This window comes from Micromonospora sp. NPDC051924 (assembly GCF_055586005.1).
On sequence record NZ_JBVJJA010000029.1, the window covers coordinates 51,087 to 100,742 of the forward strand.

The 49,656-nt window shown below is 73.8% G+C and carries 48 protein-coding genes and 1 other RNA gene; 33 read left to right on the plus strand and 16 right to left on the minus strand.

The window, feature by feature from the left end:
* Positions 1–171: 171 nt before the first annotated feature.
* Positions 172–969, plus strand: a complete 798-nt coding sequence (locus ACZ6S5_RS22465) for an alpha/beta fold hydrolase (protein ID WP_466003340.1) — start codon at positions 172–174, stop codon at positions 967–969.
* On the opposite strand, the gene ACZ6S5_RS22470 is transcribed toward ACZ6S5_RS22465, so the two are convergent.
* The 4 genes from ACZ6S5_RS22470 to ACZ6S5_RS22485 all read right to left on the minus strand — a co-directional run bounded on the left by ACZ6S5_RS22470 (position 941) and on the right by ACZ6S5_RS22485 (position 4,810).
* Positions 941–2,308, minus strand: coding sequence for a WD40 repeat domain-containing protein (locus ACZ6S5_RS22470; RefSeq protein WP_466003342.1), 1,368 nt, complete (start codon positions 2,306–2,308; stop codon positions 941–943). The two genes, ACZ6S5_RS22465 and ACZ6S5_RS22470, sit on opposite strands and share 29 nt — an antisense overlap.
* Positions 2,305–2,808, minus strand: coding sequence for a SigE family RNA polymerase sigma factor (locus ACZ6S5_RS22475; protein WP_466003344.1), 504 nt, complete (start codon positions 2,806–2,808; stop codon positions 2,305–2,307). Before ACZ6S5_RS22475 ends, ACZ6S5_RS22470 begins: the two co-directional genes overlap by 4 nt.
* A gap of 100 nt (positions 2,809–2,908) precedes the next feature.
* The gene (locus ACZ6S5_RS22480; RefSeq protein ID WP_466003345.1) at positions 2,909–3,649 is read right to left on the minus strand and encodes an SDR family oxidoreductase; all 741 of its coding nucleotides are present in this window, start codon (positions 3,647–3,649) and stop codon (positions 2,909–2,911) included.
* A 225-nt stretch (positions 3,650–3,874) separates the two neighbouring features.
* Positions 3,875–4,810, minus strand: coding sequence for an aminoglycoside phosphotransferase family protein (locus tag ACZ6S5_RS22485; protein WP_466003346.1), 936 nt, complete (start codon positions 4,808–4,810; stop codon positions 3,875–3,877).
* 243 nt (positions 4,811–5,053) lie between these two features.
* On the opposite strand from ACZ6S5_RS22485, the gene ACZ6S5_RS22490 reads away from it, so the two are divergent.
* Positions 5,054–6,205, plus strand: a complete 1,152-nt coding sequence (locus ACZ6S5_RS22490) for a polysaccharide pyruvyl transferase family protein (RefSeq protein WP_466003348.1) — start codon at positions 5,054–5,056, stop codon at positions 6,203–6,205.
* Between the two features lie 15 nt (positions 6,206–6,220).
* Here the strand turns inward: ACZ6S5_RS22490 and ACZ6S5_RS22495 are convergent, their stop codons facing one another.
* The gene (locus ACZ6S5_RS22495; protein ID WP_466003350.1) at positions 6,221–6,427 is read right to left on the minus strand and encodes a hypothetical protein; all 207 of its coding nucleotides are present in this window, start codon (positions 6,425–6,427) and stop codon (positions 6,221–6,223) included.
* 84 nt (positions 6,428–6,511) lie between these two features.
* Between ACZ6S5_RS22495 and ACZ6S5_RS22500 the strand changes: the two genes are divergently transcribed.
* Positions 6,512–7,033 (plus strand): DinB family protein, encoded by a 522-nt coding sequence (locus ACZ6S5_RS22500; RefSeq protein ID WP_466003351.1) that lies wholly within the window; start codon positions 6,512–6,514, stop codon positions 7,031–7,033.
* 7 nt (positions 7,034–7,040) lie between these two features.
* On the opposite strand, the gene ACZ6S5_RS22505 is transcribed toward ACZ6S5_RS22500, so the two are convergent.
* On the minus strand, positions 7,041–7,913 hold the full coding sequence (locus ACZ6S5_RS22505) for a carbohydrate kinase family protein (protein WP_466003353.1): 873 nt from the start codon (positions 7,911–7,913) through the stop codon (positions 7,041–7,043).
* Between the two features lie 103 nt (positions 7,914–8,016).
* Between ACZ6S5_RS22505 and ACZ6S5_RS22510 the strand changes: the two genes are divergently transcribed.
* Both ACZ6S5_RS22510 and ACZ6S5_RS22515 read left to right on the plus strand, forming a co-directional pair.
* Entirely contained in the window at positions 8,017–11,232 is a 3,216-nt protein-coding gene (locus ACZ6S5_RS22510) for an SNF2-related protein (RefSeq protein WP_466003355.1), read from the plus strand.
* Positions 11,229–12,185, plus strand: coding sequence for an SWIM zinc finger family protein (locus ACZ6S5_RS22515; RefSeq protein ID WP_466003357.1), 957 nt, complete (start codon positions 11,229–11,231; stop codon positions 12,183–12,185). Before ACZ6S5_RS22510 ends, ACZ6S5_RS22515 begins: the two co-directional genes overlap by 4 nt.
* Here ACZ6S5_RS22515 and ACZ6S5_RS22520 read toward each other — a convergent pair.
* Positions 12,180–12,437, minus strand: a complete 258-nt coding sequence (locus tag ACZ6S5_RS22520) for a DUF3040 domain-containing protein (RefSeq protein WP_466003359.1) — start codon at positions 12,435–12,437, stop codon at positions 12,180–12,182. The two genes, ACZ6S5_RS22515 and ACZ6S5_RS22520, sit on opposite strands and share 6 nt — an antisense overlap.
* 353 nt (positions 12,438–12,790) lie before the next feature.
* On the opposite strand from ACZ6S5_RS22520, the gene ACZ6S5_RS22525 reads away from it, so the two are divergent.
* Genes ACZ6S5_RS22525 through ACZ6S5_RS22545 form a run of 5 tightly spaced genes read left to right on the plus strand, consistent with a single transcriptional unit; the run spans position 12,791 to position 19,129 of the window.
* Positions 12,791–14,908, plus strand: coding sequence for a DUF1800 domain-containing protein (locus ACZ6S5_RS22525; RefSeq protein WP_466003361.1), 2,118 nt, complete (start codon positions 12,791–12,793; stop codon positions 14,906–14,908).
* A gap of 14 nt (positions 14,909–14,922) precedes the next feature.
* Positions 14,923–16,296 carry a DUF1501 domain-containing protein gene (locus tag ACZ6S5_RS22530; protein ID WP_466003426.1) on the plus strand — a complete coding sequence of 458 codons (1,374 nt, stop codon included), beginning with the start codon at positions 14,923–14,925 and terminating at the stop codon, positions 16,294–16,296.
* A complete protein-coding gene (locus tag ACZ6S5_RS22535; RefSeq protein ID WP_466003363.1) occupies positions 16,293–17,762 on the plus strand; it encodes a ferredoxin reductase family protein in 1,470 nt (489 codons plus the stop codon). The genes ACZ6S5_RS22530 and ACZ6S5_RS22535 overlap by 4 nt, the downstream gene beginning before the upstream one ends.
* A 13-nt stretch (positions 17,763–17,775) precedes the next feature.
* On the plus strand, positions 17,776–18,360 hold the full coding sequence (locus ACZ6S5_RS22540; RefSeq protein ID WP_466003365.1) for an FMN-binding protein: 585 nt from the start codon (positions 17,776–17,778) through the stop codon (positions 18,358–18,360).
* 46 nt (positions 18,361–18,406) lie between these two features.
* Positions 18,407–19,129 (plus strand): FAD:protein FMN transferase, encoded by a 723-nt coding sequence (locus ACZ6S5_RS22545; RefSeq protein WP_466003367.1) that lies wholly within the window; start codon positions 18,407–18,409, stop codon positions 19,127–19,129.
* 319 nt (positions 19,130–19,448) lie between these two features.
* On the opposite strand, the gene ACZ6S5_RS22550 is transcribed toward ACZ6S5_RS22545, so the two are convergent.
* Complete coding sequence (locus tag ACZ6S5_RS22550; protein ID WP_466003369.1) at positions 19,449–20,120, minus strand: bifunctional DNA primase/polymerase; 672 nt, start codon at positions 20,118–20,120, stop codon at positions 19,449–19,451.
* Between the two features lie 245 nt (positions 20,121–20,365).
* Here ACZ6S5_RS22550 and ACZ6S5_RS22555 point away from each other — a divergent pair, with 245 nt between their 5' ends.
* From ACZ6S5_RS22555 to mctP, 7 genes are all read left to right on the plus strand, one after another.
* Entirely contained in the window at positions 20,366–21,592 is a 1,227-nt protein-coding gene (locus ACZ6S5_RS22555) for a helix-turn-helix domain-containing protein (protein WP_466003371.1), read from the plus strand.
* A gap of 16 nt (positions 21,593–21,608) precedes the next feature.
* On the plus strand, positions 21,609–22,190 hold the full coding sequence (locus tag ACZ6S5_RS22560; protein ID WP_466003372.1) for a flavoprotein: 582 nt from the start codon (positions 21,609–21,611) through the stop codon (positions 22,188–22,190).
* A 137-nt stretch (positions 22,191–22,327) separates the two neighbouring features.
* Positions 22,328–23,158, plus strand: a complete 831-nt coding sequence (locus ACZ6S5_RS22565; RefSeq protein WP_466003428.1) for a Nif3-like dinuclear metal center hexameric protein — start codon at positions 22,328–22,330, stop codon at positions 23,156–23,158.
* Positions 23,155–23,892, plus strand: coding sequence for a zinc ribbon domain-containing protein (locus ACZ6S5_RS22570; RefSeq protein ID WP_466003374.1), 738 nt, complete (start codon positions 23,155–23,157; stop codon positions 23,890–23,892). The genes ACZ6S5_RS22565 and ACZ6S5_RS22570 overlap by 4 nt, the downstream gene beginning before the upstream one ends.
* Before the next feature lie 5 nt (positions 23,893–23,897).
* A complete protein-coding gene (locus ACZ6S5_RS22575) occupies positions 23,898–25,121 on the plus strand; it encodes a bifunctional RNase H/acid phosphatase (protein WP_466003376.1) in 1,224 nt (407 codons plus the stop codon).
* A gap of 276 nt (positions 25,122–25,397) precedes the next feature.
* Positions 25,398–25,640, plus strand: coding sequence for a DUF3311 domain-containing protein (locus ACZ6S5_RS22580; RefSeq protein ID WP_262282281.1), 243 nt, complete (start codon positions 25,398–25,400; stop codon positions 25,638–25,640).
* Positions 25,637–27,292: a monocarboxylate uptake permease MctP gene (gene mctP / locus ACZ6S5_RS22585; RefSeq protein WP_466003379.1), complete on the plus strand. Its 1,656-nt coding sequence runs from the start codon at positions 25,637–25,639 to the stop codon at positions 27,290–27,292. The genes ACZ6S5_RS22580 and mctP overlap by 4 nt, the downstream gene beginning before the upstream one ends.
* A gap of 54 nt (positions 27,293–27,346) precedes the next feature.
* On the opposite strand, the gene ACZ6S5_RS22590 is transcribed toward mctP, so the two are convergent.
* Positions 27,347–27,814, minus strand: a complete 468-nt coding sequence (locus tag ACZ6S5_RS22590) for a MarR family winged helix-turn-helix transcriptional regulator (RefSeq protein ID WP_466003381.1) — start codon at positions 27,812–27,814, stop codon at positions 27,347–27,349.
* Between the two features lie 56 nt (positions 27,815–27,870).
* Between ACZ6S5_RS22590 and ACZ6S5_RS22595 the strand changes: the two genes are divergently transcribed.
* The gene (locus ACZ6S5_RS22595) at positions 27,871–29,103 is read left to right on the plus strand and encodes an MFS transporter (RefSeq protein WP_466003383.1); all 1,233 of its coding nucleotides are present in this window, start codon (positions 27,871–27,873) and stop codon (positions 29,101–29,103) included.
* A gap of 69 nt (positions 29,104–29,172) precedes the next feature.
* On the opposite strand, the gene ACZ6S5_RS22600 is transcribed toward ACZ6S5_RS22595, so the two are convergent.
* Positions 29,173–29,934 carry a sulfite exporter TauE/SafE family protein gene (locus ACZ6S5_RS22600; RefSeq protein WP_466003385.1) on the minus strand — a complete coding sequence of 254 codons (762 nt, stop codon included), beginning with the start codon at positions 29,932–29,934 and terminating at the stop codon, positions 29,173–29,175.
* A 122-nt stretch (positions 29,935–30,056) separates the two neighbouring features.
* Here ACZ6S5_RS22600 and ACZ6S5_RS22605 point away from each other — a divergent pair, with 122 nt between their 5' ends.
* The 3 genes from ACZ6S5_RS22605 (at position 30,057) to ACZ6S5_RS22615 (ending at position 31,479) form a co-directional block, all read left to right on the plus strand.
* The gene (locus tag ACZ6S5_RS22605) at positions 30,057–30,179 is read left to right on the plus strand and encodes a hypothetical protein (RefSeq protein ID WP_466003387.1); all 123 of its coding nucleotides are present in this window, start codon (positions 30,057–30,059) and stop codon (positions 30,177–30,179) included.
* A 38-nt stretch (positions 30,180–30,217) separates the two neighbouring features.
* An RNA gene (rnpB, locus tag ACZ6S5_RS22610) (RNase P RNA component class A) lies at positions 30,218–30,627 on the plus strand.
* 300 nt (positions 30,628–30,927) lie between these two features.
* Positions 30,928–31,479, plus strand: coding sequence for a phosphotransferase family protein (locus ACZ6S5_RS22615; RefSeq protein WP_466003389.1), 552 nt, complete (start codon positions 30,928–30,930; stop codon positions 31,477–31,479).
* Between the two features lie 413 nt (positions 31,480–31,892).
* Here the strand turns inward: ACZ6S5_RS22615 and ACZ6S5_RS22620 are convergent, their stop codons facing one another.
* Together ACZ6S5_RS22620 and ACZ6S5_RS22625 are read right to left on the minus strand one after the other, a co-directional pair.
* Positions 31,893–32,231, minus strand: a complete 339-nt coding sequence (locus ACZ6S5_RS22620; RefSeq protein ID WP_466003391.1) for a glyoxalase superfamily protein — start codon at positions 32,229–32,231, stop codon at positions 31,893–31,895.
* A gap of 28 nt (positions 32,232–32,259) precedes the next feature.
* On the minus strand, positions 32,260–33,324 hold the full coding sequence (locus tag ACZ6S5_RS22625; protein ID WP_466003393.1) for a DNA glycosylase AlkZ-like family protein: 1,065 nt from the start codon (positions 33,322–33,324) through the stop codon (positions 32,260–32,262).
* A gap of 85 nt (positions 33,325–33,409) precedes the next feature.
* Between ACZ6S5_RS22625 and ACZ6S5_RS22630 the strand changes: the two genes are divergently transcribed.
* Positions 33,410–33,742, plus strand: a complete 333-nt coding sequence (locus ACZ6S5_RS22630) for a PadR family transcriptional regulator (protein WP_466003395.1) — start codon at positions 33,410–33,412, stop codon at positions 33,740–33,742.
* Positions 33,736–34,710: a hypothetical protein gene (locus ACZ6S5_RS22635; RefSeq protein ID WP_466003397.1), complete on the plus strand. Its 975-nt coding sequence runs from the start codon at positions 33,736–33,738 to the stop codon at positions 34,708–34,710. Before ACZ6S5_RS22630 ends, ACZ6S5_RS22635 begins: the two co-directional genes overlap by 7 nt.
* A gap of 67 nt (positions 34,711–34,777) precedes the next feature.
* Here ACZ6S5_RS22635 and ACZ6S5_RS22640 read toward each other — a convergent pair whose 3' ends face one another.
* Entirely contained in the window at positions 34,778–35,227 is a 450-nt protein-coding gene (locus tag ACZ6S5_RS22640) for a hypothetical protein (RefSeq protein WP_466003399.1), read from the minus strand.
* A 136-nt stretch (positions 35,228–35,363) separates the two neighbouring features.
* Between ACZ6S5_RS22640 and ACZ6S5_RS22645 the strand changes: the two genes are divergently transcribed.
* The 4 genes from ACZ6S5_RS22645 (at position 35,364) to npdG (ending at position 39,047) form a co-directional block, all read left to right on the plus strand.
* The gene (locus ACZ6S5_RS22645; protein ID WP_123241265.1) at positions 35,364–35,567 is read left to right on the plus strand and encodes a hypothetical protein; all 204 of its coding nucleotides are present in this window, start codon (positions 35,364–35,366) and stop codon (positions 35,565–35,567) included.
* Between the two features lie 76 nt (positions 35,568–35,643).
* Entirely contained in the window at positions 35,644–36,630 is a 987-nt protein-coding gene (locus ACZ6S5_RS22650) for a hypothetical protein (RefSeq protein ID WP_466003401.1), read from the plus strand.
* Positions 36,631–36,702: 72 nt separating this feature from the next.
* Entirely contained in the window at positions 36,703–38,250 is a 1,548-nt protein-coding gene (locus ACZ6S5_RS22655) for an RNB domain-containing ribonuclease (RefSeq protein ID WP_466003403.1), read from the plus strand.
* A gap of 98 nt (positions 38,251–38,348) precedes the next feature.
* Positions 38,349–39,047: an NADPH-dependent F420 reductase gene (npdG, locus tag ACZ6S5_RS22660; RefSeq protein WP_466003405.1), complete on the plus strand. Its 699-nt coding sequence runs from the start codon at positions 38,349–38,351 to the stop codon at positions 39,045–39,047.
* 2 nt (positions 39,048–39,049) lie between these two features.
* On the opposite strand, the gene ACZ6S5_RS22665 is transcribed toward npdG, so the two are convergent.
* Positions 39,050–39,688, minus strand: coding sequence for a ribonuclease FAU-1 family protein (locus tag ACZ6S5_RS22665; protein ID WP_466003407.1), 639 nt, complete (start codon positions 39,686–39,688; stop codon positions 39,050–39,052).
* Positions 39,689–39,792: 104 nt separating this feature from the next.
* Between ACZ6S5_RS22665 and ACZ6S5_RS22670 the strand changes: the two genes are divergently transcribed.
* Positions 39,793–40,236: a VOC family protein gene (locus ACZ6S5_RS22670; RefSeq protein WP_466003409.1), complete on the plus strand. Its 444-nt coding sequence runs from the start codon at positions 39,793–39,795 to the stop codon at positions 40,234–40,236.
* A 47-nt stretch (positions 40,237–40,283) separates the two neighbouring features.
* Here ACZ6S5_RS22670 and panB read toward each other — a convergent pair whose 3' ends face one another.
* Positions 40,284–41,129 (minus strand): 3-methyl-2-oxobutanoate hydroxymethyltransferase, encoded by an 846-nt coding sequence (gene panB / locus ACZ6S5_RS22675; RefSeq protein ID WP_466003411.1) that lies wholly within the window; start codon positions 41,127–41,129, stop codon positions 40,284–40,286.
* Between the two features lie 127 nt (positions 41,130–41,256).
* Positions 41,257–43,020, minus strand: a complete 1,764-nt coding sequence (locus ACZ6S5_RS22680) for an NAD+ synthase (RefSeq protein ID WP_466003413.1) — start codon at positions 43,018–43,020, stop codon at positions 41,257–41,259.
* A gap of 231 nt (positions 43,021–43,251) precedes the next feature.
* Here ACZ6S5_RS22680 and glnA point away from each other — a divergent pair, with 231 nt between their 5' ends.
* The 5 genes from glnA (at position 43,252) to ACZ6S5_RS22705 (ending at position 49,558) form a co-directional block, all read left to right on the plus strand.
* The gene (gene glnA, locus ACZ6S5_RS22685; RefSeq protein WP_466003415.1) at positions 43,252–44,601 is read left to right on the plus strand and encodes a type I glutamate--ammonia ligase; all 1,350 of its coding nucleotides are present in this window, start codon (positions 43,252–43,254) and stop codon (positions 44,599–44,601) included.
* A gap of 81 nt (positions 44,602–44,682) precedes the next feature.
* On the plus strand, positions 44,683–45,108 hold the full coding sequence (locus tag ACZ6S5_RS22690) for a DUF350 domain-containing protein (RefSeq protein ID WP_466003417.1): 426 nt from the start codon (positions 44,683–44,685) through the stop codon (positions 45,106–45,108).
* A gap of 33 nt (positions 45,109–45,141) precedes the next feature.
* On the plus strand, positions 45,142–45,834 hold the full coding sequence (locus tag ACZ6S5_RS22695) for a helix-turn-helix transcriptional regulator (protein WP_466003419.1): 693 nt from the start codon (positions 45,142–45,144) through the stop codon (positions 45,832–45,834).
* A 102-nt stretch (positions 45,835–45,936) separates the two neighbouring features.
* On the plus strand, positions 45,937–46,308 hold the full coding sequence (locus ACZ6S5_RS22700) for a VOC family protein (protein WP_466003421.1): 372 nt from the start codon (positions 45,937–45,939) through the stop codon (positions 46,306–46,308).
* 256 nt (positions 46,309–46,564) lie between these two features.
* A complete protein-coding gene (locus ACZ6S5_RS22705) occupies positions 46,565–49,558 on the plus strand; it encodes a carbohydrate binding domain-containing protein (protein ID WP_466003423.1) in 2,994 nt (997 codons plus the stop codon).
* Positions 49,559–49,656 lie beyond the last annotated feature (98 nt).

Genomic DNA, 49,656 nt, shown 5'->3' on the forward strand with positions numbered 1-49,656 from the left:
GCCTCTTCACTTTTACTTCTCCGGTTACCCCCGCGTCCGGGTTTGTTTGTTTTCGCCCGGGCGACAACAAACGCACCCGAAGAGGCCTTCCGTCGGCCCGACGGGACCACGCCGCCGGGCCGGTCGCCGGTCGCCCTCGTTGTTACCGGTACGCGGAATAGCGGGAGGGACATGAGCTACGAAGACGTCAACGGGCTGCGCCTCTGGTACGAGGTGCACGGCACCGGGAAGCCCCTGGTGCTGCTGCACGGCGGGTACGGGTCGGTGGAGATGTTCGCCCCGATCCTGCCCGCACTCGCCGCGCGCCGCCGGGTGATCGCCGTCGACCTCCAGGGCCACGGCCGGACCGCCGACGTGGACCGGCCGCTGCGCTTCGAGTCGATGGCCGACGACGTCGCGGCGCTGCTGCGCCACCTCGACCTGCCGGAGGCCGACCTGCTCGGCTACTCGCTCGGCGGTGGGGTGGCGCTGCGTACCGCGATCCAGCATCCGGCGCTGGTCCGCCGGCTGGTGCTGGTCTCCACCCCCTGCCGGCGGCAGGGCTGGTACCCGGCGGTGCTCGCCGCGATGGCCGCCCACGGTGCGCAGGTCGCCGAGCAGATGCGCGGCACCCCGCCGCACGAGCTCTACGAGCGGGTGGCGCCGCGCCCGCGGGACTGGCCGACGCTCTGGGTCAAGACCGGTGAGCTGCTGCGCCGCGACTACGACTGGTCGGCCGAGGTGGCCGCGCTGGCCCTGCCGGTGCTGCTGGTCTACGCCGACGCCGACTCGATCCCGGTCCGCCACATGGCCGAGTTCTTCGGGCTGCTCGGCGGCGGGCACCGGGACGCCGGCTGGGACGGCAGCGACCGCCCGCTGTCCCGGCTGGCGGTGCTGCCCGGCCTCACCCACTACGACATCGTCGGCTCCCCGGCGGTGCCCGCCGTCGTGCTGCCCTTCCTCACCCACGAGGTCCGCGCGCCCGAGTGACCACCCGTCGGGCCAGGATCCCGCCGAGCAGCAGCAGGGCCGCCAGCGCGGTCCACCACCAGAACCGGCCGCCCACCCCCCACGGCGGGTCGGCGTCGCGGACCTGTCCGGACTGGACGACGTCGTCCGCCACGTCGATCGCGAGCACCTGCTCCGGCGCGGTGAGCACGGTCGTCGGTGCGGCGGCCCCCGGGACCAGCGCGAGCACCTCGACCGACCGCACCAGGCCGTACGCGGTCCGCTGGTCCATCTCCATCGGCTGGTCGAACCGGTCCGGCGCCGCCGGCTCGGGCCGGTAGGCGACCACCAGCGCCGAGCCGTCCGGTCGCCAGCCGAGCAGCCGGATCGTGGTGACCCCGGCGACGGCGGGCAGCTCCAGCGCGCCCAGGTCACGGCCGGTGGCGGGGTCGGCGTGACGCAGCCGCCAGCGGGTGCTGTCCGGTTCCCGGCTGACCAGGGCCAGGCTGCCGTCCGGCAGCCAGGCGCCTTTGCCGGCCAGCCCGGTGTCGGCCGGCAGCGGGAACGACGAGATGCTCTGCCCGTCGGTGCCGGCGACCAGCACCTTGTCGCCGATCCGCCAGGCCAGCCGGGTGCCGTCGGGCGAGAACGCCACCGGGTCGCCGAAGATCGGCAGCTGCTCGGCCTCGATCAGCCGGACGGACCGGCCGGTGTCGACCCGGACCAGGCTCAGCACGTTCGCGTAGGCGCTGCGCTCCGGGTTGGTCGGCACGGTGTCCCTCACCACCAGCGACTTCCCGTCCGGGGCCCAGCCGGCCGGCTCGGTCGTCACGCTGCCCGGCACCACGCTGGGCAGGTGTCGCTCCACCCCGTCGACCAGGTCCACCAGGTCGATCCGGGGGTGCTCACTCGACCCGCCGGGCACGGCGATCCGTCGGCCGTCGGGGGAGAGCAGCACCTCCTCGCCGGCCGGCGCCTCGTAGCCCACCTCGTAGGTGCGGTAGCGGTCCGCGTCGACCCCGACGATGCCGATGGTGCCGTTCTCGTCCAGCAGCCCGGTGAGCCCCCGCGCCTGGCCGCTGAAGATCACCGACGCCGGCCCGAGCCGGGGCCGGTCGGTGGCGTGCAGCGCGCCGAACACCGGCAGGCCGATCTGGTCCGGCAGCGCCGGCCCGTCCGCTCCGGCCGGCGCCGGTCCCCGCCCCACGCCGCCACCGCGCCCGACCAGCGGCACGAGCGTGACCAGCACCAGGACCGCCGCGACGCCCGCCGCCATCCGCCGCCACGTCCGGCGCGCGGTCCGCACCGCCTGGTCGTGCACCGGGTACGCGGGCACGTCGGCCGCCGCCTCCCGCAACGCCTCCCGCAGCCGTACGCTCATCGCCCGCTCCTCTCCGCCGTCCGCTCCACCAGGTCGGGGACGAGGTCGCGGAGCCGGCGTACGGCGTCGTGCCCGTGCCGCTTGACCGTGCCCAGCGAGCAGCCCAGCGCCTCGGCCACCTGCGCCTCGGTCAGGTCCTCGTAGAACCGGAGCACCACCACCGCCCGCTGCCGCGGGGTGAGTTGGCGCAGCGCCGCCACCACGCTCAGCCGCAGCGCGGTGGCGTCGGTGTGGTCGCCACCGCCCCGCTCGACCGGCTGGGCGTCCAGCCGTTCCGCCACCCGCCGCCGGCGCCACCAGGAGACCTGCTGGTGGTACATGACCCGGCGCACGTACGCCTCCGGGTCGCCGTCCCGCACCCGCCGCCAGTGTCGGTACGTCCGGGCCAGGGCGCTCTGCAACAGGTCCTCGGCGAGCTGATGGTCCCCGGTGAGCAGGTACGCGGTCCGGGACAGCGCGCGCGAGCGCTGCACCACGAACTCGTGGAACGTCTCCGACATGCTCACCCCCTCGTCCACTACAGACGCCACGGGCCCGGCGAATGGTTGAGGGGCCGGGCGGGCGGGTGCGGAGTCCAGGTCCACACCCGCCCCGTCCCGGTCAGATGGCGAAGCCGCCGTCGGCGTCGATCACCGCTCCGGTGACGTATCCGGCGTCGGGGCCGGCGAGGTGGGCCACCACGGCGGCGATCTCGGCCGGCGCGGCGTACCGGCCGAGGGCGGTGAGACCGGCGACGGCCTCCGCGTTCGGCCCGTCCGCCGGGTTGGCGTCGGTGTCCGTGGGGCCGGGGTTGACCAGGTTGACGGTGATTCCCCGGGGACCCAGTTCGCGACCGAGCCCCTTGGTCAGGCCGACCAGCGCGGTCTTGCTCATCGAGTAGAGCGCGAGGCCGGGGAAGGGCGCCCGGCGGGCGACGTTGCTGCCGATGCTGATGATCCGGCCGCCCTCGCCCAGGTGTCGGGCCGCCGCCTGCGCCGCCAGGTACGGCGCCCGCACGTTGACCGCGAGCGTCCGGTCCAGCTCGTCGCCGCCCACCCCGTCGACCGGGCCGACCAGGAACACCGCCGCGTTGTTCACCAAAATGTCCAGCCGGCCCAGCTCGGCGACCGTGCGGTCCACCGCCGCGCGTACCGCTTCGGGGTCGGCACTGTCGGCGGCCAGCACCAGCGCGCGCTGCCCCGCCGCCTCGATCTGCTTGCCCACCATCGCGGCCCGCTCGGCGTTCGTCTCGTAGGTCAGGGCCACGTCGGCCCCGTCGGCCGCCAGGCGCAGGGCGATGGCCGCACCGATGCCCCGTCCGCCGCCCGTGACCAGGGCGACCTTTCCGTCCAGTGTCGTCATGGGACCAGCCTCGCCGCCGCGGCCGGTCGGGTCTGGCGGCGATCGGACGACGCGTTCGCCGCCGTATCGGGACGGCAAACCGCCCGCATGCCGGGTGAACGAGTCCGGCCTGGCTTGATCGACTCCACCTGCGGCAACGGGCGGTGTCCGGGCCTCGGGAGGGCCCGACATGCCGCAACCGGAGTCGATCAGCGCCGGCCATCGACCGCGTGCCGGGCCGGGCGATCAGGGCAGTCGTCGGGCGAGCCAGGGCAGCAGGGCGTCGCCTTGGAGGCGTTGGAACGCGCGGACCGTGGGGATGCCGGGCGGGGGCGGCTGGCGCGCGCCGTCCAGAAAGAAGCCGGCGAACCCGGCCAGCACCCCGGTCACGTCGGCCGGGTCCGCGTCGGCGGTCAGCGGCCGGGCGCGGAGCAACGCCTCCGGATCGTGCCCGCCGTGCACCTGCACGTTGACCAGCACCAGCAGGCTGTCCAGCCAGGCCGGCCCCCGGCAGGCCCACGGCCAGTCGACCACGCTGACCGTGCCGTCCGGGCCGAGCAGCAGGTTGTCGGCGCGGATGTCGAGGTGGCACAGGGTGTCCCCGGCCAGCGCGGCCAGCCCGCGCTCGGCGGCGGCGCACAGCCGCGGCAGGCGGTCGCGGGCCCAGGCGTCCAGGTCGGCCCGCGGGTCCGCGGCGATCCGCCGCCAGCCCGCGAAGTCGTACCCGAGCTGCTCGCCGGCGGTGGGGGCCGCCGCCACCGACGCCGGGGTGAGCACGGCGGCCATGGCCTCCAGGGTGGACAGCACGACGTCCAGCTCGTCGGCGTCCCACGGGGTCGCCGGGTGCCGGCCCTCGACGTCGGTGAAGACCAGCGCCACCCAGTCGCCGTCGTCGTAGCTGCCGAGCAGCCGGGGCGCGGGAGTGCCGGGTGGCAGGGCGGCGGCGACCAGTGCCTCCGCCCGGTGCAGGTGCGGGCTGCGGTCGTTCTGGGCCGGGCTGACCGCCTTGACGAAGGCCCGCCGGCCGCCCGCGGTGCGGACCCGGTCGGCGGTGCCGGGGGAGAAGCCACCGTGCTGCGAGACCGCCGTGACCACCCGGTCGCCGAGGATCTCCTCGACCGCCGCCCGGACGTGGCGGGGCAGGTCGGTCCAGTGGATCCGGGTCTTCGTCGCGCTCGTCACCGCCCCACCGTGCGCGAACCCGCCCGGCCCGGGCAACCCATTACCGCTGGCCCGAGCTGCGCCAGGCGCTCGGCGACCGGCTCACCATCTCCGTCGACGCCGGGTTCGACGTCGATCAGGTGGTTTCCGCCCTGGTCTCCCGTCTGGCCCGGCGCGGCGGCCGGTTGACTGGATTTCGCCCCAGGTATGTCCCCCCGCGCAGCGGGAAACCGGCGCGGGACGCCACCTGGGGAGGAGCAACGGATGACGGATGGCGCCGGACTGACCATCGGTGTGCTCGGCTCGTACGGCGGCCGCAACCTGGGCGACGAGGCGATCCTCTCGGGTCTCCTGGCCGACCTGCGGCGGCAGGAGCCGAAGGCCCGGCTCATCGTCTTCTCCCGGAACCCCGCGCACACCGCGCTGGCCCACCCGGACGTGGAGGCGGTGCCCTGGGAGGGGGTCAGCCGCGTCGACTCGTCGATGATCCTGGAGCAGCTCGACCTGCTCATCCTCGGCGGCGGCGGCATCCTGTACGACAAGGAGGCCCGCCGCTACCTGCGGGTGGTCCGGGTCGCCCAGGAGCGCGGCCTGCCGCTGCTCACGTACGCGGTGGGCGTCGGCCCGCTCACCGAAGGCGTGGACACCGGCATGGTGCGGGAGACCCTGGCCGGGGCGACCGAGGTGACCGTGCGGGACCAGGAGTCCCGGATGGTGTTGGAGGAGGCCGGGCTGCTGAACCCGATCACCGTCACCGCCGACCCGGCGTTCCTGCTGGAGCCGGAGGACTTCCCGGCGAGCTGGCTGCGCGAGGAGGGCGTGCCCTCCGGCAAGCGGCTGGTCGGGCTGAGCGTCCGCGAGCCGGGCCGGGCGGCGGAACGCCTCGACGTGGACGGTTACCACCGCCTGCTGGCCCAGATCAGCGACTTCCTGGTGCACCGGATCGACGCGTACGTGCTCTTCGTGCCGATGGAACGGGACGACATCCGGCACTCGCACGGGGTGATGTCGCACATGGTCGCCGCCGAGCGGGGCCGGATCCTGCACAACGACTACTCACCCCGGCAGGTGCTCGGCCTGATGAAGCACTTCGACCTCGCGGTCGGCATGCGGCTGCACTTCCTGATCTTCGCGGCCATGATGGGCACGCCCTTCCTGCCCCTGCCGTACGCCGGGAAGGTCTTCGACCTGGCCCAGCGGCTCGGAGTGCCGGCGCTGCGCGGCGTGGAACGCGAGGTCGAGGGCCCGCTGCTGGCCGAGGTGGACCGGCTGTGGGACGAGCGGGAGGAACGGGCCGACGAGACGGCCCGGCGGGTGGCCGAGGTGTGCGAGCAGGCCCACGGCACCTCGCAGGTCACCCGAGGCGTGCTGGAGAGCATCCGGTCCCGGACCCTGGCCCGGGCCGGCGCCGGCTGACCGGCCGGTACGGCGTCAGACCGCCGGACCGCGCCAGGTGTAGACCCACGGCCGGCCGTGCGGCTCGTCCGACTCCAGCTCGTAGATCTGCGCCTCGGCCAACCCCTCCGGACCGAGATGGTGGTGGGTCAGCGGCGGGCGGCCGTTGCTGTCCAGTTCGACGGTGACCGTGTCACCGTCGGCCGCGCCGCCCACCAGCGGGATCTGCACCGTGGATGCCATGCGCCCATCCTGCCCCGGAGATCGCCGGTCCGCAGCGGGATGGCGGGGCAGCGGGCGGGCGCACCCCGGGACTAGGGTCCGAGGATGGCGGACACGACGATCGACCCCACGCTCGGTCCGGTCCTCGCCCGTACCGGTGACGAGCGGGCCGTGCTCGAATCGTTCCTCGACTTCCACCGGGCCATCGTGCTGCGCAAGGCCCGCGGCCTCGCCGACGCCGACGCGAGCCGGCGCCTGGTGCCCTCCCTCACCACCCTCGCCGGCCTGCTCAAACACCTCGCCCTGGTGGAGCGGAACTGGTTCGCCTGCCTGTTCGCCCCCGAGCCGGGCGACGTCTACCTCACCTCCGAGGAGGAGGCCGAGGCGAGCTTCACCCTCGGCCCGGATGACACCGCCGAGGCGCTCGCCGCCGCGTACGAGGCGGCCTGCGCCCGGTCCCGGGCGGTCGCCGCGCGGTTCGACCTGGACCACGTGGTGCCGCACCCGCAGCTCGGCGAGGTGTCGCTGCGCTGGGTGCTGGTCCACCTGATCGAGGAGACCGCCCGGCACGCCGGGCACGCGGACATCCTCCGCGAGCTGACCGACGGGACGACCGGGGCGCTCTGAGCCGGGCTCAGTCCCGGGGCAGCAGGCCGGCCGGATACTCCATCCCGTCCAGGGTGCAGGCGGCAGCGGCCACCCGGGCGGCGTACCGGGCCGCGTCGAGCGGGGCCGCGCCGCGCAGCCGGGCGGCGATCAGGCCGGCGGCGAACGCGTCGCCCGCGCCGTTGGTGTCCACCACCGGGGCGGGCGGCGGGGTCGCCGGCACCCGGACGGGCGGCGTGTCCGGGGCGTGCAGGGTCGAGCCGGCCGCGCCGGAGGTCACCAGCACGGTCCGGGGCGCCAGCCCGACGGCCACCTTGCCGGCCCGGTCGCCGAGCCGGACGTCGCTGACGAAGACCAGGTCGGCCGCGTCCGCGAAGGGCCGGTGGTAGTCGTTCTCGCCGTCCCAGTCGTGCAGGTCGGTGGAGAGCGACACGCCGTCGGCGAGGCCCGTGCGCAGGGCCGGCAGCGCGTCCCGCGCCCAGTCCATGATCGATACGTGCACGTGCGCCGCCTCGCGGACCAGGGCGGTCAGCTCCGCCTCGGCGAACGGCGCCGGCCCCGACCAGGGCCGCGGGTCGTAGAGCGACATCCGGCGGCCGGCCGGGTCCACCATGTTCACCGACCGGCGGGTGCCGGCCGGGGCGTCGACCAGCACCGTGCGTACCGAGGTGCGGGCCATCGCCGCCCGTACCACGTCGCCGGCCGGGTCTCCGCCCAGCACGTCGACCAGCCCCACCCGTAGGCCGAGGGCGTGCGCGGCGAGCGCCACGCCCGCGCCGGTGTTGCCGATCCGCAGCTCGATCGGCGGTACGGGCAGCGAGTCGGCGGCCGGCAGGGGCAGGGCGGGCACCTGGGCACGGATGTCGACGCCGAGGCCGCCGATCACGAGAAGATCGAGCACGACGCCGACGCTAGCTCGCCCCGCCGCCGCCCGCCGCCCCGGGCCTGCCCCGTCCCACCTCTGGACGCGGCTATCCTCGACAGTCGTCACGAGGAGGGCACAGGTGCTCGTCATCCACGGGTCGTGGCTGGTCGGCACCGGTCTCGCCGTCTGGGCGGAGGACAGCGCCCGCCCGGCCACCCCGCCGCGCCGTCCCGGCCGGCCGCCGCGCGAGCGCCCCCACCCGTTCGCCGCCGACCACGCCGGGCTGGCCGCCGCGCTCGGCGACCACCCGGGCGAGCCCATCACCGTCCTGCTCACCCTCCCGACCCGGGCCGGCGCGCCGCTGGACTCGCCCGAGCTGGTCCGGCCCGCCGTCGCTGACCGGGTCCGCGGCCGGGTCACCCTGGCCGGCTGGCGGGCACCCGCCCTGGTGTACGCCCCGGACGCCGCGCTGTCCCTGCTGCGCGCCGTCGACCGGCTCGCCGAGGTGCCCGGCGCCGGCCTGCGCCACCTGGCCGAGCTGGCCGACTTCGCCGCCGACCTGGTCACCCGCGGCCGGCTGCTGCCCGGCGTCACCGACGACCTCCCGGCGCCGACGCCCGACGCCGCCCCGGTCGGATCCTCCGCCGCCGGATCCGGCGTCGTCGCCGTTCCGCCCCGTCCCGGCCGTGACCAGGGGGGCGAGGCCGCCCGGCTCCGGCGGGGTCCCCGGCCGGTCGACGCCACCGACGCGGTGACCGCCCGGGCCGTGTGGCGGCCGCTGCTCACCGGGTCGGACGCCGCCTGGGCCCGCTCCCTCGCCCTGTCACTGCCGCCGTCCACCCGGACCGCGACGCCGGCCGCCTCCGGTGCCGGAACGGACGACCCGGCCGCCGGGGAAGAATCCGGCCGGCCGGAGCCGGGGGCGCTGGTCGCCGACGCGCTGGACGCGCTGACCGACGCCGCCGCCCGGGCGGCGCTCGCCGATACGGCGCTGCACCGGGGGATGCGCCCGGGGCCGCTGCCCCGCTGGCTTGCCGCGCTGACCGGGTCGGACCCGGCGTTCACCGTGCCGCCGGCCGCCCTGGACACCCTCCGCGCCGAGTTGGCGGCCTGGCAGCGGGACGCCGCCGGTGGCGCGGTACGGGCCGCCTTCCGCCTGGTCGAGCCGGCCGTCGACCCGGTGGCCGAGCTGGTCGAGGGCGGATCCTGGCGGGTCGAGTTCGGCCTGCACCCGGCCGACGAGCCGGGCCTGGTGGTCGACGCGGCGGACGTCTGGCGGGGACCGGCGCGGGCGCTCGCCGACCGGGGGGTCGACCCGCAGGAAACCCTCCTCGCCGAGCTGGGCCGGGCCAGCCGGCTCTGGCCGGAGCTGGACGACGCGCTGCGTACCGCCACGCCCGACGGGATGGAGCTGGACGCGGAGGGGGCACACCGGTTCCTCCGGGAGGGCGCGCCGGTGCTGCACGCGGCCGGCTTCGGGGTGCTGCTGCCGTCCTGGTGGCGGCGCTCGTCGGCGCGGCTCGGCGCCCGGCTGCGGGCGCGCGGCCGGACCGCCCCCGGCACCGTGGCGGCCGCCGCTGGCGGGCTCGGGCTGGACGCCCTCGTGGACTACCGCTGGGAGGTCGCGCTCGGCGACCAGCCGCTGACCGCCGACGAGCTGGCCTCGCTGGCCGAGCTGAAGTCCCCGCTGGTCCGGCTGCGCGGCCGCTGGGTGGAGCTGGACCCGAACCGCCTCGAAGCCGGCCTGCGGCTGCTCCGCTCGGCCGGCGAGCTGACCGTGGCCGACCTGCTGCGGATGGGGCTGGCCGAGGGCGACCGCCCGGACGAGCTGCCGGTGCTGGAGGTGACCGCCGACGGGGCGCTCGGCGAGCTGCTGGCCGGGGAGGCGGAGCGCCGGCTCACCCCGGCCGACCCGCCGCCCGGGTTCGCCGGCACGCTGCGGCCGTACCAGCGGCGCGGGTTGGCCTGGCTGGCCTTCCTCCAGTCGCTCGGGCTCGGCGGGATCCTCGCCGACGACATGGGGCTGGGCAAGACGGTGCAGCTGCTCGCGCTGCTCGCCGGGGACCCGCCGGAGGCCGGGCCGACGCTGCTGGTCTGTCCGATGTCGCTGGTCGGCAACTGGCAGCGGGAGGCGGCCCGGTTCACGCCGGGGCTGCGCGTGCACGTCCACCACGGGGCCGAGCGCGCCCGGGGGGAGGAGTTCAGCGCCGCCGTGCACGCCGCCGACCTGGTCCTCACCACCTACTCGGTGGCCGCCCGGGACGCGTACGACCTGGCCGGGATCGACTGGCACCGGGTGGTGGTGGACGAGGCGCAGGCGATCAAGAACGCGGCCACCCGGCAGGCCGAGGCGGTGCGGTCGCTGCCCGCGCGGCACCGGATCGCGGTCACCGGCACGCCGGTGGAGAACCGGCTCGCCGACCTCTGGTCGATCATGCAGTTCGCCAATCCCGGCCTGCTCGGTCCGGCGGCGACGTTCCGCAAGCGGTTCGCCGAGCCGATCGAGCGGCACGGCGACGCCGAGGTGGCCGGGCGGCTGCGCCGGATCACCGGCCCGTTCGTGCTGCGCCGGCTCAAGACCGACGCGTCGATCATCTCCGACCTGCCGGAGAAGCTGGAGATGGAGGTGCTCTGCAACCTCACCGCCGAGCAGGCGGCGCTCTATCGCGCGGTGGTCGACGACATGATGGCGAAGATCGAGTCCAGCGACGGGATGGAACGTCGCGGCCTGGTGCTGGCCACCATGACCCGCCTCAAGCAGGTCTGCAACCACCCGGCGCAGCTGCTGCACGACGGCTCGACCCTGCCGGGCCGCTCCGGCAAGCTGGAACGGCTCGAGGAGATCGTCGACGAGGTGCTCGCGGCGGGGGAGAAGGCCCTGCTCTTCACCCAGTACGCCGAGTTCGGCGGCATGCTGCGCGGACACCTGTCGGCGCGCACCGGCCGGGAGGTGCTGCTGCTGCACGGCGGCGTCGGCAAGGCCGAGCGGGACGCCATGGTGACCCGGTTCCAGTCCCCGGACGGTCCGCCGCTGTTCGTCCTCTCCCTCAAGGCCGGCGGCACCGGGCTCACCCTGACCGCGGCGAACCACGTGGTGCACGTGGACCGGTGGTGGAACCCGGCCGTCGAGGACCAGGCCACCGACCGGGCGTTCCGGATCGGCCAGCGCCGCCGGGTGCAGGTCCGCAAGTTCGTCTGCGCCGGCACCGTCGAGGAGAAGGTGGCCGCGATGATCGCGGACAAGCGCAGCCTGGCGCAGCGGGTGGTGGGCAGCGGCGAGCAGTGGGTCACCGAGCTGTCCACCGACACGCTGCGCGAGCTGTTCGCCCTGGAGTCGGGGGCGGTGGTCGAGTGAGTCCGGCGCCGGAGCGGCCCCGGTTCGCGGAGTTCGGCCCGCCCCGGCGGGTCGACGGCGGGCTGAAGGCACGCAGCACCCGGGGCGCGATCGGGCGCTCCTGGTGGTCGCGGCGGTTCCTGGAGGTGCTGGAGTCGTTCGCGCTCGGCACCCGGCTCACCCGGGGTCGGGCGTACGCGCGCAAGGGCCAGGTGCTCCGGCTCGACGTCGCCCCCGGGCTGGTCACCGCCGAGGTGCAGGGCTCACGGCCGGACCCGTACCCGGTGCGGATCCGCCTGGCCGCGTATCCGGCGCAGGTGTGGGACCGGATCGAGGCGGACCTGGCGGGGCAGGCGTTCTTCAGCGCCCGGCTGCTCGCCGGCGACCTGCCCTCCGAACTGGAGGAGCTGTTCGCCTCGGCGGGCGCGCCGCTGTTCCCGGCGGACGTCGACGAGCTGGACCAGCACTGCGGCTGCCCCGACTTCGCGGTGCCGTGCAAGCATCTGGCGGCCACCTTCTACCTGCTGGCCGAGGCGTTCGACGCCGACCCGTTCCAGCTCCTGCACTGGCGCGGCCGGGGCCGGTCCGAGCTGCTCGACCGGCTGCGTGCCCGGCGGGGCGGCGACGCCACCCCGGGCGGCGCGGCGGCCGACCGGGCGGTGGTGCCGGTCGGCTCGGCGGACGGCCCGTCGCGGCCCGAGCCCGTCGCCGGCGCGGGGCGGGTGCTCGCCGGCCTGCCGGCGGTCCCACCGGCCGACGAGGTGGAGCGGTTCTGGCTGTCCCCGGTGCCGCTGCCCGACCGGCCACCCACCCTGGCGACCGGGCCGGAGCTGCTGCTGCGCCAGCTCGCCCCGCCCGGGCCCGAACTCGGCGGTCCCGGCCTGGTCGAGCGGCTGCGCCGGGCGTACCGGGAGTTCGGCCGTCCCCGGCCGGCGGCGGAGCCGGACGGTCCGGCGGCCTCGACCGGCTCATAGCCAGCGTCGCCGGAAGCGCCACATGAGCCCGGCGTTCGCTATCAGCACCAGGGCGCAGATCGCGCCGGCCAGTCGTCCGGCGAGTACCGTCATCGCCGGCAGCGAGGCCCACAGCACGATCGTCAACAGCATCAGGTACCGGCCACGGCGGCCCTTGGCCCGGTTGTCGAGCCGGGCGAAGAACTGCGGGTCACTCTCCCGCAGCTGGCGGGTGATCTGCTCGAACCTGCGCTGATCCTCTTTGCTGAGCATGGCGGTGCCTTCCCCTCACGGCTTCAGCGGTCCGGCGGCATACCCGCAACGGCGGCGGGTCACGCGCCGCTCCCGCGGCCACTTTGACCAGGCCGGCCGGGGGGTGCGGACCTTCCTGCCGGAGCACCTCAGGGCGGGCTTATCCGCGACTTAAGTTTCGCTGAGCGGATGAACGGCACAAACAGCGCCGCGGCGGGCGGAAACGTTACGTCGGGGTGCTCGCCGCCCGGGTCGGCCCAGCTCCGGACGCCGCGGCGGTTACCGGGGCGTACGGCCGGCGCGAGAGTCGGACTGAGCAGTGTCTTAAGTGCCCTCCCGGGAGTCTCCGGGCCGCCTTGAGTGGCCCGGAACGCGTGGCTACCTTCCGTGACAACTCCTCCGCAACCGTCGCCGCCGCCCGCCTCACCCTGGTCGTGGGGCGGGCCGGCGCTCGAAGAAAACGGGACAGGTACATGGCCGACCGCAACGTGCCACCGCGTCGATCCCGGGACGACCGCGGCTGGGACGGACACCAGAACCCCCTCCCGGACCGGTACCACGTGGACACCGCCTCGCCGTACGCCGCCCCCTACGCCGGACCCGGCGGCTACGCCCCACCCGCGCCACCCGCCCCAGGGCCGCGGTGGGTCGGGCCGGACGGCCTCGGCGCTGCCGGGTACGGGCCGCCGCCCGGCGGCGGACTGCCCGATCTGGACGATGACGACGAGCCGCGCACCGGCCGGCGCCGCGCCCTCGCCGCCCTCGGCGCCGCCGCGGTGGTCGCCGGCGGCGCCGCCCTGGCCATGTCCCCGCAGGTACGGGGGCTGTTCGGCGATGATCCGCCGGGCGACGCCACCGGCACGGTGGCCACCGACGGCACCGCCGCCCGGCCGAGCGGGCAGCAGCCGAGCACCGTGCGCACCTACACCGAGCAGAACGAGAGCTACATGGGCTCCCGGGCCGGCGCGGCGCTGAAGCGCAACTCGCCGTCCGGCGGCCGGGTCTTCGCCAGCCCGGCCGCCGCGGCGGCCACCCCGGTGACGGTGAAGACGGTGCTGGCCAAGGATCCGGTCCGGCACCTGGCCAGCCGGGCCACCTTCGGCGCCACGCCGAAGGTGCTCGCCGACATCCGGCGGCTCGGCATCGACGACTGGCTGCGCGAGCAGCTCGATCCGGAGAAGATCGCCCCGACCAGGGCCGAACTGAAGCTGGCCGAGCTGCCCTCGCTGAAGTTCACCCCGCAGCAGCTGCGCGACCAGCGGGACCAGCTCAACGAGCGGGGCGTCGACCCGGCGCGGGAGACGATCGACGCGACCATCGCCCGCCAGATCTGGTCCGACCGCCAGCTCTTCGAGGTGATGGTCGACTTCTGGAACGACTTCCTGCACGTCGCCGCCGACTTCGACGGCGGCGAGATCCACCGCAACGCGTTCGACCGCGACGTCATCCGCAAGCACGCCCTGGGCAGCTACCCGGACATGCTGGTGGCCGCCAACAAGCACCCCGCGCTGCTGCTCTACCTGAACCAGAACGACTCCCGCAAGGACGCGGTCAACGAGAACCTGGCCCGGGAGAACCTGGAGCTGTACTCGGTCGGCGTGGACGGTGGCTATACCGAGAAGGACGTCCGTCAGGCCGCCCTGCTGCAGACCGGCCGGGGCGTCGAGAGCACCAGGTACGTCTTCCGCGCCGACCAGCACTACCTCGGCAAGGTGAAGATCCTCGGCTTCAGCCACGCCAACAACTCGGCCGACCCGAAGGCCGCCGACAAGGTCATCGACCAGTACATCCGCCACCTCGCGCTGCACCCGTCCACTGCCGCGTACGTGGCCCGCAACCTGGCCACCCGATTCGTCTCGGACACGCCGCCGAAGTCCCTGGTGGACCGGCTGGCCAAGGCGTACACCACCAACCGCGGCCGGATCCGGCCGGTGCTGGCGGCGATGTTCAGCTCGTCGGAGTTCTGGGCCGCGGTCGGCCAGAAGGTACGCCGCCCGATGGAGTACCTGGTCGCCACGTACCGGGCGCTCGGGGTGGGACCGAGCGCCTCTCCGCGGTTCACAGGCGACGGCCGGCGGACGCCGTTCGCCCAGGGGCTGCGGCAGGTCCAGGACAGGCTGCGCGAGCTGGGCCAGTACCCGATGGGCAAGCCCACCCCGGACGGGTACGCGGACGTCTACGTGGCCTGGACCTCGGCCGGGACCATGGTGGACGGCTGGAACGAGGCCGGCGACGTGCTCGCCGGCTGGCGCACCGAGTTCACGTACGCCAAGCCGGAGCGACTGGTCGCGAAACCGCCGGCGACCGCCGGGGCGTACCTGGACGCGCTGGCCCTGCGGCTGGTGCACCAGAAGCTGAGCGGCCGGGAGAGGGCACTCGTGCTCGGCGTCGCCGGTGTAACGGCGAGCACCAAGGTCGACGCCACCTTCAACGGGGCCATCGCCGCGGTTGCGCGGACGATCCTCGCTTCCCCCCAGCACCACCTCCGGTGAGGCATTCGATGGAGATGACCGTGAACCCCTACCCGCTCCACCCCGAATGCCCCGACCTGCGCCGGCTGGCCGACCACCCCGCCGAGGCGCTGCTGCGCGCGGAGGCCGAGATCGTCGCGGCCGAGAACACCGCCGAGGCCGACCGGTACCGCCGGCTGGAGGAGCGGGAAGAGGCCCAGCAGGACGGCCGGGGCGTCACCCGGCGCACCTTCGTTGCGGGCGCCGCGGCCACCGCCACCGCCTTGGCCACCGCCCAGTTCGTCACCACGTCGGCGTCGTTCGCCGCGACGAAGACCGGCACCCTGATCCACGTCTTCCTCTACGGCGGGCTGGACGGGCTGAGCCTGGTCGCCCCGGCCGACGACCCGGTGCTGGACAGGGCCCGCCCTGACCTGCTGCTCGGTAACGACTCGCTGGCGGTCGGCCGCGGCTTCAAGCTGACCAGCGCCTTCGCCCCGCTGGAGAAGTGGCTCCGCGCCGGGCAGCTCGGTTTCGTCCCGGCGGTTTCCGACCCCCGGCTGTCGCGCAGCCACTTCCAGGCCGCCGACGCCTGCAACCTGGGCGGGCTGCCCAGCGAGACCGGCGGCCGCGGTTGGCTGGACAGCCTGGTCGACGCCCTCGGCAAGGGCACCGCCTTCCGCAGCGTCGGCATCGGCAGCACGCTGCCCCGGTCCCTGGTCGGCGTGAACGGCGCGCTCTCCCTCGACAGCGTCGGCGAGCTGCGGCTCAACGGCGACGACCGGTACCGCGCGGCGACCGAGAAGGCGATCCGGGGCCTGTTCACCGGGATCAACCACCCGGTCGAGGACGCGGTGCTGGAGGGGATGGGCGCGCTGGCCACCGCGCAGAAGCTCGCGGCGAAGCCGTACCAGCCGGCCGCGGGTGTGCGTTATCAGGGCGTGGGCAACGCCTTCCAGCAGCTCGCCCAGTTGATCAAGGGTGGCGCGAACGTGCGGGTGGCCACCGTCGGGATGGGCGGCTACGACACCCACGAGAACCAGGGCACCCGCGACGGCGGGCAGCTCTGGCGCCGGCTCAACGAGTTGGCCACCGCCATGGCGGCCTTCTTCACCGACCTCGGGGACCGGGCCGCCGACGTGACGATCATGGTATCCAGCGAGTTCGGCCGGCGGGTCGCCTCGAACCAGGGCGGCACCGACCACGGGCACGGGGGTGTCATCACGCTGCTGAGCGGGCGTAAGCTCGCCGGGTCCCTGCTCGGGTCATGGCACGGGTTGAACGATCTGGACAGCGGGGACGTACCCGAATACAACAACATGTTCAACGTCTACGGATCCGTCGCCCAGGGGCGATTTGGCCTGACGACGGCGCAGGTGGACAAGATCTTCCCCCGGCAGAAATTCTCCCCCATGAAGTTGTACGCGTGACTTACCAGGACATTTACGACACGTACGCCACCGGCCGCCATACGAGGATTGATCCCTCGTACGGCGGCCGGACCGCGCCCCGGCCGCAGCGCGCCCCGGCCCCGCCGCCGCCCGAGCCCGCCGTCCCCGCGCACCTGGGCCTGCCCCGGCGCGGGCCCGGCGCCCGGCGCGCCCTGGCCGCGCTCTTCTGGGCCGGCCTGGTGCTCAGCGTGCTGCCCTGGTGGCTCGACACGCCGACGGGCGGGCTGGCCACCACCGGGGACGTGCTGCTGGCCGTCGGCCGGATCACCGGCCTGATCGGCGGCTACCTGCTGCTGGTCCAGGTGCTGATGATGAGCCGGCTGGCCGTGCTGGAGCGCTGCCTCGGCGGCGAGCGGATCTCCCGCCTGCACCGGGACCTCGGCGCCACCCTGCTGGTCGCCGTGCTCGCCCACCTGGCCACCCTGGTGGTCGCCTACGCCGAGGCCGAGCAGCACTCGGTCCTCGGCGAGGTCGGGGTGATGCTCAGCGACTACGAGGACATGCTCTCCGCGTTCGTCGCCGCCGGCATCATGGTCGTGGTCGCCTTCAGCGCGATCCGGGTGATCCGCGCCAAGCTGCCGTACGAGCTCTGGTACGTGCTGCACCTGTCCAGCTACGCGGTGCTGGTGCTCGGCTACGCCCACCAGTTCAGCAACGGCGCCGAGCTCTACCCGAAGGGCCCGGTGCGCACCGGCTGGTACGCCGCGTACCTGCTGGTGATCGCCGCGTTGGTGTGGGGCCGGCTGCTCGCGCCACTGCACTTCAACCTGAAGCACCGGCTGCGGGTGGCCGAGGTGGTGGCGGAGAGCCCGGACACCATCTCCATCTACCTGACCGGCCGCGACCTCAACTCGCTGCCGATGCTCGGCGGCCAGTACTTCCGCTGGCGCTTCCTCGTCCGTGGCTGCTGGTGGCAGTCCCACCCGTTCTCGCTCTCCGCCGCCGCCAACGGCCACTGGCTGCGGCTCACCGTGAAGGTGGTCGGCACGCACACCGCCGACCTGCGCGACCTCGATCCGGGCACCCGGGTCTGGGCCGAGGGCCCGTCCGGCACCTTCACCGCCGCGCACCGCAGGCGGCACCGGGCGCTGCTGATCGCCGGCGGCAGCGGCATCGCCCCGCTGCGGGCCCTGCTGGAGGAGCTGCCGCCCGGCGCGGCGGTGATCTACCGCGCCCGCACGCCGCAGGACGTGCTGCTGCACCACGAACTCGACTGGTTCGCCCGGGCCCGCCAGACCTCAATCTGGTACGTCATCGGCTCCCGGCACGAGCCCGGCCCCCGGCAGGTGATGAGCCCGGAGGGGCTGCGCCGGCTGGTGCCCGACGTGACCCGGCGCGACGTCTACCTGTGCGGCCCGTCCGGCCTGATCGACGAGGCCGTCCGGGTGCTGCGCCGGGCCGGCGTCCCCCGACGGCAGATCCACCAGGCCACGTTCGAACTGTAGGAAGGCTCCACGAATGCGTCGCGCGATCCTCGCGATCACCGGTCTGGCCGCCAGCACCACCGCGCTGGTGGTGCTCAAGGGCGGGCCCGGCGCGAGCCAGGCCGCCCAGGCGCTCCCCGGCGACCAGCCGCCGGCCGTGCCCGGCGGGCTCGACCCGGCCGCCTCCGGCGGTCCCTCGGCCGCCGCGCCGGCCCCGTCGGCGCCGTCCGCCGGGGCGAAGCCGTCGGCCAAACCGAGCGCGAGCGGCAGCCGGAGCACCAAGCCCACCGCGACCAAGACGACGGCTGCCCCGAAGACCACCACCGCCGCCCCGAAGCCGGTGACCCGGACCCTGTATGGCCCGACGGTGAGCTACCGGTACGGCTCGCTGCGGGTGCAGATCACCGTTTCCGGGACGAAGATCGTCAACGCGACCGCGACCGGAATGCCGACCAGCGGGGAGTCCGGCCAGAAGAGCGACGCGGTGCAGAGCGCCTACAGCGGCACCTCCGGCCAGGTGGTGCAGAAGCAGAGCGCCAACCTGAACACCGTCTCCGACGCCACCTACACGAGCAACGCCTACAAGCAGTCGTTGCAGAGCGCGATCAGCCAGATCTGAGGTGGCGGCGTCGGCGCGGCCCGGGCTCACCCGGGTGGAACACGTGATGGGTACGGCGATCAGCCTGGAACTCGCCGACGACCTGCCACCCGCGCGCCTGGCCGAGCTGGCCGACCGGACCTTCGACTGGCTGCGCGAGGTCGACGCCCGGTTCAGCACCTATCGCGACGACAGCGAGGTGTGCCGGCTGGACCGGGGCGAGCTGCGGCTCGCCGACGCCTCTTCCGACCTGCGGCTGGTGCTCGAGTGCTGCGCCGACCTGTGGGCCGCCACGGACGGCTGGTTCGACGCGTACGCCACCGGGCGGCTCGACCCCTCCGGCTATGTGAAGGGCTGGTCCGCGCAGGTCGCCTCCGACCGGCTGGCCGACGCGGGCGCGCCGAACCACTGCCTCAACGCCGGCGGCGACGTGGTGGTCCGAGGGCTCGCAGCGACCGGCGAGCCCTGGCGGATCGGGGTGCGGCATCCGGACGACTGGTCGTCGGTCTGCCTGGTGCTCGCCGGCACCGACCTCGCGGTCGCCACCTCCGGGGTGCACCACCGCGGGCACCACGTGATCGACCCGCGCCGCGGCGAGCCGGCGCGCGGGCTGCGGCTGGTCACCGTGGTCGGTCCGGACCTGGGCGACGCCGACGCGTACGCCACCGCCGCGCTGGCGATGGGGGAGTCCGGCATCGGCTGGCTCGACCGCCTCGACGGCCACCTGCACGCGGTGATCACCGACGACGACCGGCTGTTGCACTCCACCCGGCTGCCGGTGGTCGACTGATCGACTCCGCTCGCGGCGGCCCGGGCTGTTCGGCCGCCGGGGCAGCCCGACATGCCGCAATCCGCCCGCCGCTCAGCGCAGCGGACGGTGGTGGATGGCGGGACGGGAGCCCGTGGGGCGGGGGCGGCCGGGCCGGCTGCCCCAGGGCCGGGTGCCGCCCCAGCGGTGCGGGCGGCGGTGGTGCCGTGAAGGTTCGGTGCCGCCGGTGTGGCGGGCCGCGTCGTCCCTGGACATGCCTCAACCCCCGCTCTGTCGCGTGCGCTCCGTCACCGGTTCAACGAGTGCGCCGGCGGGGAGGACGCTGTCGGGAGGCCGTCGGTCAACCGCCGCGCCGGGGGAGCGGGAGCTGGCCGGGGAGCAGGTCCGGGACGAGCGTGACCCCGGCCGACCGTAACGCCTTGATCAGCGCGTTCTGCACCAGGTACGAGTCGGGGAGCTGCCAGCGGGCCTGTTCCGGGGCGACCGCCCAGCGGACGATCCCCTCCGGCAGCCGGGTCGGGGGCGCCGCGATCCACGAGCCGGGGCCGTGCCGGACCACGTGGAAGCACTGCTCCAACTCAGGCCGGAGCGGGTCGCCGGGACGGACCAGGAACATCCAGCGCCCGGTCGGGGTGACCAGCACCGGCCCGCGGACCCCGAACCCGGCCGGGTGGGTGGCGATCGCGTCCAGCACCCGCCGGCCGAAGTGGGCGGCGACCTCCAGCACGTCGAACGCGCGCCCGGTGGGCAGCAGCACCGCGTGCGGGCGGTCCCGCCACCAGGTGGCCACCCGGGCCGGGTCGGCGCTCGCCGCCTGCTCCCAGTTCTCCAGCGCGGGGTGGCAGCCGACGGTGGGACAGCCGGCCCGGCCGCAGACGAAGCGGCGGTTCGCCAGGCAGGCGCCCGGGGTTACCGCCCAGCCGTGCAGCGCGTACCGGACGGCGACCCGGCGCAGCCGGACACGTTCCAAAGGCGACAGGCGAGCCACGCGCGGTCCGACATTCCCCCACATGGGTGCCTCATCCCCTCTTTGTCCTATTTGGACGCTCCGATGTAACACGTTGAACGCCGTCACTGCTATTTCTGACAGTCGTTGAGTTGACGAACGGCTGATGCAACTTGCACGGAAACTACGAGGACTGGCCGTACGGCCGACGTACAGACTGTGCGACCAGCGAAAACCTGAATACCGACGGACCGTTGCGATGGTCGACCGGGGGAGATCAGCCGGACGCGGGCAGGGGGAGGGATGGGGAGATGGATGAGTTGCCCATAGGCCGTCGAGTGGCGTACTGGCGCAGCCGGCGCAAGATGTCCCAACAGGTCTTCGCCGACCGCCTCGGCAAGTCCAAGAGCTGGGTGGACAAGGTCGAGCGCGGCGTCCGGCGGCTGGACAAGTTCTCCGTCGTCTACGAGATCGCCGACATCCTCCAGGTCGACGTGCAACTGCTGCTCGGCAAGGACCCGGAACGGCGTACCGACGCCCTCAACTGCATCGACCAGGTCGAGGTCGAGGAGATCCGGGCCGCGCTGGAGCGGTACGACTCGATGAGCGCCTACTTCGACGCGGCGCCCTACCCCCCGCCGCTGGCCGACATGCGCAAGGCGGTCAACCACGCCTGGCTCACCTACCAGTACGGCCGTTACGGGATGCTCACCCGCGCCCTGCCCAAGCTGCTGCGCGACGCCCAGGCCGCCGACGCCGGCCACCGCGGCGACCAGGCCCGGGAGGCCGCCCACCTGCTCGGGCAGGTCTACCAGATCGCCTCCTCGGTGCTGCGCAAGCTCGGCGAGTGCGACCTGGCCTGGCTGGCCGCCGACCGCTCGATGGCGGTCGCCCAGCGGGCCGACGACCCGCTGCTCGCCGGCATCGCCACCACCCGGGTCTGCAACGCCCTCGTCGCCATGGGCCGCCCCCGCCCGGCGCTCGAACTCAACGTCCGGATCGCCAACCGGCTCGCCCCCGGCGGCAGCAACGACGTCACCCCGGAGCGCCTCTCCGTCTACGGCATGCTGCTGCTCCAGGGCGCGATGGCCGCCGCCCGGACCGGCGACTCCGCCACCGTCGACGACCTGCTCTCCGGCGCCCACGAGGCGGCCACCCTGCTCGGCGGCGACCAGAACCACTACTGGACCTCCTTCGGCCCGACCAACCTGCTGCTGCACCGGGCCGCCGCCGCGGTGGAGCTGGGTGACGGCGGCCGGGCCGTGGAGACCCACCACGGCATCGCCGAGCCAGCGTTCAACGCCCTGCTGCCCGAGCGCCGCGCGCACCACCTGCTCGACCTGTCCCGCGGCTACGCCCAGATCGGCGACGTCGCCAACGCCGGCGAGATGCTGCTGCGCGGGGACCGGCTCGCGCCGTCCGAGATCCGCTGTCGGCCGATCGCCCACGAGGTGATGTCGGACGTGCTCCGTCGCACCCGGGGTGCGCCGCCGTCGCCGATCGCGGAGTTGGCTGCGCACATGGGAGTCGGAGTATGAGCGTGGGTCTCGTCGGATGAGCGATCCGCACACCGCCGACGGGCACCGTCCGGTGCTTTACGTCATCGCCTGCGGGTCGCCGCTGGCCCGCAACGTCGTCCGGCTGGTCGACCTCGCCGAGCGGGACGGCTGGGACGTCTGCGTCGTGACCACGCCGGACGGCGCGAAGTTCGTGGACCGGGCCGCGCTGGCCCGGCAGACCGGTCATCCGGTGCGCACCCACTACAAGAACCCGGGCGACCTGGACGTCCTGCCCCCAGCGGACGCGATGCTGGTCTGCCCGGCGACGGTCAACACGGTCAACAAGTGGGCGGCCGGCATCACCGACACGCTCGCCCTGGGCTTGCTGGTCGAGGCGCAGGGGCTCGGGGTGCCGATCGCGGCCGTCCCGTACACCAACACCGCGATGGCCGCGCACCCGGCGTTCCGCGCCGGCCTGGCCCGGCTGCGCGAGTGGGGCGTCGAGGTGGTCTTCGGCGACCACGTCGTGCCGCTGCACCCGCCGGGCACCGGCGAGCAGCACGTGGACGCCTTCCCGTGGGCGGTCGGCCTCGCCGCGCTGCGCGGCGCCCGGCGCCCGGTCGCCCCGGTCTGCTGAGGTGCGAACAGGGGCCCCTGGTCATCGGATTCCGCGATACAGGGGCCCCTCCTGAGCGCTGTGGGCGTGGCGGGCGGCGGACGCCGGTAAGCTGGCCGGCCGTGAGCACAACCGGATCCCCGCCCACGGTCGCCGACGTGGTGGCCGCGCTGGACCGCCGCTACCCGCCCGCCTGGGCCGAGGAGTGGGACCGGGTCGGCCTGGTGCTCGGCGAGCCCGGCACGGCCGTACGCCGGGTCGCCTGCGTGGTCGACGTGGTCCCGGAGACGGTGGAGGAGGCGCTCGCCGCCGGGGCCGACATGATCGTCGCGCACCACCCGCTGCTGCTGCGGGGCGTCTCCTCGGTCGCCGCGACGACGTACAAGGGGCGGATCGTCCACCGGTTGATCAAGGGGGACGTCGCGCTGTACGTGGCGCACACCAACGCCGACGTGGCCGATCCCGGCGTCTCCGACGCCCTCGCTGCCCGGTTCGGACTGACCGGGTTGCGCCCGCTGCACCGCCCGCGCCCCGGCTCCCCGGCCGACGGCCCGGGTCGGGGCATCGGCCGGATCGGCGAGCTGCCCACCCCGATGGCCCTCGCCGAGCTGACCCGGCACGCCGCCGCCGTGCTCCCCGTCACCGCCTGGGGAGTTCGCGCCGCCGGGGATCCCGGGCGTAGGGTTCGTACCCTCGCCGTCAGCGGCGGCTCGGGAGACAGCTTCCTGGCCGAGGCGACCGCTGCCGGGGTGGACGCGTTCCTCACCGCCGACCTCCGCCACCATCCCGCCGGTGAGCACCTCGCCGCCGGTGGCCCAGCCCTGCTCGACGCCGCCCACTGGGCGACCGAACGACCCTGGCTGGACGACCTGGCCGCCCACCTGCGGGACGAGCTGGGCGTCGAGACCGTGGTGTCCGACCTGGACACCGACCCGTGGACCGTGCACGCCGCCGCGCCCCGACCGGACGACAAGGAGCCCCGACCGTGAAGGCTGACCCGAAGGTGCAGCGCCGCCTGCTCGACCTGCAGGCGATCGACACCGCCCTCGCCCAGCTCGCCCACCGGCGCCGTACCCTGCCGGAGCTGGCCGAGCTGGAGGCCCTCGCGCGAGAGCTCTCCGCGCTGGAGGACGAGCGGGTCCGCGCCCAGGTGGCCGTCGACGACCTGGACCGGGACATCGCCCGGCTGGAGAAGGACATCGACCAGGTCCGCGCCCGCAAGAGCAAGGACGAGGCCCGGCTCGCCGCGGGCAGCGGCCCGGCCCGCGAGCTGGAGGCGATCCAGCACGAGCTGGTCTCGCTGAACCGCCGGCAGGGTGACCTGGAGGACGCCGAGCTGGAGCTGATGGAGCAGCGGGAGACCGCGCAGGGCGTACTCGACGGCGTGGAGCGGCGGATCGCCGAGGCCCGGGACCGGCGGGCCGCCGCCGAGCAGCGCCGTACGGAGAGCCTGGCCGAGATCGCCAAGGAGGAGGAGTTCAAGCGGGGCGCCCGTCAGCCGCTCGCCGGCGACCTTCCGAGCGACCTGGTCGCCCTCTACGAGCGGATCCGCGAGGACACCGGCCTCGGCGCGGCGCTGCTCACCGGCGCCCGCTGCGGCGGCTGCCGGCTGGAGCTCTCCGGCGCCGACCTGGCCCGGATCCGCAAGGCCGCCCCGGACGACGTGGTCCGCTGTGAGGAGTGCCGGCGGATCATGGTCCGGACCAGCGAGTCGGGGCTGTAGCCGCCGTGGCGGTGCGCGCGGTCGTCGTCGTCGAGGCCGACGGCGGGTCCCGGGGCAACCCGGGGCCGGCCGGCTACGGCGCGGTGGTCCGGGACCCGGAGACCGGCGAGGTGCTGGCCGAGCGTTCCGCGGCGATCGGCACCGCCACCAACAACGTCGCGGAGTACCGGGGCCTGATCGCCGGGCTGGAGGCCGCCGCCGAGCTGGGCGCGGTCGAGGTCGAGGCGCGGATGGACTCGAAGCTGGTGGTCGAGCAGATGTGCGGCCGCTGGCAGATCAAGCACCCGGGGCTGCGCCCGCTCGCCGCGCAGGCCGCCGGCCTGGTCGGCCGGTTCGACAGCGTCCGGTTCAGCTGGGTGCCCCGGGAGCGCAACAAGCACGCCGACGCGCTGGCCAACGCGGCGATGGACGTCGCCGCCGGTAGGGCTCCGGCCCGCCCCGCGGTGGAGTCGCCGCGGATCGTGGAGCCGCCGCGCGAGGTCGCCGCCCCCGACTCGGCCGCCCGCGCCGCGGCCCGCGAGGTGGCCGCCCGCGCCGCCACCGGCCGGGCCACCGGCACCGACCCGGCCACCACGCCCGCCTCCTGGGAACCGCGGCCCGCCGAGGAGGCCACCCGGCTGATCCTCGTCCGGCACGGCGAGACCGAGCGGACCGTGCAGAAGCGCTACTCGGGCCGCGGCGACGTCCCGCTCACCGACCGGGGGCGGGCCCAGGCCGCGGCCACCGCCGCCCGGGTGGCCACGCTGGCGCCGTCCGTCGCGGCCGTGGTCAGCTCGCCGCTGTCCCGGTGTACTGCGACCGCCGAGGCGATCGCCGCGCTGGTCGGCAACCCCCCGGTACGCCCCGACGGCGACCTGATCGAGTGCGATTTCGGGGCCTGGGAGGGCCGCACCTTCGCCGAGGTCCGCGAGGGCTGGGCCGGTGAGCTGGACGCCTGGCTCGCCTCCCCGAGGATCGCCCCGCCCGAGGGCGAGTCGTTCGCCGTGGTCGCCGAGCGGACCGGCCGGGCGGTCGAGCGGCTGCGTACGGCGTACCCGGGAGAGACCGTCGTGGTGGTCTCCCACGTCTCGCCGATCAAGCTGGTGCTGCGCGACGCCCTGGCCGCCGGCGACGCCTTCCTGCACCGGCTCTACCTGGACACCGCCGGCATCTCGGTGCTGGACCTCTACCCGGACGGCGGCGTCGCGGTCCGCTCGGTCAACGACACCGCCCATCTGACCGGCCGCTGAGCTCGGCGGTCCACCCCGGCCGCGGCGCGGCCGGCCCGGTGATCCCGGGCGCCCGGAAAGCGACCGGCTGAGTCGTCTGCGACATCAGCTCCGAAGACGGCGGCCGCACGGCACGGCCCGGATGGCCGTAGCCCCTCCCCGGGACGTGCCCGCCGTTCGGCGCACGCGGGCCGCCGCTCGGCGCATCACGGTCGTCCGGTTGAACGTGACCGCGTTCACAGGGCCGTAGCCTCCGGCCGTCACATGGCAAGTTACGACTTCCCGGAGGTGTGTCACATGGCTGCACCAGAACCGGAGGCGCCGACTACGGCGCGATCCAGGGCGAAGGACCACAGCCCCTGGAACTGGTTGCTCTTCATACCGATCGTGGTGCCGCTGATCCCGGCCTTCTTCAACGCCGACTCACCCCGGCTGTTCGGGTTCCCGCGTTTCTACTGGCTGCAACTGGCCTGGATCATCCTCGGCGTGGCCACCACCACGCTGGTCTACCAGATGACCAAGAAGCGGGGTGACCGGTGATGCGGGACCACCTGACCGAGATCATCGTTTTCACGTTCCTTTTCCTGCTGGTCAGCGCGATGGGCTTCGTGGCGGCCCGGTGGCGGGCGCCGCGCGACATGGCGCACCTGGACGAGTGGGGGCTGGGCGGGCGCAGCTTCGGCGGCTGGATCACCTGGTTCCTGGTCGGCGGTGACCTCTACACCGCGTACACCTTCGTGGCGGTGCCGGCGCTGATCTTCGGGGCCGGCGCGGCGGGCTTCTTCGCCGTGCCCTACACGATCGTCATCTACCCGCTGGTGTTCCTGGTGCTCTGCCGGCTCTGGTCGGTCTCGCACCGGCACGGCTTCGTCACCCCGGCGGACTTCGTCCGCAACCGCTTCGACTCGCCGATCCTCGCGCTGCTGATCGCGATCACCGGCATCGTGGCGACCATGCCGTACATCGCGCTGCAGCTGGTCGGCATCGAGGCGGTGCTCAAGACCATGGGCGTGACCGGGGACAGCGCGCTGGCCCGGCACCTGCCGATCATCATCGCGTTCGCCATCCTGGCGGCGTACACGTACCAGTCCGGGCTGCGTGCGCCGGCGCTGATCGCCTTCGTCAAGGACTCGCTGATCTACATCGTGATCCTGGTGGCGGTCATCTACCTGCCCTACAAGCTCGGCGGGTGGGGTCACATCTTCGACGCGGCGGACGCGAAGTTCAAGGCGAGTCCGGCGCCGGGTGACGGCATCCTGCTCAACGCCAACAACCAGCTCCAGTACGTCACCCTGGCGTTCGGCTCGGCGCTGGCGCTCTTCCTCTACCCGCACAGCATCACCGGCGTGCTGGCCAGCCGGAACCGGGACGTGATCAAGCGGAACATGTCCGCGCTGCCGGCGTACAGCCTGCTGCTCGGCCTGATCGCGCTGCTCGGCTACATGGCCATCGCGGCGGGCGTGAAGCCGCTGCCCGGTGCCAAGGCCGGCAGCGTCGACGGCAACACGGTGGTGCCGCTGCTGTTCGACAAGCAGTTCCCGGACTGGTTCGCGGGCGTCGCGTACGCGGCCATCGGCATCGGCGCGCTGGTGCCGGCGGCGATCATGTCGATCGCGGCGGCGAACCTGTTCACCCGCAACATCTACAAGGAGTACCTGAAGCGGGACGCCACCCCGGCGCAGGAGGCGAATGTCTCGAAGATCACCTCGTTGGTGGTGAAGGTCGGCGCGGTGGCCTGCATCGTCTTCCTCGACCCGCAGTTCTCCATCGACCTGCAGCTCATCGGCGGCGTGATCATCCTCCAGACGCTGCCGGCGGTGGCACTGGGCCTCTACACCCGCTGGTTCCACCGGGGCGCGCTCATCGCCGGCTGGGTGGCCGGCATGGGCCTGGGCATGTGGATGCTCTACCAGGTCGGGAATCCGACCACCGGCAAGAAGCACTTCGCCGGCTCGGCCTTCCCGCTCTCCGAGTTCGGCTTCGACACCAAGAAGACGATCTACGTAGGGATCGTGGCGGTGCTGGTCAACCTGGTGGTGGCTGCGCTGCTCACCCTGGTGCTGCGGGCGGCGAAGGTGGCCGACGGGGTGGATGGCACCACCCCGGACGACTACTTCGCCGACGAGGGCGACCCGCGGGTCACCCCGGGCACCGAGCGCGACGCGGACTCCGCCCGGGAGCCCGTCGCCTGAACCCACGAGGCCCCCGGTGCGCCGTTCGCGGCGCCCGGGGGCCTCGTCGTGTCCTCAGCGGCGCCGGTTGCGCGCGTCCAGGGCCTCGTTGAGCCGGTGCAGCAGGTCGGCGAGGGTGTCCCGGTCGTCGGGGGACCAGCCGGCGAGGATGTCGCCGTAGAGCCGGGTGCGGGCGGCCCGGACCGCGGCCATCCGTTGCAGGCCGGCGGGGGTGGGCGAGATCACCGTGCCGCGCCCGTCGGCCGGGTCCGGGGTACGCGCGATCAGGCCGTCCCGCTGCAGCGCCGAGACCTGCCGGGTGACCGTGGAGCCGTCCAGGTTCAGCCGGGCGGCCAGGGCCGAGACGTTCTGCGGGCCGGCCTTGTCCAGGTGCCGCAGGATCACATAGGCGGCGCGGTCCAGCACCCGGTGCTCGGCGGTGCCGGTGGCCCGGCGGGTCGCCTCGCCCAGCCGCATGAGCAGCGCGACCTCGGTCTCGATCCGGCCGAGTGTGACGTCTTCCGCGTTGGCGTCGTCCCTCATAGCTGTATGATACAACTGAATTACCTGTACGATACAGCTATCTGGGAGGTTGCGGAGTGGATCGGCGTTCCGAACCCAACCGCAGTGCCATCTACGCCACCACGCTGGTGGCCTTCCTCGCCATCGCCGGCATCGCCGTGGTGGACCCGATCCTGCCGGCCATCGGCGAGGCGATCGGTGTCACCGCGTGGCAGGTCGAGCTGCTCTTCACCGCGTACATCGCGGTGATGGCGGTCGGCATGATCCCGGCGACCCTGGCCAGCGGGAAGTTCGGCTTCAAGCCCGTGCTGATCACCGGCGTCTCGGTGGTCGGCCTGGCCGCGATCCTCGCGTCGTTCAGCAACGACATCGTGCGGCTCTCCGCGCTGCGCGGCGTCTGGGGCCTGGGCAACGCGATGTTCTTCGCCACCGCCATGGTGGTGCTGGTCAACCTCGCCAACGACCGGGAATGGGTGGTCGGCCTCTTCGAGACCGCGCTCGGCCTCGGCTTCGCCGTCGGCCCGCTGATCGGCGGCCTGCTCGGCGAGGTGAGCTGGCGACTGCCCTTCTTCGTCTGCGGCGTGTTCATGGTCCTGGCGCTCGCCGTCGCCTCGCGCAAGCTCCGCGAGCCGGCCCGCAAGCAGGCCCCGGTGCGCGTCGGCCAGATCTTCTCCACCTACCGCAAGCCGGCGTTCGTCACCCTCTGCGTGGTCACCGCCGCCTACAACTTCGTCTTCTTCGTGGTGCTCGGCTACACCCCGCTGTACCTGCACCTCGACGTCATCCCGCTGGGGCTGGCCTTCACCGGCTGGGGCCTCGGCCTGGCCGCCGGCATCCTGCTGATCGGCCACCGGCTGGCGCACCGGATCGGCGCGGTGCAGACCGTCGGCGTCGCCATCGCCGGCCTGCTGGTCTGCATGGTCCTCTTCGCCACCTCCACCGGCACGGCGATGTCGCTGGTGGTGCTGGTGCTCGCCGGCCTGTTCATGGGCCTGGCCAACGCCAACCTCACCGACCTGGCGCTCGGCCTCGGCTCCAGCGACCGCCGCGTCGCCACCGGCGCGTTCAACCTGGTCCGCTGGGGCGCCGCCGCGCCGGCCCCGATTATCTCCGGCAAGCTCGCCGAGCACGGGCTGGCCCTGCCGTTCTGGGTCGGCTTCGGGGTGCTCGCCGTGGGCGTGCTGGTCTACCTCGCCTTCGCGCACGTGATGGCCGCCGGCTACGGCGAGCGGGTGCTCTGGTCCCGGTGGAACTCGGCCGCCCGGCGCAACGAGCACGCCCCCGAGGAGCCGGTCGGCGAGGCGTACTGACCTTCCCCTCCTGGTGGGCGGACCGCCCGGCGCAGCGTCGCGCCGGGCGGTTCGTCGTCCCGCGAAGGTTCAGCGCAGGGCGCGCCAGAGCAGGTAGAGGCCGATGGTGGTGCCGAAGATGACGATGAGCGTCTTCAGCACCACCGGCGGGAGCCGGCGGACGAGCCGGGCGCCGGCGTACCCGCCGACCAGGGTGGCCGGCGCGACCACCGCGACCGCCGCCCAGTTCACCGGGCCGAAGAGCGCGAACACCACCAGCGTGGTCAGCCCCACCACGGCCGAGAGCAGGTTCTTGATCGCGCTCACCCGGGCCAGGGTGGTGTCCAGCACCAGGGCCAGCCCGGCCACCAGCATCACGCCGAGCGCGGCGCCGAAGTAACCGCCGTACACCGAGCCGAGCCCGACCATCGCCTGCACGGTGACCGTCCGGCGGCGTGGGCTGAGGTCGGCCGGGTGGCCGACCAGCCGGCGCAGCGGATCCTGGAACGCCAGCACGGCGGTCGCGCCCAGCACCAGGAACGGCACCACCAGCTCGAACGCCCGCGCCGGGGTGGCCAGCAGCAGGACGCAGCCGACCAGCGTGCCCAGGATCGTGGTGGGGATCAGCGGCGCCATCCGGCGGGCCGGCGGCAGGTCCGCCCGGCTACCCACCACACTGGCCACGTAGCCGGGGAAGACCGACACCGAGTTGCTGACGTTGGCCGGGACCGGGGGCAGGCCGGTGGCGATCAGGGCCGGGAAGGTGATCAGAGAACCTCCGCCGGCCACCGCGTTCACCGTGCCCGCGGCGAGACCGGCGGCGAGCAGGAGCGCGGCGTCGGAGATGTTCATGGACCCGGAGGCTAGTACGCCCCGGCCGGAACTCAACTTTTCGCCGCCCTGCCGCGTCGTTCCCGGCGACTGGACCTCACGAAGGGAGCGAGCCGTGCGTCGTCACGACGGGGGGTCGGCCGGTGGAGGACCCGGAGTTCCGCGACTTCGTGCAGGCCCGGTACGCCGACCTGCTGCGCACCGCGTACCTGCTGAGCGTGGTAGCGGACCGGCTTTCTACCGTCCCGCGGCCGGGTGGGAAATGATCGCGGCGACCGCGTCGTTAGGATGAGTGCGCGACGGACGAGTCGACCGGGCGGTCGCGTCGACGGGCTGCGGCCCGTCGCCGAGGAACGTCCGGACTCCACAGGGCAGGGTGGTTGCTAACGGCAACCCGGGGTGACCCGCGGGACAGTGCCACAGAAAACAGACCGCCGGCCCGAAACGGGACGGTAAGGGTGAAACGGTGGGGTAAGAGCCCACCAGCATCCCGGGTGACCGGGATGGCTCGGTAAACCCCACCCGGAGCAAGGCCAAGAAAGGGCCGTCACCGCAAGATGACGACCCGCGCAGACGCTCGAGGGCTGCCCGCCCGATGTCTGCGGGTAGGCCGCTGGAGCCTGCCGGCGACGGCAGGCCGAGATGGATGGCCGCCGCCGACGCGCCTTCGGGCCGCGTCGGTCACAGAATCCGGCGTACAGGTCGACTCGTCCGTCGCCTACCAGGTCAGTCACCCGTACATGGGTGGCTGACCTGTTGTTTCCAGGGGTCGCGCAGCGTCGCCGCAGCCTGCAACGCCGTTAGGGTCGCGAGATGGGTCACGGCGGCGAGCACGGCTCGGAACAACCCTTGGCGGGGGGCCGCTTGACTGCCGGTGTGGTCCGGGTCGGAGACACGGTGCGTCGCCCGGCCTCGCCCACGTCGCGGTTCGTGGCGCGACTGCTGACTCATCTCGCCACGAAGGGCTTCGCCGGCTGCCCTCAGCACCTGGGGTGGGACCGACACGGCCGGGACATGTTGTCGTTCGTGCCCGGCCATGTTCCTCAACGGTGGCAGCACTTCACCGACGACCAGGTCGGACAGGCGGCGCGGCTGCTGCGACAGCTGCATGACGCCACGCGGGAGCTGGCGTCCGGTCTCGGGGGTGAGGTGGTGTGCCATCACGACCCCGGTCCGAACAACACGGTCTTCCGCGACGGTCGGCCGGTCGCGTTCATCGACTTCGACTTCGCGGCGCCTGGCCACCCGTTGGAGGACGTGGGGTACCTGGCGTGGGCGTGGTGCATCTCGTCACGACCCGACCGGGGGCCCGCGGCGGAACAGGCCCGCCAGGTGCGGATCCTGGCGGACGTCTACGGCTTAAGCCCGTCGGACCGTGGCCGCCTACCAGCCGCGATCCGCGAGCGCTTACGTCGCAACGCGGCGTTCTGGCAGGACATGCTCGACGACCAGGCGGCGTCCGTCCTGCGCGCACGCTCTGCCGAGGTGCTCGCCTGGACCCAACGCGAACTCGCCTACGTCGAGGCCAACCAGGAGGCCCTCACTGCCGCACTGGGTCCGGCGTGAGCGGGCGCACGCGGCCTCTGAGCTGGTGGGCGATACGGCAAGGACGAGTCCGAGGCCCGGTTCGTCGCCGGGCGCCGGCGCGCCGTGTCCTGCGGTCACGCTGATCAACACCAGTCCGGCCAGCGCGGCCGCCAGCACCCCCGATTCCCGCATCGACGGCTGGGTCCGGGCGGTGGCGTGCTCCCAGACGGCGGCCAGGATCGGCGCGAGGCCGAGCGAGACGACGGTCGAGACGCTGACGCCGACCAACAGGACAGCGACGAAGTACAGACCCTGATACAGGGCGGTGCCACAGCCGACCAGGACCGCCGGCACCGGATGGGTACGCATCGTCGCGAGCACGACGCCCGACCGGCGGGTCACCACGGCGAAGCCGACCAGAGCCACGGCTGCCGGCTCACGCCGGCACCACGTCACGAGGTCGGGACCGTGCCCACCCGCAGGCGGTTGCCGTCGGGGTCGGTCACCTTGAACTCGCGTCCCCAGTCCATCACCTCGACCTCGACCCCACCGCAGGCCACCGCCACCGCGTCGACGTCGTCGACGTAGAGGTAGAGCAACGTGTCCGGGCGGGCGTCCCCGGTGTGCTCGGACAGGTGGATCTCCATGCCGCCCCGGGCGATGCTCACGTAGAGCGGCAGGTCGGGCGCGAAGCGGTGCTCCCACTGCTTGGTGAAGCCGAGGCGGGCGTACCAGGCCGCGGCGGCGTTCGCGTCGGTGGTCCGCAGGACAGGTGCCAGCCGTTCCGTCATCCCTGCAGTGTGGACCCGCCGGGACCCCCTACGGGAGGCGCAACTCCGGCAGGTCGAGCCAGGACGCCAGCGCCGCCAGCTCCGCGTGCACCCCGAGGGTCAGCTCCGGGGTGAACGGGACGTCCTGGTGAATCGCGTCGACCCGGAGCACCTTGCCCTTGCGGTCGGCCGTCGCGTCGACCTTGCCGACCAGCCGGTCGTGGTGCAGCACCGGCAGGGCGAAGTAACCCCAGCGGCGCTGCACCTTCGGCACGTACATCTCCAGGCGGTAGTCGAAGCCGAAGAGCTCCAGCGCGCGCTTGCGGTCGTGCACCAGCCGGTCGAAGGGGGAGAGCAGGGCGGTGCGGCCGGCGAACGCCGCGCCGTCCAGCGTGGCCGGGTCGACCCGCCACGGGCCGGACGTACCCTCGATCTCCGCCGGCTCGCCGGCCTCGCCGACGACCAGCGGGCGGGCGACGCCGAGCGAGCGGAGCAGCCGCTCGTCGCGGGCCCGGCGGGCCTCCTCGGCGGGGACGGTGGGCGTGCCGGCCGGGTAGACCCGCTCGGCCAGGTCCCAGGTCCGCTGCCGCCCGATCCGGCCGGCGATGGCGATCTCGCCGCGCGCGGCGAGGAACTCCAGCAACTGGGTGACGTTGCGGTTGTTGGTCCAACCGGTCGACGGCCACGGCACCGCGCTGCGGTCCTCCACGTCCCGGCTGAGCAGCGGCCCGGAGTCGCGCAGCAGGTCGAGCACGTACCGGCGGAACGCGTCGTTGGCGGCCAGCCAGTCGCGGCGGCGGGGCTCCTGCGGCCAGGCCGCCATGTCGGCGAGGTGCAGCCCCAGGTCGGTCATCGGCCGGATCATCGCCCGGTGCTCGAACAGGGCGCGCTCGTCCTCCAGCGCCCGGGTCAGCTGCTCCGGCCGGTACGCGGCGCCGAGCCGGGTCCAGGCGACCAGGTCGGCGTTGGGCGCCACCGCGGCGGTCGGGTCGATCTGCAGGAAGGTCAGCCGGTCCACCACCGCCAGCAGGTCGGTGGGGCGCGCCGCGTCGAGGAGTTGGGCGCGGACGGCGACCCGGCGGGCGGTGGCGCGGTCGAGCCGGTGCGGTGCCATGCGGGGAGGCTACTGCCGACGGCGGACAACCTGCGTCCCGGCCGACGGGGCGGCACCCTATGTAGAGTTTCGATACAGTCCCCTCATGCGGATGACGATCCCCGTGGCGAAGGTGCTCGCCACGCTCCTCACCGACCCCGACGATCCGCGCTACGGCCTCGACCTGATGAAGCTCACCGGCCTGCCCAGCGGCACCCTCTACCCGGTGCTGCACCGGCTCCAGGCGGCCGGATGGCTCGCCGCCGACTGGGAGGACGTCGACCCGGCCGCCGCCGGTCGCCCCGCACGCCGCTACTACCGCCTCACCCCGGAGGGGGTACGCGCCGCCCGGCCGGCGCTGGCCGAGCTGCGCGCCCTCGCCCCGGGTGGGCGGGGGTCGTGGGGTGGCGCCGAGCCGAGCGGAGCCCCGGCGTGGTGACCCGGCGGCTGGCCGGCCTGCTGCTGCGCGCGGCGGTGCGCCGCTGGCCGGCGGCGCTGCACGACGAACTGTCCCGGGAATGGCACGCCGAGCTGCACGTCCTGGCCGAGCAGGGGAAGCGGTGGCGGATGCTGCGCTACGCCGCCAGCCTGGCCGTGAGCCGCGCCGGCGAGCCGGTGGTCGACCGGGTCCGGTTCGATGCCCGGGCCCGCCGGATGGCCGCGACCCTGCTGCTGGCCCCGCCAGCCTGCCTGGTCATCATCCTGACCGCGGGCCTGGTGATGGGCGTCGTGGTCAATCGGGCCCTCGCCCGGGTGCCGTGGGCGACCGACGCCCAGCCGGCGATGCTGACCGTCCTCACCGCCGGCCTCGCGGTGCTGCTGGCCCGCGTTGTCCGCGCCAGCGCCGCCCGCAACGCCCGCACCGGACCGGTCCGCACCGCGCTCGGCATCGTGCTGCCCGTCGGCCTGACCGCCGTCGGCGCCGAGTACGCCCTGAACGAGACCACCGACGACCTGGTCCGGGTCGCGCCGGGCCTGCTGGTGTGGCTCACCGGCCTGGCCCTGGTGCTCCTCGGCGCGGGGGTCCTCGCCGGCCGCGGCCGGACCCGGGCCGCCTGGCTGGTCGGTGTGCTGGGCGCGCTCGTCGTCGCCGACCTCGCAGTGGTGCTCACGGTGGTCAACCACTTTTCCGGAGGTCCGGAGACCGTCGTCGACGGGGTGGCGCAGGGCGACACGATCGACCGCAGGTCCGCGCCGCTGTGGCTCTTCACCAGCTGGACCGACTCGTCCTTTGGGCTACCCCGACCGACACCCTCGGAGATTTTCCTGGTCAGCGACCTGATGGAGCTGCAACCCTTCCTCTACCTGGCCTGCACCCCGTACGCGCTGGCGTACGCCATCGGCGCGGCGCGGCCGGCGGGCCCGGTCGGCGTCCCGGCGCCGGCGCCGGTGTCGTCGCCGACTTGACGTGGACCCGCCTCCGTCGCGCCGCACTCCGGGCACGCCCCCGTGCCGGCCGTTCGGTGGAGCCCGGTCACCGCGGGCAGGCCAGCCGCTCCAGCGCGGCCGGGGCGGCCGCCCGATGTACGACCTGGGCGAAGCACGCCGCGGCGGTGGCCTGCTGCCAGCCGAACACCGACGCCGCGGTCTTCGCCACACGTACCCGGAAGACCAGCCGGACCCCGGCGTCACCGGCCTCCACGGTCAGCACCTCGACCCCGTCCATCGCGGCGGCGGCGTCCCGGAGCGTGGCCTCCCGCGGCGACGGCGCGGCCAGCAGGGCGGCGCGCGTGCGCTGCGCGGTCGCCGTCACCTCGCGGTCGGCCCGGCGTTCCAACCGCCGCTGGGACCGGTCCCGCAGCAGTGGCAGGGCCACCGCCGCGCCCACCGTGGCGGCCACCACCAGCGCCGTCCCGACGAGCAGCCGGCGCCGCAGGCGTGCTGAGTGTCCCCCCTCGTACCGCACCCCCGGATTGTCCGTCACCGACCCACCACCCGGCTGCCCCGTCTTTCCCGGTTCCGCCTTCGGTCGCCCAGGAGCCGGTCTACTGTGGAGGACATTAGCGGTTATTTCGGGCGTTCCGGTGGCGGTCGGTCGCTTCCCGGTGCACAGTGATCGCATGAGCGACAACGGAAGTGGTGGGCACTACTACTGGTGCACGCGACACCACCGGGTCGAGACCGATGCCGACGTGTGCCCCGCGAAGCACGTTCTCGGACCGTACGCCTCAGCCGCCGACGCGGAGAACGCCCTGCAGCAGGTGCGGGAGCGCAACGAAGCGTGGGACGCGGAGGACGCCCGTTGGGCCGGGGAGGACAGGTAGACGGCGCGGGACGGCCCGCGTCGAGGTGATCCGTGCTCCGCGAGGGCGAGAGCACGTCCCCAAGGAGGGAACCGAGATGGCCGTAGCACAGCAGGCCACCACCCGCCCGGCGGCGAAACGTACGACCGCGAAGAAGACCAGCGCGGCGAAGCGGACCGTGGGTGCGACCACGGCCAGGACGGCCACGGTCACCAAGGCGTCGCCGAACGCCTCGGGCGCCGGCGCCGGCCGGGTGCCGGCGAAGAAGGCGGTCGCCCGGAAGGCCGCCGCCAAGAAGGTCGTGTCGGCGGCCCGGAAGGCACCCGCCAAGACGGCCCCCGCCACCAAGACCACCGCCAAGAAGGCCCCCGCCAAGAAGACCACCACGGCGGCGAAGACGACGGCCGCCGCCAAGAAGACCACGGCCGCCAAGAAGACGACCACGGCCGCCAGGAAGACGACCACGGCGGCGAAGAAGGCACCCGCCCGGAAGGCGCCGGCGAAGACCACGGCGGCGAAGAGGGCCCCCGCGGCCAAGAAGGCCCCCGCGGCCAAGAAGGCGCCGGCGGCCAAGAAGCCGCCGGCGGCCAAGAAGGCGCCGGCGGCCAAGAAGGCGCCGGCGAAGAAGACCACGGCCGCGAAGCGGGCCCCCGCGAAGACCACGGCCGCGGCCCGGAAGGTCACCTCCACCGGGAAGAAGGCCACCGCCGCGGTGAAGAAGACCGGCCCGGCGGCGAAGAAGACCACCACCGCGAAGAAGACCACGGCCAAGAAGGCGCCGGCCAAGAAGGCGCCGGCCAAGAAGACCACGGCCGCCAAGGCCACCGCGACCCGCCCGAGCGGCGGCGCCCGCAAGGCGGCGGCGAACAAGGCGCCCGCGAAGAAGGCCACGGCCAGCTCGTCGACCGCCGCGCGGAAGGCGGGCCGGAAGGCCGCCGGGGCGGTGAGCGCGATCGAGGCCAGGACGAGCACCTCGACCGGTACCCACAAGCGGATGACCGCGGCCCGGAAGCCGGCCGGCACCCGGGTCGCCGCGGGCCGCTCGACGGCCAAGCCGGCGAGCACCCGAAGGACGACCGGCTGACGGCCGGGGTCCACCGCTCACCGGCCGCGCGCCGGGAAGCGGATCACGCGCCGCACTGTCAGGATTGACCCCGTGGTGATCCGACGCGTACTGGCGCCCCGCATCGACTTCGGCGCGCTGCGCCGCGAGCTGGGACTGCCCGAGAGCTTCCCGACCGCGGCGCAGCGCGAGGCCGACGAGGCGGCCGCCGCGCCGCTGCCCGGCGTCGCCGACCGGACCGACGTCCCGCTCGTCACCCTCGACCCGGCGACCTCGCGCGACCTCGACCAGGCGATGCACCTCAGCCGCCGTCCCGGGGGCGGGTTCCGGGTCCGGTACGCGATCGCCGACGTCGCCACACACGTACGCCCCGGCGGGGCGCTGGAGGAGGAGACCTGGCGCCGCGGGCAGACGGTCTACCTGCCGGACGGCAACGTGCCGCTGCACCCGCACACGCTCAGCGAGGGGGCGGCCAGCCTGCTGCCCGACGCCGACCGGGCGGCGGTGCTCTGGACCATCGACCTCGACGCCGACGGCGCGACGGTCGCCGTCGCCCTGGAGCGGGCCCGGGTGCGCAGCCGGGCCAAGCTCGACTACGTCGGCGTGCAGCTCGCCGCCGACGCCGGCCGGCTGCCCGAACCGATCGCCCTGCTGCCCGAGATCGGTGCCCTGCTCACCGCCCGCGGGCTGCGCCGGGGCGCGATCAACCTGCCGCTGCCCGAGCAGGACGTGGAGCCCGACGGGGACGGCTGGCGGCTGGTGCTGCGCGGGCCGGGCCCGATGGAGGATCACAACGCGCAGATCTCCCTGCTGACCGGGATGGCCGCCGCCGACATCATGCTCGCCGGCCGGGTCGGGCTGCTGCGGACCATGCCGGCGCCGAAACCGGAGGCGGTGGAACGGCTGCGGCTGGCCGCCGGCCCGCTGGGTGTGCACTGGCCGGCGGGGATGTCGGTCGGTGAGGTGCTCGCCGGGCTCGACGCCTCGCAGCCCCGGGCGGCGGCCTTCATCGACCAGGCGGCCGAGCTGATGCGCGGGGCCGCGTACACCGCCTTCGACGGCGAGCTGCCGGAGCAGCCGGAGCACGGCGGGGTGGCCGCCGCGTACGCCCACGTGACCGCGCCGCTGCGCCGGCTCGCCGACCGGTACGCGACCGAGGTCTGCCTGGCCCTGCACGAGGGTCGCGAGGTGCCCGAGTGGGCCCGCGCCGCGCTGTCCAAGCTGCCGGAGGTGATGGGGAGCACCGACCGGACCGCGTCGGCGGCGACCCGGGGCGCGGTCGAGCTGGCCGAGGCGGTGCTGCTGTCCCACCGGGTGGGGGAGACCTTCGAGGCGGCGGTGCTGGACGTGGACGGGTCCCGCCCGGCCGCGGAGGTGCCCCGCCAGCCCGGACACGTCGGCGCGGAGCGGCCGGCGGTCCCGGGCGGCGCACCCCCGGACCGGCCGGGCGGGAGCGGTGACGGGCGGCCGGGTGGGAACGGTGGCGGCAAGGCGGGCCGGCCGCCCGGCGGCACCGTCGCCCTGGACGAACCGCCGGTCCGCGCCCGCTGCCTCGGTGAACTGCCGCTCGGCGAGCGCGTGGCGGTCCGCCTGGTCGCCGCGGACCCGACCGAGCGCAAGGTCCTCTTCGAGCGCGCCTGACCCCGGACGTTGTGGCCCAGCCCGAAACGCAGGGGCAGCGGGGATTGTCACAGGGCCGGGCCGGCGTGCGGGGCGGTGATCTTTGCGAGGATGGCGGCATGGCTTACGACGCGACCACGCTGCCCGACGTCTCCGGGCTGACCGTCGGCATCATCGGTGGCACCGGGGACCAGGGCCGGGGGCTCGCCTACCGGTTCGCCCGGGCCGGGCAGACCGTGCTGATCGGCTCCCGGTCGGCCGAGCGGGCGGCGCAGGCCGCCGCCGAGATCGCCGCGCTGCCCGGCGTGCCGGCCGGCACCGAGGTGTCCGGCGCGGACAACGACGAGGTCGCCCGGCGCAGCGACGTGGTGATCATCGCGGTGCCGTGGGACGGGCACGCGGCCACCGTCGCGGCCCTGGCCGGACCGCTCGCCGGCAAGATCGTGGTCGACTGCGTCAACCCGCTCGGCTTCGACAAGCAGGGTCCGTACGCGCTCACCGTCGCCGAGGGCAGCGCCGTCCAGCAGGCCGCCGGGCTGCTGCCCGAGTCCCGGGTGTGCGCCGCGTTCAACCACGTCTCGGCGCCGCTGCTGGCCGACCCGGAGGTCGACCGGATCGACCTCGACGTGCTGATCTGCACCGAGGACCGGGAGCTGGTCGGGGTGGTCGCCGCGCTGGCCGCCCGGATCCCCGGCATGCGGGGCATCTACGCCGGCCGGCTGCGCAACGCCCACCAGATCGAGGCGTTCACCGCCAACCTGATCGCGATCAACAAGCGCTACAAGGCGCACGCCGGCATCCGCGTGACCGACCTCTGAGGTCAGGAGCCGGCGGTGGCGGGAGTCGGCGCCTCGACGAGATCCGGGGGAAGCCGGAGCGCCGCCCAGCCCCCGTCCGGCCGGAAGTCGGTGTAGGTGCCGTCGAACGGGAACTCACCCGCCTCGATGAGCCTGGTCAGCCGCTCGCCCTCGGCCCGGACGGCGTCGGCGGTGGCCTGGTCGAAATAGAGCGGGTTCCCGATGCGCTCGGCGAATTCCTCGCTGTCCTTCCACTCCCAGTGCCGCTCTGGCGTCACGACGATGTCGAGGATGAGGTCGTTGGTGTCGACGCCGTCGGGCCGCCGGACGTACGGCTCCTCGAGGTTGACGTACCAGCCGGCGAAGACGCCGGCCCGGAAGAACCACCACACCGAGTACGCGGCCGCGGGCGGCATGAGCACCAGGATGTCGAACTCCTGCCAGGTCAGGACGGTCAGCCGTGGCTCGCGCATCCGGTCGATGGTGACCTCGTGCTGGGTGTTGCCGTCGGCGTCGACGAGCCGGGCGAAGTCGCTGCCGGCCGGGTGCCAGAGCAACAGGCCGGCCTCGCTGTCGGACACCACCCGCATGGGCTGCACCCAGGTGCACCGGTCGCCGCGCAGATAACGACGGGTGATGACCCGCCCCGGCTCGAAGATCATCGCCAGACCGTACCGGAAACGGCCGGCCGCGGTCGTCCCGCTGCGCGGAGTCCGGATATCGTCGGCAGACGCCCGTCGTCGTACCCGTACGGCACCATCGCCGCATGGAGTGGCAACTGGTGATCGATTGTCGGGAGCCGTCGCGGCTCGTCGCGTTCTGGGCCGAGGCGCTGCGCTACCGGCCGCAGCCCCCGCCGGACGGGCACGCCACCTGGCGCGACTGGTACCTCGCGGTCGGCATCCCCGCCGAGGAGCTCGGCGAAGGTGACTGCCTCGACCGGCTGGAAGACCCGACGGGTGCCGGCCCCACCATCTGGTTCCAGCCGGTGCCCGAGCCGAAGTCGGTCAAGAACCGGCTGCACGTCGACCTGAAGGTGGGCGGCGGCCGGGGGGTGCCGCTGCCACGCCGGCGGGCGGCCGTCGACGCCGAGGTGGCCCGCCTGACCGGGCTGGGCGCGCGGGTGCTCGGGTCGATGGACGACCCCGACAACGGCTACTACTCGGTGCAGCTCGCCGACCCGGAGGGCAACGAGTTCTGCGTGGTCTGACCCGGCCCGGGCGGCGCGCCCGAGGGCCACGCCGCCCGGCGTACCGGTCAGAAGGTGTGCTCGGCGGCGGGGAACTCGCCGCCGCGTACCTCGTCGGCGAAGCGGCGGGTGGCGTCGGTCAACGCCCCGGCCAGGTCGGCGTAGCGCTTCACGAAGCGCGGGGCCTTGCCGGTGCGCAGCCCGGCCATGTCCTGCCAGACCAGCACCTGGCCGTCGGTGTCCGGGCCCGCGCCGATGCCGACGGTGGGGATCCGCAGCTCGGCGGTGATCCGCTTGGCCACCTCACCCGGGACCATCTCCAGCACCACCGCGAAGGCGCCCGCCTCGGCGACCGCCCGGGCGTCGGCGATCACCTCCTCGGCGGTGTCGCCCCGGCCCTGCACCCGGTAGCCACCCAGGGTGTGCTCGCTCTGCGGGGTGAAGCCGATGTGCGCCATCACCGGGATGCCGGCCCCGACGATCGCCTCGATCTGGGCGGCGCACCGCCGGCCGCCCTCCAACTTCACCGCGTGGCAGCCGCCCTCCTTCATGAACCGCACCGCGGTCCTCAGTGCCTGCGTCGGCCCCTCCTCGTACGAGCCGAAGGGCAGGTCACCGACGATCAGCGAGTGCCGGGTCGCCCGGACCACCGCGCGGACCAGGGGCAGCAGCTCCTCGGCGGTCACCGGCAGGGTGGTCTCGTAGCCGAAGACGTTGTTCGCCGCCGAGTCGCCGACCAGCAGCACCGGGATCCCGGCCTGGTCGAAGATCGAGGCGGTGTACTGGTCGTACGAGGTGAGCATCGCCCAGCGATCGCCGCGCTCCTTGGCGGCGATCAGGTCGCGGGTGCGGACCCGCCGGGTGGCCGGCCCGCCGTAGAGGGCGGTCACCTCGGTCGGGGTGGACTCCACCATGACTCTCTCCTTCCTCGAGGCCGCGCTCGCGGTCCCCGGGTTCCGCCGCGATCGTCGCACCGGAGAACCGGCCGGGGGCAGGCCGGAGTGGAGGATTTCACTTCCCCGGCCCGGAACGGGGAGGTGGTCAGCCGTGCTCGCGCCAGCGGTTGGTGATCGGCAGCCGGCGGTCCCGCCCGAACGCCTTGATGGAGATCTTGGTGCCGGGCGCGGACTGCCGGCGCTTGTACTCGGCGGTATCCACCATCCGCAGCACCTTGTCCACGACCGCCGGGTCGTGGCCGGACGCGATCAGCCCGTCCCGGCCCAGGTCGCCGTCGACGTAGCCGATCAGGATCGGGTCGAGCACGTCATACGCCGGCAGGGTGTCGCTGTCGAGCTGGCCGGGGCTCAGCTCCGCCGACGGCGGCTTGCCGATCGAGCTCTCCGGGATCGGCGGGGTCTCGCCCCGGCGATCGGCGTCCGCGTTTCGCCACTTGGCCAGCCGCCAGACCAGCGTCTTCCAGACGTCCTTGATCGGGTTGTAGCCGCCCACCGAGTCGCCGTAGAGGGTGGAGTAGCCGACCGCCAGCTCGCTCTTGTTGCCGGTGGTGAGGACCAGGTGACCCTCCTGGTTCGACAGCGCCATCAGGATCACGCCGCGTACCCGGGCCTGGAGGTTCTCCACGGTGATCCCGGAGAGCGACATGTTGGCCAGGAAGGTGTCCACCATGGGCTGGATCGGCTCGATCCGGTAGTCCAGGCCGGTCCGCTTGGCCAGCTCCTCCGCGTCGGCCCGGGAGTGCTCGGAGGAGTGCTGGCTGGGCAGCGACACCCCGACCACCCGGCCCGGGCCGAGCGCGTCGACCGCGATGGCCGCGCAGACGGCGGAGTCGATGCCGCCGGAGAGGCCGAGCACCACCGACGGGAAGCGGTTCTTGTTGACGTAGTCGCGCAGGCCCAGCACCAGCGCCTGCCACACCTCGGCCTCGTCGGCGACCGGCTCGATGATCCCGCCGTGCGCGGCCGCGCCGCTGGGGGCGGGCGGGAGGATGTCGCTGACCTTGGCTCGGACGATCCGCATCTCGTCGGCCAGCTCGTCGCCGTGGTCGACCGGCTCCTTCGCCGGGGGCAGCTCGACGTCCTGCACCAGCAGGTGCTCGACGAACTGCGGCGCCCGGGCGAGCAGCATGCCGTCCGCGCTGACGATCATCGAGTCGCCGTCGTAGACCAGCTCGTCCTGGCCACCGACCATGTTCACGTACGCGACGGTGGCGCCGGCCTCGGCGGCCCGGCGGCGGACCAGCGGCAGCCGGATGTCGTCCTTGTTCAGCTCGTACGGCGAGCCGTTGATGTTGAGCACCAGCCCGACGCCGGCCCGGCGGGCCACCGCGAACGGGCCGCCGGCCTGCCAGAGGTCCTCGCAGATGGTCAGCGCCACGTCCACCCCGCCGATCCGCACCACGGTCAGGGTGTCGCCGGGAACGAAGTACCGGTCCTCGTCGAAGACGCCGTAGTTGGGCAGGTGGTGCTTGAAGTAGGTGGCCACGACCGCGCCACGGTGCAGCAGCGCGGCGGCGTTGCGGGCACCCCTGCCCGGCTCGGCGTCGGCGCTCACCTGGGGCGGGCCGTCCGCGTCCAGGTAGCCCACCATGACCGGCAGGTCGCCGAGCCCGTCGGCGGCCAGGTCGGCGGCGAGCCGCTCCAACGCGGCCCTGGACGCCGCGACGAAGGAGCGGCGGAACACCAGGTCCTCCACCGGGTACCCGGTCAGCATCAGCTCCGGGAAGAGGGTGAGCTGGGCGCCGGCGTCCGCGGCCTTGCGGGTCCAGGCACGGACCAGGTCGGCGTTGCCGGCGATGTCGCCGACGGTGGGGTCGACCTGGCACAGCGCGAGACGCAGGGTGGGCATGCCTTCATCTTGCCCCAGCCGGACGGGCCGAACCGGGCCGGACGCGGGAGACACCGGACACCCGCACCGGGCGGCGAGCCGGCGGGCCGAAGCGGCGTCCCCGGGGCGGGACACGGCGGGACGGCTCCCGGGGTGGTGACGTAACGTCGGCGTAACGAGGCGGGTGGAGACTGGGCGGTCAGGCCGGACCGGCCCGACCGGCGCCGGACGTACGTGCAACGAGGGGTGGAAGTGGACCGTCAGCAGGAGTTCGTCCTCCGTACGCTGGAAGAGCGGGACATCCGGTTCGTCCGGCTGTGGTTCACCGACGTGCTCGGCACGCTCAAGAGCGTCTCGGTGGCCCCCGCAGAGCTGGAGGCGGCGTTCGAGGAGGGCATCGGTTTCGACGGCTCGGCGATCGAGGGCTTCGCCCGGGTCTTCGAGTCCGACATGGTGGCGATGCCCGACCCCACCACCTTCCAGGTCTTCCCGTTCGAGGGCGGGGTCAGCGGCGAGAGCGCCCGGATGTTCTGCGACATCCTGCTCCCCGACGGCACCCCCTCCTGGGCCGACCCGCGGCACGTGCTGCGCCGGGCGCTCTCCAAGGCCGCCGAGAAGGGCTTCACCTTCTACACCCATCCCGAGATCGAGTTCTTCCTGCTGGAGAACGGCGCCAACGACGGCTCGGTGCCGACCCCGGTGGACACCGGCGGCTACTTCGAGCACACCACCCACGCGGTGGCCCGGGACTTCCGCCGCCAGGCGGTGCTGGCCCTGGAGCGGATCGGCATCTCGGTGGAGTTCAGCCACCACGAGGTCGCCCCCGGCCAGCAGGAGATCGACCTGCGCTACGCCGACGCGCTGACCACCGCCGACAACATCATGACCTTCCGGCACGTGGTGAAGGAGGTGGCGCTCTCCACCGGGGTGCAGGCCAGCTTCATGCCGAAGCCCTTCACCGACCAGCCGGGCAGCGGCATGCACACCCACCTGTCGCTGTTCGAGGGGGAGCGCAACGCGTTCCACGACGCCGGCGACCCGATGAAGCTCTCCAAGGTGGCCAAGTCGTTCATCGCCGGGCTGCTCACCCACGCCCGGGAATACACGGCGGTCACCAATCAGTGGGTCAACTCGTACAAGCGGCTCTTCCCGCAGGCCCTGCCGGACCGGATCACCGAGAGCCCGGCGTACGTCTGCTGGGGCCATCTGAACCGGTCCGCGTTGGTCCGGGTGCCGGCCTACGGCAAGCCGAACTCGGCCCGGGTGGAGGTCCGCTCGCCGGACTCGGCGACCAACCCCTACCTGGCCTTCGCGGTCATGCTCGGCGCCGGCCTCAAGGGCATCGAGGAGGGGTACGAGCTGCCTCCGGGTGCCGAGGACGACGTCTGGTCGCTGAGCAGCGCGGAGCGCCGGGCCATGGGGTACGAGGCGCTGCCGGAGAACCTGGCCGAGGCGATCGACGTGATGGCCGGCTCGGAGCTGGTCGCCGAGATCCTCGGCGAGCACGTCTTCGACTTCTTCCTGCGCAACAAGCGGGCCGAGTGGGAGCAGTACCGCCGCGAGGTCACCCCGTACGAGCGGCAGCGCTACCTCTCGCTCTAGATCGGACTGGTGCGGTGCCGCTATCGTCTGCGGCACCGCCCCGGCAGCCGCGTCGGGCGGGCGAGCCGGGGGAGGCGTTCGGTGCTGGGAGATCTGCTCAACGGGGCGTGGCAGAGCATCGTGTTCGGCATCGTCGGGGTGGGCCTGTTGGCGGCCGGCTTCGTGCTGGTCGACCTGCTCACCCCGGGCAAGCTGCGCGAGCTGATCTGGGTGCGCCGCAACGGCAACGCGGCGCTGCTGCTCGCCGCCAACCAGCTCGGCATCGCCGGGATCGTCTTCACCGCCATCCTGACCAGCTACCGCGACTTCGAGAAAGGCCTCGCCTCCACGGTGATCTTCGGCGTGGTCGGCCTGCTGGTGATGGCGCTGGCCTTCTTCGTGCTCGACCTGCTCACCCCCGGCAAGCTGGGCGAAGTCATCTGCTCCGACGACCCGCACCCGGCGGCCCGGGTCAGCGCCGCCACCCACTTCGGCGCGGCGCTGATCGTCTGCGCCTGCATCGCCTGAGCGCTGTCGTACCCGGGGCATAGCGTCCGGGGCGTGAACCGGACCGACCGTCTCTACGCCCTGGTCGAGGAGCTGCGGGCGGTGTCGCCGCGGCCGCGCAGCGCCCGCTGGCTGGCCCAGCGCTTCGAGGTCAGCGCCCGGACCATCGAGCGGGACATCGCCGCGCTCCAAGGCGCCGGCGTGCCGATCTGGGCCGAGCCGGGCCGCACCGGCGGTTACGTGGTCGACCGGGCGCGCACCCTGCCGCCGGTCAACCTGAGCCCCGGCGAGGCGGTGGCGATGGCCGTGGCGCTGCACCGCCTCGGCGGCACGCCGTTCGCCGCCGCCGCCGGCGCGGCGCTGCGCAAGCTGGTCGCGGTGATGCCGGCCGCCGACGTGGCCGAGGCCCACCACCTGGCCGGCCGGGTGCGGCTCATCGGCGGCGGGCCGGTCGCGCCCGTCCCGGCCGCCGTCGCCGACGCCGTCGCCGCGCGGCGGGTGCTGCGCCTGCGGTACGCGGACCGCGCCGGCGTGGACTCGGTGCGCGACGTGGAGCCGCTGGCCTATCTGGGCAATCCGACGCACTGGTACCTGGTCGCCTGGTGCCGGCTGCGGGACGGGCTGCGCTGCTTCCGTACCGACCGGATCGTCTCGGTGCGCCCGCTGGCCGAGACGGTCAGCCGGGAGCTGCGCCCGGAGGACATCGACATCCCGCACGACCGGGTGCACCCGCTTAGCCTGGTCTGAGGCCGAGAACGTTCGGAAACACCGACAGGACGGTGTCGCGGACGTCCCCGAGGCTGACTCCTGACGACGCCGGCCGAGCGGCCGGCGCACCGAGGAGGAAGCATGTCCAGCACGCCCGTCACCTGGTTCGAGATCGGCTCCGACCGGCCCGAGGAGGTCGAGCGTTTCTACGCCGACCTGTTCGGCTGGACGTTCGAGGAGCAGGGCGGCCCGGGTGCGTCGTACCGGCAGACGACGGCCGGTGGGGAGCAGGGAATCGGCGGCGCGATCCGGGCCACCAACGGCGACTCCCCGAACTACGCGATCTTCTACGCCGAGGTGGCGGACGTGGCGGAGACCTGCCGCCGGGCCGAGGCGGCCGGTGGCAAGGTGCTGGTGCCGCTGCGCACCACGCCGAGCGGGCTGGCCTTCGCGCACCTGCTCGACCCGTCGGGCAATCACCTCGGCGTCTTCACCCCGCCGGCCGCGGGATGACGGAGGCGGGTGTGGTTGTCGTCGCCCCGATGGCGGACAACCACACCCGGACCCGGCACCTGCCTACGAAAGGCGTTGCCGCAGGTGCAAGTCTTTCCATGACCAAGTCGCAAAAATGTTGACGCCCGTCGATTGTGAACCCCTGGTTTCCGGGGATCGAAGCTGATAACTTCCTGGCACCGCGTCCCGCAAGTTCTTGCAACGCCTTCATCCTCTTGCGCCCGTGCGGCGGGCGCGGACGCCAGGGAGAGCCACCATGAGGCGGAGAGCCACCACCATCCGACGCCGCTGGGGCGTGCTCGCGCTCGTCGCCGGCCTGGTCGCCGCGCTGCCGCCGTTCACTGCGGCCGCCGCGGCCAACACCGTCACCGTCTACTACCAGCCACCGGCCGCCTGGGGTACGTCGGTCAACATCCACTACGGCATCGACGGTGCCGCCTGGACCCCGGTGCCCGGCGTGCCGATGGACAGCGGCTGCACCGGCTGGCGGCGCAAGACCATCGACCTCGGCACCGCCACCGGCCTCCAGGTCGTCTTCACCGACGGCGGCGGCGCCTGGGACAACAACAACGGGGCGAACTACCGGCTCGGCACCGGCACGGTCACCGTCGCCGCCGGAAGAATCGGCACCGGCGACCCGTGCGCCACGCCCACCCCGTCGCCGAGCCCGTCCGGCAACACCGTCGAGGTCTGGTACCACCTCACCCCGCGCGGCTGGACCGCCGCGAACATCCACTACCGACCCGACGGTGGCAACTGGACCACCGCGCCCGGGGCGGCCATGGAGGTGCGCTGCGCCGGCTGGGCCGGCCGGGTCGTCGACCTCGGCGCCGCCACCGGGCTGACCGCCGCCTTCAACGACAACGCCGGCGCCTGGGACAACAACAACACCGCCGACTACACCATCGGCACCGGGCGCAGCACCGTCGACAACGGGGTGGTGACCGCCGGCGCCGCTGACCCGTGCGCCCCGACCAGCCCGGACACCACGCCGCCGTCGACCCCGGGCGGGCTCACCGCCGTCGCCGACGGGTTGGCCGTCACCCTCACCTGGGCCGCCGCCACCGACGACCGGGGTGTCACCGGGTACGAGCTGACCCGCACCGGGGGCGTCGGCGGCACCACCGTCACCAGCACCACCACCCGGTACGTGGCGTACGACCTGGCGCCGCTGACGACGTACACCTGGACCGTGCGCGCGCTGGACGCGGCCGGCAACCGGTCCGCGGCGAGCGCGCCCGCCACCGCGACCACCGGGAGCGCCCCGGTCGGCGGCGCGCCGCTCGGCGGCGACCCGCGCGAGGACAGCATCTACTTCGTCATGACCGCACGCTTCGCCGACGGCGACACCACCAACGACCGGGGCGGCAGCCAGCACGTGGCGTCGGGCAACGCGGCCAACAACGACCCGATGTTCCGGGGCGACTTCCAGGGACTGATCGACAGGCTCGACTACATCAAGGGGCTCGGCTTCTCCGCGATCTGGATCACCCCGGTGGTGCTCAACCGGTCCGACTACGACTACCACGGCTACCACGGCTGGGACTTCTACCGGGTCGACCCGCGCCTGGAGAGCCCCGGCGCCTCCTACCAGGACCTGATCAACGCGGCCCACGCCAAGGGCATCAAGATCTTCCAGGACGTGGTCTACAACCACAGCTCCCGCTGGGGTGCCAAGGGCCTCTTCGTGCCCACCGTCTACGGCGTCCGGGACGACCAGTGGAAGTGGTACTACGACCAGCCGCAGGCGGGCCGGGAGTACGACCCGCTGGTCGAGGCGGCCGGGACCGACCCGGCGCTGACCCCCGAGCAGAACGCCAAGGCAAAGGGGCGCCCCTACAACGGCGACCTGTGGTCGTCCGCCGCGCCCACCGGCAACCAGTGCCCCAACTGGGGTACGCCGACCGGCGCGCGCAGCCCGGAGGGCTACCCGATCTACACCTGCCAGTGGCCCACCCCGACCAGCCGGCTCTTCCCCGCCGACCTCTACCACCAGTGCTGGATCGGCAACTGGGAGGGCGAGGACGCGCGCAGTTGCTGGCTGCACGAGGACCTGGCCGACTTCAACACCGAGAACGCCACCGTGCAGCAGTACCTGATCAACGCGTACAACCGGTACATCGACATGGGGGTGGACGGCTTCCGGATCGACACCGCCGTGCACGTCCCGCGGGTCACCTGGAACCGGCGCTTCCTGCCCGCCATCCAGCAGCACGCGGTCGCCCGGTTCGGCGAGAAGGGCAAGGACTTCTACGTCTTCGGCGAGGTCGCCGCGTTCGTCAACGACAAGTGGAACCGCGGCTCGGTCAACCATTCCGCCCAGTTCTTCACCTGGGCGGAGCGCAAGGAGTACAGCCCGGACGACGTCAAGGCCGCGATCGAGCAGTACGACTACGAGCAGCTACTGGGTCCCGCTGGCCAGCCCACCAGCGACAACGCCTTCCTGCGCCGGAACGACTACCACGCCCCGGACCACTCGAAGTTCTCCGGCATGAACGTCATCGACATGCGCATGCACATGAACTTCAGCGACGCCACCAACGCGTTCCTCAACGGCAGGGACTCCGACGACAGCTACAACGACGCCACCTACAACGTGGTCTACGTCGACAGCCACGACTACGGGCCGAACAAGTCCTCCACCCGGTACGCGGGCGGCACCGACGCCTGGGCGGAGAACATGAGCCTGATGTGGACGTTCCGGGGCATCCCCACGCTCTACTACGGCTCTGAGGTCGAGTTCCAGAAGGGGGCCCGGATCGACTGCGGGCCGACCTGCCCGCTCGCGACCACCGGCCGCGCCTACTACGGCGACCGCCTGGCCGGCAGCGTCACGGCCACCGACTTCGGCGTGGTCGGCTCGGCCAGCGGGGCGGTGGCGACCACGCTGAGCCAGCCGCTGGTGCGGCACGTGCAGCGGCTGAACCGGATCCGCCGGGCCGTCCCCGCCCTGCAGAAGGGGCAGTACTCCACCGACGGGATCAGCGGGAACACCCTCGCGTACCAGCGGCGGTTCACCGCCGGCACGGTGGACAGCTTCGCACTGGTCACCGTCTCCGGCGGCGCCACCTTCAGCGGCATCCCGAACGGCCGCTACGTCGACGCGGTCACCGGGAACGTGCAGACGGTCACCAACGGCACCCTCGCCGCCCAGGTCAACGGCAAGGGCAACCTGCGGGTCTACGTGCTCGACCTGCCCGGCAACCCGGCACCGGGCAAGATCGGCGGGGACGGGCCGTACCTGCGCTGAACGGGCGGGGGGGGGGGGGGGGGGGGGGGGGGGGGGGGGGGGGGGGGGGGGGGGGGGGGGGGGGGGGGGGGGGGGGGGGGGGGGGGGGGGGGGGGGGG

Bases quoted from the DNA above. Each gene is read 5' to 3' on its own strand.
- ACZ6S5_RS22465 (WP_466003340.1), top strand. From the start codon at position 172: ATGAGCTACGAAGACGTCAACGGGCTGCGCCTCTGGTACGAGGTGCAC.
- ACZ6S5_RS22470 (WP_466003342.1), bottom strand. From the start codon at position 2,308: ATGAGCGTACGGCTGCGGGAGGCGTTGCGGGAGGCGGCGGCCGACGTG.
- ACZ6S5_RS22475 (WP_466003344.1), bottom strand. From the start codon at position 2,808: ATGTCGGAGACGTTCCACGAGTTCGTGGTGCAGCGCTCGCGCGCGCTG.
- ACZ6S5_RS22480 (WP_466003345.1), bottom strand. From the start codon at position 3,649: ATGACGACACTGGACGGAAAGGTCGCCCTGGTCACGGGCGGCGGACGG.
- ACZ6S5_RS22490 (WP_466003348.1), top strand. From the start codon at position 5,054: ATGACGGATGGCGCCGGACTGACCATCGGTGTGCTCGGCTCGTACGGC.
- ACZ6S5_RS22495 (WP_466003350.1), bottom strand. From the start codon at position 6,427: ATGGCATCCACGGTGCAGATCCCGCTGGTGGGCGGCGCGGCCGACGGT.
- ACZ6S5_RS22500 (WP_466003351.1), top strand. From the start codon at position 6,512: ATGGCGGACACGACGATCGACCCCACGCTCGGTCCGGTCCTCGCCCGT.
- ACZ6S5_RS22520 (WP_466003359.1), bottom strand. From the start codon at position 12,437: ATGCTCAGCAAAGAGGATCAGCGCAGGTTCGAGCAGATCACCCGCCAG.
- ACZ6S5_RS22530 (WP_466003426.1), top strand. From the start codon at position 14,923: ATGACCGTGAACCCCTACCCGCTCCACCCCGAATGCCCCGACCTGCGC.
- ACZ6S5_RS22540 (WP_466003365.1), top strand. From the start codon at position 17,776: ATGCGTCGCGCGATCCTCGCGATCACCGGTCTGGCCGCCAGCACCACC.
- ACZ6S5_RS22545 (WP_466003367.1), top strand. From the start codon at position 18,407: ATGGGTACGGCGATCAGCCTGGAACTCGCCGACGACCTGCCACCCGCG.
- ACZ6S5_RS22550 (WP_466003369.1), bottom strand. From the start codon at position 20,120: ATGTGGGGGAATGTCGGACCGCGCGTGGCTCGCCTGTCGCCTTTGGAA.
- ACZ6S5_RS22555 (WP_466003371.1), top strand. From the start codon at position 20,366: ATGGATGAGTTGCCCATAGGCCGTCGAGTGGCGTACTGGCGCAGCCGG.
- ACZ6S5_RS22560 (WP_466003372.1), top strand. From the start codon at position 21,609: ATGAGCGATCCGCACACCGCCGACGGGCACCGTCCGGTGCTTTACGTC.
- ACZ6S5_RS22580 (WP_262282281.1), top strand. From the start codon at position 25,398: ATGGCTGCACCAGAACCGGAGGCGCCGACTACGGCGCGATCCAGGGCG.
- ACZ6S5_RS22590 (WP_466003381.1), bottom strand. From the start codon at position 27,814: ATGAGGGACGACGCCAACGCGGAAGACGTCACACTCGGCCGGATCGAG.
- ACZ6S5_RS22600 (WP_466003385.1), bottom strand. From the start codon at position 29,934: ATGAACATCTCCGACGCCGCGCTCCTGCTCGCCGCCGGTCTCGCCGCG.
- ACZ6S5_RS22615 (WP_466003389.1), top strand. From the start codon at position 30,928: ATGTTGTCGTTCGTGCCCGGCCATGTTCCTCAACGGTGGCAGCACTTC.
- ACZ6S5_RS22620 (WP_466003391.1), bottom strand. From the start codon at position 32,231: ATGACGGAACGGCTGGCACCTGTCCTGCGGACCACCGACGCGAACGCC.
- ACZ6S5_RS22625 (WP_466003393.1), bottom strand. From the start codon at position 33,324: ATGGCACCGCACCGGCTCGACCGCGCCACCGCCCGCCGGGTCGCCGTC.
- ACZ6S5_RS22630 (WP_466003395.1), top strand. From the start codon at position 33,410: ATGCGGATGACGATCCCCGTGGCGAAGGTGCTCGCCACGCTCCTCACC.
- ACZ6S5_RS22645 (WP_123241265.1), top strand. From the start codon at position 35,364: ATGAGCGACAACGGAAGTGGTGGGCACTACTACTGGTGCACGCGACAC.
- ACZ6S5_RS22650 (WP_466003401.1), top strand. From the start codon at position 35,644: ATGGCCGTAGCACAGCAGGCCACCACCCGCCCGGCGGCGAAACGTACG.
- npdG (WP_466003405.1), top strand. From the start codon at position 38,349: ATGGCTTACGACGCGACCACGCTGCCCGACGTCTCCGGGCTGACCGTC.
- ACZ6S5_RS22665 (WP_466003407.1), bottom strand. From the start codon at position 39,688: ATGATCTTCGAGCCGGGGCGGGTCATCACCCGTCGTTATCTGCGCGGC.
- ACZ6S5_RS22670 (WP_466003409.1), top strand. From the start codon at position 39,793: ATGGAGTGGCAACTGGTGATCGATTGTCGGGAGCCGTCGCGGCTCGTC.
- panB (WP_466003411.1), bottom strand. From the start codon at position 41,129: ATGGTGGAGTCCACCCCGACCGAGGTGACCGCCCTCTACGGCGGGCCG.
- ACZ6S5_RS22680 (WP_466003413.1), bottom strand. From the start codon at position 43,020: ATGCCCACCCTGCGTCTCGCGCTGTGCCAGGTCGACCCCACCGTCGGC.
- ACZ6S5_RS22700 (WP_466003421.1), top strand. From the start codon at position 45,937: ATGTCCAGCACGCCCGTCACCTGGTTCGAGATCGGCTCCGACCGGCCC.
- ACZ6S5_RS22705 (WP_466003423.1), top strand. From the start codon at position 46,565: ATGAGGCGGAGAGCCACCACCATCCGACGCCGCTGGGGCGTGCTCGCG.